The organism is Candidatus Symbiopectobacterium sp. 'North America', from assembly GCF_015762685.1.
GTDB lineage: Bacteria > Pseudomonadota > Gammaproteobacteria > Enterobacterales > Enterobacteriaceae > Symbiopectobacterium.
Map to the genome: position 1 here is coordinate 1 of NZ_PEHF01000001.1, position 57,671 is coordinate 57,671.

Annotated in this window: 36 protein-coding genes, 17 pseudogenes and 1 riboswitch (1 of these 54 running past the window's edge); of the genes and pseudogenes, 30 read left to right on the forward strand and 23 right to left on the reverse strand. The window is 53.0% G+C overall.

The features are described from left to right. Positions 1 to 310 precede the first annotated feature (310 nt). The 4 genes from CS369_RS22640 to ybcJ all read left to right on the forward strand — a co-directional run bounded on the left by CS369_RS22640 (position 311) and on the right by ybcJ (position 3,138). Entirely contained in the window at positions 311 to 1,297 is a 987-nt protein-coding gene (locus CS369_RS22640) for a cache domain-containing protein (RefSeq protein WP_244664663.1), read from the forward strand. 26 nt (positions 1,298 to 1,323) lie between these two features. Then, on the forward strand, positions 1,324 to 1,860 hold the full coding sequence (locus tag CS369_RS22645; protein ID WP_244664664.1) for a diguanylate cyclase: 537 nt from the start codon (positions 1,324 to 1,326) through the stop codon (positions 1,858 to 1,860). Positions 1,861 to 1,975: 115 nt separating this feature from the next. Continuing rightward, a complete protein-coding gene (gene folD, locus CS369_RS00010; protein ID WP_196905515.1) occupies positions 1,976 to 2,839 on the forward strand; it encodes a bifunctional methylenetetrahydrofolate dehydrogenase/methenyltetrahydrofolate cyclohydrolase FolD in 864 nt (287 codons plus the stop codon). A gap of 86 nt (positions 2,840 to 2,925) precedes the next feature. Continuing rightward, entirely contained in the window at positions 2,926 to 3,138 is a 213-nt protein-coding gene (gene ybcJ, locus CS369_RS00015) for a ribosome-associated protein YbcJ (RefSeq protein ID WP_196905516.1), read from the forward strand. Between the two features lie 90 nt (positions 3,139 to 3,228). Here the strand turns inward: ybcJ and cysS are convergent, their stop codons facing one another. Beyond that, positions 3,229 to 4,614, reverse strand: coding sequence for a cysteine--tRNA ligase (cysS, locus tag CS369_RS00020; protein ID WP_196905517.1), 1,386 nt, complete (start codon positions 4,612 to 4,614; stop codon positions 3,229 to 3,231). A 224-nt stretch (positions 4,615 to 4,838) separates the two neighbouring features. Continuing rightward, complete coding sequence (locus CS369_RS00025) at positions 4,839 to 5,261, reverse strand: DoxX family protein (protein ID WP_196905518.1); 423 nt, start codon at positions 5,259 to 5,261, stop codon at positions 4,839 to 4,841. Between the two features lie 341 nt (positions 5,262 to 5,602). Between CS369_RS00025 and ppiB the strand changes: the two genes are divergently transcribed. The 4 genes from ppiB to purK all read left to right on the forward strand — a co-directional run bounded on the left by ppiB (position 5,603) and on the right by purK (position 8,599). Next, a complete protein-coding gene (gene ppiB / locus CS369_RS00030) occupies positions 5,603 to 6,097 on the forward strand; it encodes a peptidylprolyl isomerase B (protein WP_196905519.1) in 495 nt (164 codons plus the stop codon). A 10-nt stretch (positions 6,098 to 6,107) separates the two neighbouring features. Continuing rightward, complete coding sequence (gene lpxH / locus CS369_RS00035; RefSeq protein ID WP_196905520.1) at positions 6,108 to 6,830, forward strand: UDP-2,3-diacylglucosamine diphosphatase; 723 nt, start codon at positions 6,108 to 6,110, stop codon at positions 6,828 to 6,830. Positions 6,831 to 7,028: 198 nt separating this feature from the next. Beyond that, positions 7,029 to 7,538 (forward strand): 5-(carboxyamino)imidazole ribonucleotide mutase, encoded by a 510-nt coding sequence (purE, locus tag CS369_RS00040; protein WP_196905521.1) that lies wholly within the window; start codon positions 7,029 to 7,031, stop codon positions 7,536 to 7,538. Then, positions 7,535 to 8,599 carry a 5-(carboxyamino)imidazole ribonucleotide synthase gene (gene purK, locus CS369_RS00045; protein WP_196905522.1) on the forward strand — a complete coding sequence of 355 codons (1,065 nt, stop codon included), beginning with the start codon at positions 7,535 to 7,537 and terminating at the stop codon, positions 8,597 to 8,599. The genes purE and purK overlap by 4 nt, the downstream gene beginning before the upstream one ends. Positions 8,600 to 8,730: 131 nt before the next feature. On the opposite strand, the pseudogene CS369_RS00050 reads toward purK, so the two are convergent. Continuing rightward, positions 8,731 to 8,945, reverse strand: a pseudogene (locus CS369_RS00050) (IS1 family transposase); the annotation flags it as partial. Positions 8,946 to 9,152: 207 nt separating this feature from the next. Here CS369_RS00050 and CS369_RS24340 point away from each other — a divergent pair. From CS369_RS24340 to CS369_RS00065, 3 genes and pseudogenes are all read left to right on the forward strand, one after another. Next, positions 9,153 to 11,108 (forward strand): annotated as a pseudogene (locus tag CS369_RS24340) (NEL-type E3 ubiquitin ligase domain-containing protein). Positions 11,109 to 11,865: 757 nt separating this feature from the next. Continuing rightward, entirely contained in the window at positions 11,866 to 13,146 is a 1,281-nt protein-coding gene (locus CS369_RS00060) for an HAAAP family serine/threonine permease (protein WP_196905523.1), read from the forward strand. A gap of 155 nt (positions 13,147 to 13,301) precedes the next feature. After that, positions 13,302 to 14,659 (forward strand): annotated as a pseudogene (locus CS369_RS00065) (L-serine ammonia-lyase). Positions 14,660 to 14,965: 306 nt separating this feature from the next. Here the strand turns inward: CS369_RS00065 and CS369_RS00070 are convergent. The 4 genes and pseudogenes from CS369_RS00070 to CS369_RS00100 form a co-directional block, all read right to left on the reverse strand. Continuing rightward, complete coding sequence (locus CS369_RS00070; protein WP_196905524.1) at positions 14,966 to 15,406, reverse strand: helix-turn-helix domain-containing protein; 441 nt, start codon at positions 15,404 to 15,406, stop codon at positions 14,966 to 14,968. 113 nt (positions 15,407 to 15,519) lie between these two features. Continuing rightward, positions 15,520 to 16,041, reverse strand: a pseudogene (locus CS369_RS00075) (phosphate ABC transporter ATP-binding protein); the annotation flags it as partial. Further along, positions 16,024 to 17,570, reverse strand: a pseudogene (gene pstA, locus CS369_RS24955) (phosphate ABC transporter permease PstA); the annotation flags it as partial. The pseudogenes CS369_RS00075 and pstA, both read right to left, overlap by 18 nt. Next, positions 17,567 to 19,750, reverse strand: a pseudogene (locus tag CS369_RS00100) (ABC transporter permease subunit). The pseudogenes CS369_RS00100 and pstA, both read right to left, overlap by 4 nt. Before the next feature lie 387 nt (positions 19,751 to 20,137). On the opposite strand from CS369_RS00100, the gene ppk1 reads away from it, so the two are divergent. Both ppk1 and ppx read left to right on the forward strand, forming a co-directional pair. Beyond that, entirely contained in the window at positions 20,138 to 21,778 is a 1,641-nt protein-coding gene (gene ppk1 / locus CS369_RS00105; protein WP_196905529.1) for a polyphosphate kinase 1, read from the forward strand. A 9-nt stretch (positions 21,779 to 21,787) separates the two neighbouring features. Beyond that, positions 21,788 to 23,312 (forward strand): annotated as a pseudogene (gene ppx, locus CS369_RS00110) (exopolyphosphatase). A 207-nt stretch (positions 23,313 to 23,519) separates the two neighbouring features. Here ppx and CS369_RS22660 read toward each other — a convergent pair. Then, a complete protein-coding gene (locus CS369_RS22660) occupies positions 23,520 to 23,945 on the reverse strand; it encodes a methyl-accepting chemotaxis protein (RefSeq protein ID WP_244664666.1) in 426 nt (141 codons plus the stop codon). 33 nt (positions 23,946 to 23,978) lie between these two features. Beyond that, positions 23,979 to 24,791: pseudogene (locus CS369_RS22665) on the reverse strand (nitrate- and nitrite sensing domain-containing protein). A gap of 344 nt (positions 24,792 to 25,135) precedes the next feature. Here CS369_RS22665 and CS369_RS00120 point away from each other — a divergent pair. Next, positions 25,136 to 25,357: a YfgG family protein gene (locus CS369_RS00120; RefSeq protein ID WP_196905530.1), complete on the forward strand. Its 222-nt coding sequence runs from the start codon at positions 25,136 to 25,138 to the stop codon at positions 25,355 to 25,357. Positions 25,358 to 25,585: 228 nt separating this feature from the next. Then, positions 25,586 to 27,010: a magnesium transporter gene (gene mgtE, locus CS369_RS00125; protein WP_196905531.1), complete on the forward strand. Its 1,425-nt coding sequence runs from the start codon at positions 25,586 to 25,588 to the stop codon at positions 27,008 to 27,010. Here mgtE and galK read toward each other — a convergent pair. Further along, positions 26,999 to 28,174 (reverse strand): annotated as a pseudogene (galK, locus tag CS369_RS00130) (galactokinase). The gene mgtE and the pseudogene galK sit on opposite strands and share 12 nt — an antisense overlap. Continuing rightward, a pseudogene (galT, locus tag CS369_RS00135) lies at positions 28,148 to 29,040 on the reverse strand (galactose-1-phosphate uridylyltransferase); the annotation flags it as partial. The pseudogenes galK and galT, both read right to left, overlap by 27 nt. Before the next feature lie 235 nt (positions 29,041 to 29,275). Between galT and CS369_RS22675 the strand changes: the two are divergent. The 8 genes and pseudogenes from CS369_RS22675 to baeR all read left to right on the forward strand — a co-directional run bounded on the left by CS369_RS22675 (position 29,276) and on the right by baeR (position 37,136). Next, a complete protein-coding gene (locus CS369_RS22675; protein ID WP_244664669.1) occupies positions 29,276 to 29,410 on the forward strand; it encodes a LacI family DNA-binding transcriptional regulator in 135 nt (44 codons plus the stop codon). Next, positions 29,367 to 29,844, forward strand: a pseudogene (locus tag CS369_RS00140) (substrate-binding domain-containing protein); the annotation flags it as partial. The gene CS369_RS22675 and the pseudogene CS369_RS00140, both read left to right, overlap by 44 nt. 221 nt (positions 29,845 to 30,065) lie before the next feature. Further along, a complete protein-coding gene (locus CS369_RS00145; protein WP_196905532.1) occupies positions 30,066 to 31,256 on the forward strand; it encodes a NupC/NupG family nucleoside CNT transporter in 1,191 nt (396 codons plus the stop codon). Between the two features lie 155 nt (positions 31,257 to 31,411). After that, on the forward strand, positions 31,412 to 32,665 hold the full coding sequence (locus tag CS369_RS00150; RefSeq protein ID WP_196905618.1) for an MdtA/MuxA family multidrug efflux RND transporter periplasmic adaptor subunit: 1,254 nt from the start codon (positions 31,412 to 31,414) through the stop codon (positions 32,663 to 32,665). After that, positions 32,665 to 34,469 (forward strand): annotated as a pseudogene (locus tag CS369_RS00155) (efflux RND transporter permease subunit); the annotation flags it as partial. The gene CS369_RS00150 and the pseudogene CS369_RS00155, both read left to right, overlap by 1 nt. A gap of 262 nt (positions 34,470 to 34,731) precedes the next feature. Then, positions 34,732 to 35,022, forward strand: coding sequence for a hypothetical protein (locus CS369_RS24960; RefSeq protein ID WP_196905533.1), 291 nt, complete (start codon positions 34,732 to 34,734; stop codon positions 35,020 to 35,022). A gap of 7 nt (positions 35,023 to 35,029) precedes the next feature. Next, positions 35,030 to 36,400, forward strand: a pseudogene (baeS, locus tag CS369_RS00165) (two-component system sensor histidine kinase BaeS). A 7-nt stretch (positions 36,401 to 36,407) separates the two neighbouring features. Then, the gene (baeR, locus tag CS369_RS00170) at positions 36,408 to 37,136 is read left to right on the forward strand and encodes a two-component system response regulator BaeR (RefSeq protein WP_196905534.1); all 729 of its coding nucleotides are present in this window, start codon (positions 36,408 to 36,410) and stop codon (positions 37,134 to 37,136) included. Positions 37,137 to 37,178: 42 nt separating this feature from the next. On the opposite strand, the gene CS369_RS00175 is transcribed toward baeR, so the two are convergent. Beyond that, positions 37,179 to 38,006, reverse strand: coding sequence for an isochorismatase family protein (locus CS369_RS00175; RefSeq protein WP_244664670.1), 828 nt, complete (start codon positions 38,004 to 38,006; stop codon positions 37,179 to 37,181). Between the two features lie 37 nt (positions 38,007 to 38,043). Beyond that, positions 38,044 to 38,676, reverse strand: a complete 633-nt coding sequence (locus tag CS369_RS00180) for an NADPH-dependent F420 reductase (RefSeq protein ID WP_196905535.1) — start codon at positions 38,674 to 38,676, stop codon at positions 38,044 to 38,046. A gap of 160 nt (positions 38,677 to 38,836) precedes the next feature. Between CS369_RS00180 and CS369_RS00185 the strand changes: the two genes are divergently transcribed. The 4 genes and pseudogenes from CS369_RS00185 to yegS all read left to right on the forward strand — a co-directional run bounded on the left by CS369_RS00185 (position 38,837) and on the right by yegS (position 43,616). Continuing rightward, positions 38,837 to 39,763 carry a LysR family transcriptional regulator gene (locus CS369_RS00185; RefSeq protein ID WP_196905536.1) on the forward strand — a complete coding sequence of 309 codons (927 nt, stop codon included), beginning with the start codon at positions 38,837 to 38,839 and terminating at the stop codon, positions 39,761 to 39,763. A gap of 153 nt (positions 39,764 to 39,916) precedes the next feature. Beyond that, positions 39,917 to 40,858 (forward strand): annotated as a pseudogene (locus tag CS369_RS00190) (glutathione S-transferase family protein). A 150-nt stretch (positions 40,859 to 41,008) separates the two neighbouring features. After that, a complete protein-coding gene (yegQ, locus tag CS369_RS00195) occupies positions 41,009 to 42,373 on the forward strand; it encodes a tRNA 5-hydroxyuridine modification protein YegQ (protein WP_196905537.1) in 1,365 nt (454 codons plus the stop codon). 384 nt (positions 42,374 to 42,757) lie between these two features. Next, positions 42,758 to 43,616 (forward strand): annotated as a pseudogene (yegS, locus tag CS369_RS00200) (lipid kinase YegS). 8 nt (positions 43,617 to 43,624) lie between these two features. Here yegS and psiE read toward each other — a convergent pair. The 5 genes and pseudogenes from psiE to CS369_RS00225 all read right to left on the reverse strand — a co-directional run bounded on the left by psiE (position 43,625) and on the right by CS369_RS00225 (position 51,379). Further along, positions 43,625 to 44,032 (reverse strand): phosphate-starvation-inducible protein PsiE, encoded by a 408-nt coding sequence (gene psiE, locus CS369_RS00205; protein ID WP_196905620.1) that lies wholly within the window; start codon positions 44,030 to 44,032, stop codon positions 43,625 to 43,627. A gap of 288 nt (positions 44,033 to 44,320) precedes the next feature. Then, complete coding sequence (locus CS369_RS00210; protein ID WP_196905538.1) at positions 44,321 to 47,317, reverse strand: efflux RND transporter permease subunit; 2,997 nt, start codon at positions 47,315 to 47,317, stop codon at positions 44,321 to 44,323. Then, positions 47,317 to 48,402, reverse strand: a complete 1,086-nt coding sequence (locus CS369_RS00215; RefSeq protein WP_196905539.1) for an efflux RND transporter periplasmic adaptor subunit — start codon at positions 48,400 to 48,402, stop codon at positions 47,317 to 47,319. Before CS369_RS00215 ends, CS369_RS00210 begins: the two co-directional genes overlap by 1 nt. 175 nt (positions 48,403 to 48,577) lie before the next feature. After that, a pseudogene (locus CS369_RS00220) lies at positions 48,578 to 49,852 on the reverse strand (arginine deiminase). 15 nt (positions 49,853 to 49,867) lie between these two features. After that, on the reverse strand, positions 49,868 to 51,379 hold the full coding sequence (locus CS369_RS00225) for an amino acid permease (RefSeq protein ID WP_196905540.1): 1,512 nt from the start codon (positions 51,377 to 51,379) through the stop codon (positions 49,868 to 49,870). A 951-nt stretch (positions 51,380 to 52,330) separates the two neighbouring features. On the opposite strand from CS369_RS00225, the gene CS369_RS00230 reads away from it, so the two are divergent. Next, positions 52,331 to 52,768 carry a hypothetical protein gene (locus CS369_RS00230; RefSeq protein WP_196905541.1) on the forward strand — a complete coding sequence of 146 codons (438 nt, stop codon included), beginning with the start codon at positions 52,331 to 52,333 and terminating at the stop codon, positions 52,766 to 52,768. A 64-nt stretch (positions 52,769 to 52,832) separates the two neighbouring features. On the opposite strand, the gene thiD is transcribed toward CS369_RS00230, so the two are convergent. Together thiD and thiM are read right to left on the reverse strand one after the other, a co-directional pair. Beyond that, positions 52,833 to 53,657 (reverse strand): bifunctional hydroxymethylpyrimidine kinase/phosphomethylpyrimidine kinase, encoded by an 825-nt coding sequence (thiD, locus tag CS369_RS00235; RefSeq protein WP_196905542.1) that lies wholly within the window; start codon positions 53,655 to 53,657, stop codon positions 52,833 to 52,835. Beyond that, positions 53,645 to 54,449: pseudogene (gene thiM, locus CS369_RS00240) on the reverse strand (hydroxyethylthiazole kinase). Before thiM ends, thiD begins: the two are co-directional and overlap by 13 nt. Before the next feature lie 37 nt (positions 54,450 to 54,486). Beyond that, positions 54,487 to 54,583, reverse strand: a riboswitch (TPP riboswitch). Positions 54,584 to 55,152: 569 nt separating this feature from the next. On the opposite strand from thiM, the gene CS369_RS00245 reads away from it, so the two are divergent. Further along, a complete protein-coding gene (locus CS369_RS00245) occupies positions 55,153 to 55,551 on the forward strand; it encodes an H-NS family nucleoid-associated regulatory protein (RefSeq protein WP_196905543.1) in 399 nt (132 codons plus the stop codon). A 257-nt stretch (positions 55,552 to 55,808) separates the two neighbouring features. Here CS369_RS00245 and CS369_RS00250 read toward each other — a convergent pair whose 3' ends face one another. The 3 genes from CS369_RS00250 to CS369_RS22685 all read right to left on the reverse strand — a co-directional run bounded on the left by CS369_RS00250 (position 55,809) and on the right by CS369_RS22685 (position 57,298). Continuing rightward, a complete protein-coding gene (locus CS369_RS00250; RefSeq protein WP_196905544.1) occupies positions 55,809 to 56,207 on the reverse strand; it encodes a VOC family protein in 399 nt (132 codons plus the stop codon). 188 nt (positions 56,208 to 56,395) lie between these two features. Beyond that, a complete protein-coding gene (locus CS369_RS00255) occupies positions 56,396 to 57,076 on the reverse strand; it encodes a DMT family transporter (RefSeq protein ID WP_307833623.1) in 681 nt (226 codons plus the stop codon). A gap of 3 nt (positions 57,077 to 57,079) precedes the next feature. Next, on the reverse strand, positions 57,080 to 57,298 hold the full coding sequence (locus CS369_RS22685) for a hypothetical protein (RefSeq protein ID WP_244664672.1): 219 nt from the start codon (positions 57,296 to 57,298) through the stop codon (positions 57,080 to 57,082). A gap of 123 nt (positions 57,299 to 57,421) precedes the next feature. Here CS369_RS22685 and CS369_RS00260 point away from each other — a divergent pair, with 123 nt between their 5' ends. Continuing rightward, on the forward strand, positions 57,422 to 57,671 hold the beginning of the coding sequence (locus CS369_RS00260) for a helix-turn-helix domain-containing protein (protein WP_196905545.1). The gene runs 329 nt beyond the window's last position; 250 of the gene's 579 nt are visible here — the first part of the coding sequence; the start codon lies at positions 57,422 to 57,424; its stop codon lies off the right edge, out of view.

Below are 57,671 nucleotides of genomic sequence, written 5' to 3' on the forward strand. Positions count from 1 at the left end.
TGCAACATTTTCCATGATGGCCTCTCCTGAAAGAAAAACACCCTGTCAGCGTACCGCTACAGGGGGGTGACCATCTCATTAGTCCCGCTTAATGCCCCTTCGGGCGGCAAATCGTGCCGCCCGTTATTAAAAAACAGCCGTTCAGATTCGCTTTTTAATAATACAGCTACACTTACCTGTGCCACCCATAAATACCGTCAGCATCGCGCTTTATTCAAGACCGGCAGGGAGATTTTTTTCGCGGGATAATTTACTGACATGGGTAAGTAATGCGTACCTGTCAGCATGGGGGGACAAGGGACACCATTGCATGAATACACGCGCACAATCTAAAGAACAACACGCATCGCCGTCTCTGCAAAATCTGATGGCAGGTTTTATCCTGTTTATTATTCTGGCTGTTGTGGTACTTAACGGATGGGTGGTGTTTAATTCCTATCAACGAACCCTTGAGGCCACCGAAAAGCAGGCGGATAACTTATCGCTCTCGCTTTCTCGCCATGCCGAAGACACCTTTTTGCAAGTTGAGTTGCTGCTTCAGGATCTCAATGAACGCATTGAACAAGATGGGTTTGGTGGGCCGCAACTTCTTCGTCTGCAACAAACGTTAAAAAATCGCAAATCCACACTGCCGCAGTTGCACGGTATATTTATCTACGACTCATCCGGACATTGGCTGGTAACCACCGCAGATAACATTCCCAAGAATGCAAATAACTCAGATCGTGAATATTTCAAATATCATCAAAACACACCCAGCACAGAGTTATTTATCGGTAGTGTGATACGCAGTCGCACCACTGACGATCTGATAATTCCAGTTTCCATGCGTTTAAATAACCCGGATGGCAGTTTTGCCGGTGTGCTGCTCGCCACCATTTCTCTCAACTATTTTAAACTCTATTACGGCTATTATTCGATGGGAGACACTGACGTATTAGCCATCTTACTGTCGGACGGGCATATTCTGTATGGCCGTCCTTTTGATGATTCTCAAATTAACCGGGACGTATCAAGTAGCCCGCTGTTTATGGAACATTTGAAGTCATCCACCAGCGGCACAGCCACCTTCTACTCCACCGTTGACCATGTCGAGCGCATCTATGGTTATACTCGGTTAAAACGTTATCCCATTGTCATCGCAGCGGGCTATAACAAAACGCAGATGTTTTCCAACTGGAAAGTCGACTCGACCATTTATACTGCTATCTCCCTGACCTTGCTGCTGATCATGAGCAGCATGGGTGCGCTCGTGCTGAAACAGATCAAGATCAACAAAAAAACCAACTGGATCTAACCAAGGTACGCGATCAGCTTACCGCGATGAACCACACGCTGGAAACGCTGGCGCTGTTAGATGGCCTCACTGGCCTGGCGAACAGGCGACAGTTTGATATTTTCCTGCGCGAGACCATCGCGCAATCCGTCCTTTCCGGTAAACGGATAGCGCTTATCATGCTCGATGTCGATATGTTCAAGAAATACAACGACCACTATGGTCACGTTGAAGGCGACAAGTGTCTGCAAACCGTGAGCCATGCGCTGAGCAGTATGCCGCGTCGCAAAGAGGATTTAATCGCACGTTATGACGGTGAAGAGTTTGTCATCATTCTGATGGATGTGACGGAAGAAGGCGCCGTAGCGTTTGCAGAACGGGCGCTGGAAGCCATCAGACGCCAGCGCATCCCCCATGAACTCACCACGCTGGATGAAAAAGTCGTTACCGCCAGCGCTGGCGTCTACCTTTTTGTAGGAACAACACCGGCTCAGGCACCGGAAAGCGTGATTATTCGTGCAGATAAAGCACTGTATCAGGCCAAGAGCAAGGGCAGAAATCGCGTTGAAATTGCGACAGAATAGGCCAACAGCGGTCAGGTGCGGACGAATTTATATTGATACAGTGCCTGACAGCGCGAGTCGCTTCTGACAAAATAGCGCCATCCCCCGTAGTTTTATTTGATGGATTTCCAGAGAGATGGCAGCAAAGATTATTGATGGTAAAACGATTGCTCAACAAGTGAAGGATGAAGTTTGTGCTCGCGTCAAGCAGCGTCTGGCCGAGGGTAAGCGTGCGCCAGGGCTGGCTGTTGTGTTAGTCGGCGATAATCCCGCCTCACAGATCTACGTCGCGAGCAAACGTAAAGTGTGTGACGAAGTGGGCTTTGTCTCTCGTTCTTATGATTTACCTTCCAGCACCACGGAAGCCGCGCTGCTGGCGCTGATCGACGAACTGAATGCCGACAACAGCATTGATGGTATTTTGGTTCAGTTGCCGCTGCCCGAAGGCATTGATAATACCAAAGTCATCGAGCGCATCGCCCCTGATAAAGACGTGGACGGCTTCCACCCTTACAACGTCGGTCGCCTGTGCCAGCGTGACCCGCTGCTGCGTGCCTGCACGCCGCGCGGCATCATCACGCTGCTGGAACGTTACAACGTGGACATGTTTGGCTTGAACGCCGTGGTGGTGGGTGCCTCCAATATCGTTGGCCGCCCGATGAGTCTGGAACTGCTGCTGGCTGGTTGTACCACCACGGTGACACACCGTTTTACCAAAAACCTGCGTCAACACGTTGAGCAGGCCGACTTGCTGATTGTTGCGGTTGGCAAGCCGGGCTTTATTCCCGGCGAGTGGATTAAACCGGGTGCCATCGTGATCGATGTCGGCATCAATCGCCTGGACAGCAGCAAAGTGGTGGGCGACGTGGAGTTTTCCGTCGCACAGGAACTCGCGTCGCTGATAACGCCGGTGCCCGGCGGTGTTGGCCCTATGACCGTTGGTACCCTGATTCAGAACACGCTGCAAGCCTGCGAAGAGTACCACGACGGCAACGCGTAACGGCACGGGTTATACGGTTAACGCATAAACATCACGTTAACATCGCGCGCTCAGGCGCGCCTTTTTCTTTCTTACAGCAGGATGCTATGGAAACTTTTCATCTCGATAAACACCCGCACGTTGAACTGTGCGATCTGCTTAAACTGCTTGGCTGGAGTGAGAGAGGCGCTGCCGCCAAAGCCGCCATTGCTGACGGTGGCGTCAGCGTTGACGGCAAGGTAGAAACGCGTAAACGCTGCAAAATCATTGCCGGTCAGCGGGTCAGCTTTGCCGGGCAATCGGTAAATGTCGTGTCTTAAGCAACAGTCAGTAGTCTGATCCAATAAAAATCGCCCACGAAGGTTTACCGTCGTGGGCGATTTTTTAACACGATACCACTAGCAATAACGTTATTTGCGACGCCATGTAGTGCCCTGTGGACCGTCTTCTAACACAATCCCCATTTCCGTCAGGCGCGCACGCGCTACATCCGCCAGCACCCAGTCTTTGGCCTGACGCGCGTCATTACGTTGCTGAATCAGGGCTTCAATCTCTTGCACTTCATCACCATCCGCTTGAGAACCGCTTTGCAGGAAGGCTTCCGGGTCTTGTTCCAACAGCCCCAGAATGCCCGCCAAACGGCGCAACGCGGCGGCCAGCTCATCCGCCGCCACCGCATCTTCCGCTTTCAAGCGGTTCACCTCGCGTGCCATGTCAAACAGCACCGAGTAGGCCTCGGGCGTATTAAAATCATCGTCCATTGCCGCGCGGAAGCGCGTTTCAAACGCGTAGCCACCTTGCGCCGTCACCGCCGGATCTGTACCGCGCAACGCAGTGTACAAGCGCTCTAAAGAGGCACGCGCCTGTTTCAGGTTCTCTTCACTGTAGTTCAACTGGCTACGGTAATAACCTGACATCAGGAAGTAACGCACGGTTTCGGCGTCGTAATATTTCAGCACATCGCGTACAGTGAAGAAGTTGTTGAGCGATTTAGACATCTTCTCGCGATCGATCATCACCATACCGGAATGCATCCAGTAGTTGACGTAAGGGCCATCATGGGCGCAGGTCGACTGAGCAATTTCATTCTCATGGTGCGGGAACATCAGATCGGAACCGCCGCCGTGAATATCAAAGTGCTCGCCAAGCTGTTTGCAGTTCATGGCAGAACATTCGATGTGCCAGCCGGGACGCCCTTCCCCCCACGGGGATGTCCAGTTCGGCTCGCCGGGTTTGGACATTTTCCACAGCACAAAATCCATCGGATTGCGTTTCACTTCCGCAATCTCAATACGCGCACCCGCCTTCAACTGTTCCAGATCCTGGCGAGAAAGCACGCCGTAACCCGGCGCGCTGTCGACAGAAAACATCACATCGCCGTTGTCTGCCACATAGGCATGTTTGCGCGCAATCAGTTGCGCCACCAGTTCAATAATTTCGGCGATATGGTGTGTAGCACGCGGCTCCAGATCGGGACGTAAAATGTTCAACACATCAAAATCAGCGTGCATTTCAGCGATCATGCGCGAGGTCAGCTGTTCGCAGCTTTCTCCATTCTCTGCAGCGCGTTTGATGATTTTGTCGTCGATGTCCGTTACATTGCGCACATAATTGAGCGAGTAACCCAAATAGCGCAAATACCTGGCAACCACATCGAAAGCCACAAAAGTACGCCCGTGACCTATATGACACAGGTCATACACGGTAATGCCGCATACATACATGCCCACGTTACCGGCATGAATGGGTTTGAATTCCTCTTTTTGGCGACTCAGCGTATTAAAAATCTTTAACATCAAAACACTCCATGATATTCGCGGGAGAAGTGGAGTATGCGCAGCAAACGGAACACCGCCGTTGAGGCGGGTTCAGCAAGCCCAGCAGCGTATTGAAACCTGAACCTCGAGCTATTGCAAGACTGAGACAGCGTAATAGGAAGATAATTGATAAGGATTAAAAAAACAGAAACCCGGCAATGACGCGCCGGGTCCAATATTACTGCTTGCAAACCGAAGAGGCGTTAGCGCAAATTCGGATTACTCATCACGGAGTATTTTCCGCTGCCCAGCAGCGCGATAGCCAATGCAGCGAAGAAGAATACCGCAGTCGGTTCAGCGCCCCAGGCACCAGTTTTCGCCAGCGAAACAAAACCCGCCGGCGCAGCCAGAAGTTGCGCAACCACCATGGTGCCCGCAACCACTAAGGCAGAAGGACGTGTCAGGATGCCGAGAATCAATAAGATGGGGGCAACGACTTCACCCGCAAAGACACCATACGCGATAAACGTCGGCAATCCCGCATTTGTCAGCATACCCGCGATGGAGCCAACCCCATCGACCATTTTGTGCCATCCATGAAAAATCAACAAAATGCCAAAAGCGAGACGCAGCAGCAGTTTGCCTGCATCGGGTTTATACAGTACACTATTGATTAAGCCCAGCATGATTCACCTGTTAGTATTGTTAGTAAACTCTGTAATACGAATCATTTAAGACTAATCTGACTTGATTGCAAATCCTACTCCCAAATAAGTAATGTTTGATCTACAACAAGAAAAATTTTATTCAATAAAATAATGCAAATATATGACATATTATCAATTTTATTGACATTGTGTTACTTTTTAACCAAACGGTCCACATCTCCCCCGCGAATAGTTCCCTCGTCATACTGACTGGCGCTGCCAGTTATGCTATAAGAGCGCCTTGGTTATTCAGCCTTTGTGCAGACAGCGCTGCCTGACAGCTGATGTCTCATCCTTCTGGTTATCAGGGTTTACTTATTATGATTACATTACATACAAACTTCGGTGACATCGTCATTAACACGTTTGCAGATAAAGCGCCTGCGACCGTGGAAAACTTCGAAAACTACTGCCGTAACGGCTTTTATGACAACACCATCTTTCACCGAGTGATCAATGGGTTCATGATCCAGGGCGGCGGTTTCGCACCGGGTATGCAGCAAAAAACCACCGAAGCGCCTATCGCCAATGAAGCGAATAACGGCCTGAAAAACACCCGTGGCACGCTGGCTATGGCGCGCACCAACGATCCACACTCCGCTACCGCACAGTTCTTTATTAACCTGGTGGATAACGACTTCCTCAACTTCCGCTCAGAACGTGCAGACGGCTGGGGCTACTGTGTGTTTGCCGAAGTGACCGACGGCATGGATGTGGTTGATAAGCTCAAAGACGTTGCAACTGGCCGCAGCGGCATGCATCAAGACGTTCCTAAAGAAGATGTGGTGATTACCAACGTGACTGTCAGCGAGTAATCGCAGAAGCATGGCAACACTGTTTATTGCCGACCTGCATCTGAACGTACATGAACCGCCGATCACCGCTGGTTTTCTGCGTTTTCTGGAACGTGATGCCCAGCAGGCAGATGCGCTCTACATTCTGGGCGATCTGTTCGATGCCTGGATCGGCGATGACGATCCGCAACCGCTGCATGCCAACGTTGCGAATGCGCTGCGCCAGTTGCAACAACGCGGTGTCCCTTGTTACTTCATTCACGGCAACCGTGACTTCCTGCTGGGCAAGCGTTTCGCCGCACAGGCGGGGATGACGCTGCTACCCGCCGAGCAGGTGGTGGAGTGCTATGGACGCCGAATCCTGATCATGCACGGCGATAGCCTGTGCATTGACGACGCGGCTTATCAAAAATATCGCCGCCGGGTACACAACCATGTCATCCAGTGGCTATTCCTGCGCTTACCCTTACGTTTGCGTCTCAAGGTGGCGGCAAAAATGCGGGCGGCAAGTCAGCAGGCAAACCAGCATAAGTCGCAGCAGATCATGGATGTCAATCCGCAGGCGGTGCAGGCGTGTTTACAAGTTTATGGTGTTAAAACCCTGATTCATGGACATACTCATCGGCCAGCAATACACACGGTCATGACCGACAGCGGCGAAGCACAACGGGCAGTGCTGGGTGCCTGGCATGAACAAGGATGGATGATAAAAGTCACGGCTAGCGATACCGCGTTGATTTCCTTTCCCTTCTGATTTCCTCCTTTTTTTACACCTTTTGTGGCAAACCTGTGAGGCAATTAACGGCAATAATACTGCGATTTGTCCGTAGGCAACCGTTTTCCTTCCCGAACGCTCATGGTATGATCTGCTCCCTCCAGCCAGAGCGTCGTCCGTTTTCTGGCCGACGAAGCCATGCGTCTCAATACGTCATATCACAGGAGCACTACAGGCATGTCATCCAACGCTGGCCCGACAAAAATTGCCATCGTCATGGGTTCAAAGAGTGACTGGGCTACGATGCAGTTTGCTGCGGAAATTCTCACCACACTCGCTATTCCCTTTCATACCGAAGTCGTTTCAGCGCACCGCACGCCGGACAAACTGTTTAGCTTTGCAGAGCAAGCCGCACAAAACGGATTTGATGTGATCATTGCGGGCGCAGGCGGAGCAGCGCACTTGCCCGGTATGCTGGCAGCGAAAACGCTGGTGCCGGTGCTGGGCGTGCCGGTTCAGAGTGCAGCACTAAGCGGCGTTGATAGCCTGTACTCCATTGTGCAAATGCCGCGTGGCATTCCCGTCGGTACGCTGGCTATCGGTAAAGCCGGGGCCGCCAACGCTGCCCTGCTCGCCGCACAGATTCTAGCGCTGCACGATGGTGAGTTGGCCGTTCGCCTCGCCGCCTGGCGTCAACAGCAAACCGATAAGGTGCTGGCGCATCCCGATCCGCGGCAGGAGGCATGAAACCCGTTTGCGTATTAGGAAACGGCCAACTGGGTCGTATGTTACGTCAGGCCGGTGAACCCTTGGGGATTGCCGTCTATCCGGTGGGACTGGATGCCGAACCGGAATCCGTGCCGTTTCATCACGCGGTCATCACCGCTGAGATTGAACGCTGGCCGGAAACCGCATTGACGCGCGAATTGGCAGAGCATGCGGCCTTTGTTAACCGTGACATTTTTCCGCGTCTGGCCGATCGCCTGACACAGAAACAGTTGCTGGATTCGTTGCAGTTGCCTACGGCCCCCTGGCAGTTGCTGGCTTCAGCGCAAGAGTGGCCCGGCGTCTTCAGCCGACTGGGCGAGTTGGCCATCGTCAAACGTCGCGTGGGCAGCTATGACGGCCGTGGTCAGTGGCGCTTACGTCCTGACACCGCTGCGACCCTGCCGCAAGAGTGCTACGGCGAATGCATCGTAGAGCAAGGTATCGCGTTTTCTGGTGAAGTTTCGATGGTCGGCGCGCGTAGTACGGATGGACACTGCGTATTTTATCCGCTGACGCACAATCTGCATGAAGAGGGCATTCTGCGCGCCAGCGTTGTGCTACCGCAGCCAGATGCGCGCATGCAGCAACAGGCAGAAACCATGCTCGCCGCCATCATGAATGCGCTCGGTTACGTCGGCGTGATTGCGATGGAGTGCTTTATCGTGGGCGATCGTTTACTGATCAACGAATTGGCCCCCCGCGTGCACAACAGCGGACACTGGACACAAAATGGCGCATCCATCAGCCAGTTTGAACTGCACCTGCGCGCCATCCTGGATCTGCCAGTGCCGAAACCGGTGATTGATTCCCCTGCCGTGATGATCAATCTTATCGGTACTGACGTTAATTCCGCCTGGTTGGCACTGCCGCTGGTGCATCTGCACTGGTATGACAAAGAAGTACGACCCGGGCGTAAAGTCGGCCACCTGAACCTGACGCACAGAGATCGCGCTCAGCTACAACATACGTTACAGTCACTCGCTCCCCTGTTACCTGAAGCCTATCACTCCGGCTTACAGTGGGCGCAAGCAACGCTTTAACCACTGAGCACTTCCCACCGCGTTGCCTGATGCGGGTGGGAAGTGCAGGTAATAACGCTAATTTATTGATAGTGATGTACAGGCAGAGAGTGTCCAATGACCTTGTCATGCTGTTACTCTGATGTTGAGACCGACAGCAACGCCAGAAGACTTTCCAGCGTTTCCATTCTCCTTTCACCAATGACATGGGCGACAACCTGATTACTTATCCTGTCATAAGCGTAAAGAAGCCATATCTGACGAGCTTTACTCCCGACATAGCCCCACTTTTCACCCATTTCTGCACAGACGAGACATCACTGCCGGGCTCTATTCGTGAGATTACAGACTGCGGGCGGCGTTTTTTAAATTCCGAAGGAAGCCACAGGTCTAAATCAACAGCACCATCATACACAACATCAATAAGTGGGTGTCATTACTCATTAATCAGTCGATGACCCGGTCGTGAATTTTGAAAAAGAAAAGGAAGGAGAGAATGATACAGTCAACCTTGAACACGGACGCGCACGGACAGGCGCTATTGATGTACTGCATTTTTATGAGACATTTCATTATGCCTTTTCCTATTGAAAGAGATGGATGTTCTCCTGCCACAAGCAGCGACAGCCGCATTAACCCTATCGCCCACGTTGATACCCCTCCGGAAATGAGCGCATGGGAGAAAATTGAGGCGTTTTTCCCCCCAATGGACAGGCCTGAAGCACAGGCGTGCATGCAGAATATTTATTACCCACCGGCCGGAACTACGAGGGAAGATGTGGCCCACAGATTTGAACAGCTCAGGACGTTCGCGTATTCCGGATACAGGGAAAACATTCAATCCGGTCGGCATGGGGAAAACCACTTTTGCATCCTGGACGCAACCAGCCGGGAGATGTTATCGGTAACGCTCGATGATGCCAACAGGTATACCTTTGCATGTGAAGGACACGAGGAGGTATATCACCTCGCGATGGTCACACAACGTGGAGCGGAATGCGCAGAACACACTGAAGGAGAATCCGGGGATTTTCGAGCAACACATGCCGCCGCCACAACGGCTCCACAGACTGCAGAAGATTATGAGGCTGCCTGGTCAGCCTGGTTAAGGGCTGCACCGCCCGAAGAGGAGGAAGACCGCGCTATTGTTGTTCAGAGATTGCGTGAGTGCCAGGACCGTAACGATTCCAGTCTTAACCTGAATGGCTTAATTGTTTCCTCCTTACCCGACCTTTTACCGAATTTTTTAACTGAAATAAAAATATGCGCAAACCCATTGTACAGTCCAATGCCACTCTGCCGACGCTGCCGGAAAGTTTGACGAGACTGTGGATTCGGAATGTCGCTCTGACCAGTCTGCCGGAGCTACCACCCGGGTTGAGGGAATTGGATATTAAGTTCACCGAACTGGCCAGTCTGCCGGAGCTGCCACCCCAGCTGGATAATTTGCTTATTTACGCCACTCCCTTGACCAGTCTACCGGAAAGCCTCGCCGATCTGCCCTCGAATGCAACTGTAGAAATAGATGGGGCTTTTCTGTCAGAGCGCATGCGGCGGGCTCTGTGGGACATGACCTCTGCCTCTGACTATTCGGGCCCCAGGATACAATTCTTTATGGATGGTCCTTCCGCACCCCGGGCAAGCAGGGCACTGCACCTGGCGGTCGCTGGCTGGCTGGCGCCTGCCGTGGAGGGAGAATCGCCCCCTGCGGACAGATGGCAGGCTTTTGAACGGGAAGATAATGCAGCCTCCTTCAGCCGCTTCCTGGACAGACTGAGCGAGACGGAAAACGTCAAAAAGAATCAGGCTTTAAAGCTCAGATATCGACCTGGCTGACACAGTTGGCTGAACCTTTGCCATGGCGACAGAGGCAACGTCAAGCTGCGAAGACCGGGTCACCCTTGCGCTGAACCAGATGAAAAGCGTACAACTGATACATAATGTAGAAAAAGGGGAATACGATAATCATCTCTCCGGACTGGTTTCTGTGGGGCGTGAAATGTTCCGCCAGGAAAAACTGGAACAGATTGCACGGGAGAAAGTCAAGACGATGCGCTTCGTCGATGAAATTGAGGTCTATCTGGGCTATCAGAACAAGCTGAAGAAACCCCTTGAGCTGACCAGCGTAACTGAGCATATGCGCTTCTTTGACGTATCCTACATTACCAAATCAGACCTGCAGGCCGCTGAGCTTCAGGTTAAGACGGCCGAAAACAGCGAGTTCAGGGCGTGGGTACTGCAGTGGGGACCTTTACGCAGCGTGCTGAAGCGCACAGAGCCGGAACGCTGGGAAGCGCTCTCTGAAAAGAAAATATCGGATTATGACGACACATACCGGACGCTGTCTGACAGAGCGCTGAAACCGGCAAGGCTGGTCGGCAATTCAGAAGCTGAGCGCACTATCGGAGCAAGCGCAATGGATAGTGCGGAAAAGGCATTTCTGGACGGCTTGGGCCCTCTGGTGGACGAGATGCTAGCCAGCCATCTTGAGCCCCGGTGGTCGTTAGCTGAGTCCCCGAAGACCTCATAAAAACAGATGACGGTACGGCGTCATCACCTCCCATCAGATGTTCACCGCGCCGGGCGAATTCGGTGAAATAACGGAAAGACCTTGATGTTCTGTTCCCAATATAGGGCAGGATCGTCTACCGTGGAGGGGCAGTCCACGTAACGGTTTTAAGCATCAATAAAACAGTGGCACCCCCTTGGAAATGGTTTTTTCGATAACCTCTTTTATATGCCATTTCTACATCCGATTTTTTGGTAATGGCACTAACTTATTGAGTGCGCAACGGCAAAAGTGCAGCCGGACATCAGCGCTATACCGGAAGTTCATTCCCGCACCATCCCGTCGGTTTTGTAAGCAAACCATAAACATACACTATTTACATGGCCTTATTTTGGCGTAACATATGGATTTTTAGGTATATTATTAATCGCAAGTAAATTAACGATATTTATTAGCAACGGTATTATTGGTTATTATTTGGCATAAAAATTAAGTTAAAGTATCAAATAAGATACCTTATAAATAACATAAAGCATCATCATTGATATTTTATTTATGAGCAAATTTTGATAAAATTAAAACACGTCAATTCATTTCTGTGATCATCTCAATATTATTCGCTGACCGCCTCAATATAGAATGCCGCCACAATCAGTATTGACTCTCTAACATGCGATTGCGTTATAAAAACGCGTCGATGTTTATTATTTATACAACATTGGTGCTATTGCCAATATTGACACAATTTGCAAACTGTGTTAACCAAGGAGAACCAATTATGAGCACAATCCAAGAAAGCAGTGCGATCGTCGCACCCGCTTCTGGTTGGCGTAAAAGCGACACTGTCTGGATGCTCGGGCTTTACGGGACAGCCATTGGCGCCGGAGTGCTGTTCCTGCCGATCAATGCCGGTATTGGTGGATTAATTCCATTGATAATTATGGCAATTATTGCTTTCCCGATGACATATTACTCACACCGCGCACTGTGTCGATTTGTTTTATCCGGTAAAAAAGGTGGTGAAGATATTACTGAAGTGGTCGAAGAACATTTCGGTGTCGGCGCAGGGAAATTAATCACGCTACTCTACTTTTTTGCTATTTACCCTATTTTGTTGGTGTATAGCGTAGCGATAAACAATACGGTAAACAGTTTTATCACGCACCAACTTCATTTACCGTCTCCGCCACGCGCAGTGTTGTCTTTGGTATTAATTCTGGGCCTGATGTTTATCGTTCGCTTTGGCGAAGCCATGATTGTAAAAGCCATGAGCATTCTGGTTTATCCTTTTGTCATGGTCTTGATGCTGCTGGCATTTTATTTAGTTCCTCATTGGAATTTAGCGATTTTTGATAATATTTCTTTCACCAGCAGCGCAACCGGCAATGGGCTATTGTCGACCCTGTGGTTGGCGATCCCGGTAATGGTATTCTCCTTTAACCATTCCCCCATTATCTCCTCTTTTGCCGTTGCCAAGCGTAAAGAGTATGGCGACGATGCCGAGCCCAAATGCTCCCGCATCCTCTCCTACAGCCATATCATGATGGTGCTGACCGTGATGTTCTTTGTGTTCAGCTGTGTACTTAGCCTGTCCCCTGCGGAACTGATGGAAGCCAAAACGCAAAACATTTCCATTTTGTCTTACCTGGCAAACCACTTTAATAACCCGGTCATGGCCTATCTGGCACCGGTTATCGCCACCATCGCTATCTCCAAATCGTTCCTCGGCCACTATCTGGGAGCAGGAGAAGGCTTTAACGGCATGATAATCAAATCGCTGCGCAGCCGCGGTAAAACCATCGGTCACGCCAAGCTGAACCGCATCACGGCGCTATTTATGCTGGTGACCACCTGGATTGTCGCCACGCTCAACCCCAGCATTCTGGGTATGATTGAAACGATGGGTGGCCCGGTTATCGCCTGCCTGCTGTTCCTGATGCCGATGTACGCCATTCAGAAAGTCCCAGCAATGAAGCAATACAGCGGACAGATCAGTAACGTGTTCGTTACCGTGATGGGCCTGATCGCCATCACCGCCATCGTCTATAGCCTGTATTAATCCACGCAGAAGTGGCACTGAGTCGCTTCCTTGTTCCCCCTCATGACTGTCAAGAGACGGTTGGCATAAGTTGCCAGCTGCCTCTCGGCACACCTGATGGCGGAATCTGCTGGCAGCGCCTTGGCGTTGTCAGCATCTTGTTAGAGGAAATCGCCATGGTCAGCGTATTCGAGATTTTCAAAATTGGTATCGGGCCGTAGAGTTCGCACACCGTCGGGCCGATGAAAGCAGGCAAAATGTTTACCGATGAGCTGGTCAGCCAGTCGCTTATCGCCTCCGTCACCGATATCGTGGTGGACGTGTACGGTTCGCTTTCCCTGACCGGTAAAGAGCACCATACGGATATCTCCATCATTATGGGGCTGGCCGGAAACCTGCCGGACAGAGTGGATATCGACGGTATTCCGGCGTTTATTCAGCGGGTAAAAGAGACCCAGCGCCTGCCTCTACTGGGGGGCGACTATGAGGTGAACTTTCCGCTGGAAACCGCACTGCGTTTTCAGGCGGAAAACCTGCCACTGCACGAAAACGGCATGACGATCCGCGCCTACCAGCAACAAATCTTGCTGCACAGCAAAACCTACTACTCCATCGGCGGCGGCTTTGTTGTCGATCAGGAGCATTTCGGCAAGACGCTGACAACGGAAGAGAGAGCACCCTACCCGTTCTATTCTGCGCAAAAATTGCTGCAACACTGCCACGATCACTGCCTGTCTCTGTCGGCAATTGTGATGAAGAATGAGATTGCCCTGCACGAACGCGAGGCTATCGAGCACTACTTTGCCGAGGTGTGGCAAACCATGCAAAACGCCATCCATCGCGGCATGAACACCGAAGGTATTCTACCCGGTCCGCTGCGCGTTCCTCGCCGTGCCTCGGCGTTGCACCGCTTGCTGTTTATCAACGATCGCTTCTCTAAAGATCCGATGGATGCCATGGACTGGGTAAACATGTTTGCCATAGCGGTTTCGGAAGAAAACGCCGCAGGCGAATGCGTGGTAACGGCGCCGACCAACGGTGCATGCGGCATCATTCCTGCGGTGCTGGCCTACTTGTCCAACCGGTGACGCAGGAATCCTATCTGCGCTATTTTCTGGCAGCCGGTGCCATTGGCATACTCTATAAAATGAACGCCTCCATATCTGGAGAGGAAGTCGGCTGTCAGGGCGAAGTCGGGGTTGCCTGCTCCATGGCAGCAGCCGGGCTGGCGGAACTGCTGGGTGCCAATCCGGAGCAAGTATGCATTGCGGCTGAAATCGGTATGGAACACAATCTGGGGTTAACCTGCGATCCGGTGGCCGGTCAGGTACAGGTGCCCTGTATCGAGCGCAATGCCATCGCCTCGGTCAAAGCCATCAACGCGGCGCGCATGGCGATGCGCCGCACCAGTGAGCCGCGCGTCTCGCTGGATAAGGTGATCGAAACCATGTACGAAACCGGAAAAGACATGAACGCCAAATACCGCGAAACCTCACGCGGCGGGCTGGCGATCAAAGTGGTGCTGTGCGAATAACGCGATATCTTCTCATCGTCCTCAGTTCACACACTCACGTCATCCTCGGCGAAGGCCGGGGATCTCTGTGAGAGGAAACGCGTTTTACCTGCAAGAGATTCCTGCTTTCGCGGGAATAACGGTGGGGGTAGGGTGGTTTGTCAGTCTGATGAGCAGGTCACTTTAGTCCCTTGGTCATACTCAGCGAAAGCCGGGGATCTCTGTGAGACGAAACGCGTTTCACCTGCATGAGATTCCCGCTTTCGCGGGAATGATAAAGAAAATGCGAGAGTGACCGGATGGATACCGAAGTGACAGGCCACCGCCTCACGACTTTTTCTCGTTTTCAGGGCGTGACCAGATAATGTTGTTTTCCGCCGCCGAGATGTACCAGTCCACCGTGCTATTCGCGCCCGGTTTTACCGCCGCGGGTTCGCTGTGGGTTTGCGGCGGGAATGCCGACGCTTTCTTGCGAATGCGCATCGGCGTGCGCTGTTTTTCACCGCTGATTTGCGCATGGAAGGCGGAGACATCCGCATCAAACAACACGCCTTCCAGCTGATGCAGGCGGTTCAAACCGCGCAGAATGCACAACAAGCTGCTTAGGGTTATCGATTCTCCCAACTCAGCGCGTTTGATGGTGGCAATACCCAACCCGGCACGTTCGGCCAAATCAACCTGCGACAGCCGCTGCTGAATGCGTGCTTCTTTGATTCTCCGGCACAGTTCAACAACAATGTCGCCTTCATTCATACTGCTGAATTTCATGTTACGGCTTTACCTGCGCCCGATTAAATTCCGCACATTTTATAATCACTTTTTCATATGGCACGGAGAATCGTACAAAAGACTGTTTTTTTACGATTTTTTCTGCTGCACCATCAACCAAAGCGCCCGGTAATATAATCTTCCGTTTTGCGCTGGACGGGAGAGGTAAACATCGTATCGGTGAGATCGTATTCAATCAGTTTGCCCTGATGAATAAAGGCAGTGTAATCCGATACCCGCGCCACTTGCTGCATATTGTGCGTCACCAACACCAGCGTGAAGCGCTGTTTTAATGCGCCCATCAACTCTTCTATCACCAACGTAGAGATAGGATCGAGCGCGGATGTCGGCTCATCAAGCAATAACACTTCAGGTTCAATCGCAATGGCACGGGCAATCACCAGGCGTTGCTGCTGACCGCTGGAGAGCGTCAAGGCGTTATCGCCCAGCCGATCTTTCACTTCATGCCACAGCGCTGCTGCGCGCAGCGCGTTCTCCACGGTTTCATCCAACAAGCGCCGATCGCGGATACCTTGCAGGCGCAAGCCATACGCCACGTTGTCATAGATGGATTTAGGAAACGGATTGGGGCGCTGGAATACCATGCCCACCCGCCGCCGCAGCGCCGAGACATCCGCACTTTGAAACGCCAAATCGTAAATCTGAAAGCCAAGATGCATGAATTTCCGTTCCAGATGCAGATAAGGGAAAATATCATCCACCGGGAGCACCGGCACAGACTTCACCACCCCCACCAGCATCAGCGGCGCGGTTTCACCGGCGGCTCGCGCCACTGCAAGGATCAGGCCGGTCAGCATCGCGGGAACCTCAATCGACAACACCACGTGCTACAAGGTTTCCGCCCGCGTCGCGCCTAACGCTAATGAACCGTGGCGCAGCGACACGGGGATACTCGCCAACCCTTCTTCCGTCGCCACGATCACCATCGGCAACGTCAGCAGTGCCAGCGTCAGCGTCAGCGATGCCCACAACAGCCCCGGTGTACCAAACGTCGGATTTGGCAACGCATCGGCATAAAACAGCTTATCGAACGTACCGCCCATCAGGTAGACAAAAAAGCCCAACCCGAACACGCCATACACAATCGATGGCACGCCCGCCAGATTGGCAACGGCGATACGCACCCAGCGTGTGAAATGATTTTTCCCGGCATACTCATTGAGATAGATGGCGGCGATCACCCCTAATGGCATCACAACAATCGACATCAGGATAACCATCAGCACGGTACCAAAAATGGCCGGGAACAGATGGCCGTTGGCATTGTCCGGCGCATCATGGGTAAGCAGGTATGCCATTTAATGCCCCCAGTGCCGCACTTTATCCCACCGGCTCATGCTATTGGGAAACCAGGCACCTTCAATCTCCTTAAGCGGAATGCGATACAGCGTGCCTTCGGCGTCGCGCAGCAGAACCTGATTGCGATCGATTTCCTGATTGAGCGTCACCAGTTGACTGGATAGCATATCAAATCGACGCTGCAACTCACCGCGTTCAGCCTGAAAGCGCGCCAGCGTTTGGGTATCCAACGCATCGGTGCGCTGCTTTTGTTTCTCCTCCAGCCGCAGCGCTTCAACCCGCTGGTTGATTTTACGCATGTCGACCAGCCGAATGCGCTGAGTTTTGTTCACAAAACCCTGTACCAGTTGAATACGGCGCTGCAAAGTCGCAGGCAGATCTTCTGCCAGCAGCGGTTGCCCATCCTCCAGCATCCCCGCCAGAAAACCGTAGGCAACGCCGTTGTGTGCGCGCTTAAGCACAATCGCATCGGTCGGCAGCGATCGCGCGGTGATCTCCGAGGAAAGCAGCGTTTAAAAACTTTGCCCGTAGCGCTCACGCATCCCGACCTTAAACAAATAGCGAGACTCCGCCTCATCGCCAGCGGCGGCTGACGCGGAAGGCGCGGTCAGCGTTTGGTGGGCATACATTTCGCCCAGCAGCGCGCGCGGCGTTCCCGCTACCTGCTCGGTTAGCGTGAACTGCCACACGGGTTGCGGCCACAGATAGCGCCCCCCTGCCAGGCCAACATCACCACCACAGCCAGCATCGCCAACAGGCTGACGCCAATGGCCGCACCGGTTAACCATACCCAGGGCGTGCCACTACGAAACCATCTGCGCGTCTGCCCTTCATGAGACGTCATGCGTGATCCCCCTCATCCCGGTAACGTCGGCGCAATCGCTGACGCAGGGTTTCGGCCAACGTGTTGACCACAAAGGTAAAGATAAACAACACCAGCGCCGTGAGGAACAGCACGCAAAAATGCCCGCTGCCCATTACAGCATCGGGCATTTCGATGGCGATATTGGCCGCCAGCGAGCGCAACCCTTGCAGCAGCCCCGCATCGACAATGGGAGTATTGCCCGTTGCCATCAACACAATCATGGTTTCGCCAACGGCGCGGCCAAAACTCAGCATTATTGCGGCAAAAATACCGGCACTGGCAGAAGGCAACACCACGTGCCACAAGGTTTGCCACGGGGTCGCCCCCAGCGCCAAAAAGCCTTGACTCAGACGCGTGGGCACATTGAACAAGTCATCTTCCGCCAATGAGAAAATCAGCGGGATCAGCGCAAAACCCAGCGCAATCGCCGCCACCAGCGCATTGCGCTGCACGAAATTGCCGTCCATCCACTGGAACAGCGGCTGTCCGAACAGACTCACTTCCAGCGCCGGGGCAAACCAGCAAACCCCGAGCACGATCAGCAACAGTACTGGCATCAACAGCAGCACCTCGCGACCCTTTATCCAGCGCGCCGTCAGCACCCCCACCCCCAGTACGCCTAGGGTACAGAGCAGCGGCAAGGCCAGAATGGCGGAAAGATAGGTTTCAACGTGCGGCGCAAGCCAGAGTGCAGCAATCAACCCCACCACCACGGTCGGGAGCGCCCCCATGACCTCAAGCGTTGGCTTCACCCAACGGCGTAACCCCGGCGTCATAAAACAGGCGGTGTACACTGCCGCAGCCAGCGCCAGCGGCGTGGCAAACAGCATGGCGTACAGCGCCGCCTTCAGCGATCCGGCCAACAGCGGCACCAGACTGAACTTGGCCTGATAGCTGTCGTCCGCCGCCGTTGACTGCCAGATAAAGTCAGGTTGCGGGTAGTTCTCATACCAAACGCGCTGCCACAGCCCACGCCAGCCGATATCGGGGTAAGGATTATCGACACGATAGGCATACCATTGCGTTGGCGTCTTAAGCAGCAGCGCTTTGCCGTGCGCCGAAAACACCATGTGCTGTGCCTGTGCAGCAACCTGCTGCGTTAACACCGCGGCAGACTGCTTGCTGGCAAACAATGAGAGCTCACCCTGCGGCGTCAGGGTGGCAAATACCTGACGCGAGGCTTCCGGCAACAGTTGCATATCATGCGTTTCGCGCTGCGGGAAATCTCGAATCTCCGTCAGGCGCAGGCCATCCGTGCCAGGCACATCAAACCACTGAAATATTTTGCCACCCTCGGTATATACCACCAGCGAATAACCGCCGGACAGCAGCGCCAGCCGCCACGGCCCGGCAGTGGGCAACGTCGCCGTACCAGAAAGCGTCAGCGCCTCACCACTGACGCGCCACGAGGTCAGTTGGTTGCCGCTTAAGCTGTAGATAACATCGCCACGGGGCGTCAGCACCAGGTAGTCAACCGGCGTGTCGCCGAGTGCCACACTGGCGACGAGTTGCACACCGTCAGCGGAAATGCGGCCCATGGTCAAACGGTTATCCTGCGTCACCCAAACGGCGACCGCATCCACCACCGTGGCGGCGACGTTATCGGCCATCGGCGGTGTGGTTTCGCACAGTGCCAGCGCCAGATGGCGTAGCGGTGTGCCATCCGCCGTCAACGCCAGGGGCATCTTGCCAAACGGATAACGCCAGGCTGGTTATGCATTGCCGGCTAGTGGAATAAAGGGGGCGACGATCGTGATGTGCCCAGTGCCAGAAAGCAGCGCGTAATGCGGCCGCCCCTCACCGAAGGGGACGGCACGCGTAATGGGCGTGACGCTCAGTGCGGTGCGCGGCAGAGATTGCCCGCCCGCAAACACCATAAACTCGCCAAAGCCCTGTTGATCAATGCGATACCCTAAAGAACCGTCATCGCTGATCCCGACGGCGGCAGATGGCACCGATGCCACGCGCGGCGACGCGGCGTACTGTGTCACCGAGGGGGAAACAAACAGCGGTGCAACCACATACAGCAGATAGAAAAAAATCAGCACCAACGCCATCATCACCAGCAAGCCACTGCCTACCACGATGTGCTGCGTTATGCGATCCAGACGCCGCCGTCGGGCATCCTGATAGGCAAATCTGCTGTCTGTTTCTGCCATTATCCCTACACCACCCGTCAGGTTCTGTTAGTGAATGGCTAACAAAAAGCCCTGCGTCGCCCATCCCGCACGATGGAGATTACCTCAAACACCGTGGCGGATTGCTTTTCTCACCCTTACGATGAAATCGGGGTAGCATATGTTGCTTTTACACTCATAATATAACAATGGTAAGACGTTCTGTAAGAACGATTTTAACGCACGTCCCCACCGGGCGCGGCATTCAGGTTGTTTTGTGAACAAAACGATCGTAATTCTTCAGCAATGAGACGGCGTCGCATAAAAATGGTTTATAAAGAACAAGATAGCGCCACGTCGTCATAAATCCGCCATCATTGGCGTGTAGAGAGTGGGTGCACCGTCAGTAAACGATTTAACGGAGTGACAATGAGTCAGGACAAGCTCTTCATCGAGAAAGAACTAAGTTGGTTATCCTTCAACGAACGCGTGTTGCAAGAGGCTGCGGATCAGAGTAATCCGTTGATTGAGCGCATACGCTTTTTGGGCATTTACTCCAACAACCTCGATGAATTTTACAAAGTGCGCTTCGCCGATCTTAAAAGACGGATTCTGATCAACGAGGAACAAGGCTCTGCCGGTGGTTTACGCCATTTACTGAGTAAAATTCAGGCTCGCGTACTGAAAACCGATCAGGTGTTCGATAACCTGTATAACGAACTGTTGTTGGAGATGGCACGCAACCACATTTTTTTGGTGAATGAGCGTCAGGTCTCTCCGCTTCAGCAGGAGTGGCTGCGCCACTATTTCCGTCAGAACCTGCGTCAACACATCACATCGATCCTGATCCTGTCAGAAACCGATCTGGTGGAGTTTTTGAAAGATGACTACACCTATCTGGCGGTAGAGATTATTCGCGGCAACGAGATTCGCTATGCGCTGCTGGAAATCCCGTCGGACAAGGTGCCGCGATTGCGCCATAGCTGTTTCAGCCATTTCCGCAACGGGTTCGATGCCATTCGCGAGCGTGATGTGCTGCTCTACTACCCCTATCACACCTTCGAGCACGTGCTGGAACTGCTGCGTCAGGCCTCATTCGACCCCAGCGTGCTGTCGATCAAAATCAATATTTACCGCGTGGCAAAAGATTCGCGCATCATTAATGCGATGATCCACGCGGCGCATAACGGTAAAAAAGTGACCGTGGTGGTGGAATTGCAGGCGCGCTTTGATGAAGAAGCGAATATCCAGTGGGCCAAGCGCCTGACGGAAGCCGGTGTGCACGTGATTTTCTCGGTGCCAGGGCTGAAAATTCACGCCAAACTGTTCCTGATTTCCCGCCGTGAAGGGGAAAACATCGTGCGTTACGCCCACATCGGCACCGGCAACTTTAACGAAAAAACTGCCCGACTCTATACCGATTATTCACTGCTGACCGCCGATGAACGTATCACCAATGAAGTGCGCAGCGTGTTCAACTTTATCGAGAACCCTTACCGCCCGGTCAGCTTCGAGTATTTACTGGTGTCGCCGCAGAACTCGCGCGCCCGGTTGCACAAATTGATCGATGGCGAGATCGCCAACGCACAGAACAACCTTCCTGCGGCAATCACCCTTAAGGTTAACAATCTGGTCGATAAAGATCTGGCCGAAAAGCTGTATGAAGCCTCCGCCGCAGGCGTGAAGATCAACCTGCTGGTGCGCGGTATGTGTTCGCTGCCCAGAATCAGCGAAAATATTCAAGTCATTAGCATTTTAGATCGCTATCTTGAGCACGATCGGGTGTATGTGTTCCATAATGGAGGAGACAGCAAGGTGTATATCTCTTCAGCAGACTGGATGACACGTAATATCGATTATCGTATCGAGGTGGCAGCTGAAATCCTCGACCCGGCGCTGAAAAAGCAGATATTGGACACGCTGGATCTGCTGTTCAGCGATACAGTTAAAGCTCGTATTGTTGATAAAGAGCTGAGTAATCGCTATGTTGCACGCGACAACCGGCGTAAGGTCCGCGCGCAGACGGCCATTTACGAGTACCTCAAGGCCCTTGAGCAACCCGACGAATAGGCAAGAAAAATGCCCCTGATACAAACCGATACCGATAAAGAAGCACCGCAGAAATTCGCCGCGATTGATCTTGGCTCCAACAGTTTCCATATGGTGGTGGCCCGTGTGGTCAAGGTGCATTGCAAGTGTTAAGCCGACTGAAACAGCGGGTGCACCTGGCAGATGGCCTTGACAGCAACAACATGCTGAGCGAAGAGGCGATGGAGCGCGGCTTAAGCTACCTGGCGCTGTTTGCTGAGCGACTGCAAGGCTTTTCGCCTGACAACGTTTCCATCGTGGGCACCCATGCCCTGCGTGAAGCCGCCAACGCCCAGACCTTCTTGCGCCGCGCGGCCGACATTATTCCTTATCCCATCGAGATCATTTCCGGCCATGAAGAAGCGCGCCTGATTTTTATGGGCGTGGAGCACACTCAGCCAGAAAAGGGCCGCAAGCTGGTTATCGACATCGGCGGCGGCTCCACCGAGTTGGTTATCGGGGAAAATTTTGAGCCGATACTGGTCGAAAGCCGTCGTATGGGCTGTGTCAGCTTCGCACCGCAATTTTTTCCGAACGGTGAAATAAGCGAGCAGAATTTCCGGCGTGCGCGTCTGGCGGCGGTACAGAAGCTAGAAACCCTCTCCTGGGAATACCGCATTTATGGCTGGGACTATGCGCTGGGCGCATCCGGTACCATTAAATCCGCCCATGAAATTCTGGTGGAAATAGGCGAGAAAGACGGTCTGATCACGCTGGACCGGCTTAACATGCTTCGCGATCAGATTTTGCAGTTTAAAACCTTCAAATCTCTGAGTTTGCCGGGCATGTCGGAAGACCGACAATCGGTGTTGGTGCCCGGGCTGGCAATTCTGTGCGGGATTTTCGATGCGCTGGCGATCAAATCGCTGCGCCTGTCGGACGGCGCGCTGCGTGAAGGAGTGCTGTATGAAATGGAACGCCGTTTCCGCCATCAGGATATTCGTATCCGCACCGCACTGAGTCTGGCCAGCCACTACAATATCGACAGGGAACAAGCACGTCGAGTACGGGAAACCACCGAGTTGCTGTTTACCCAGTGGGCAGGCAAAACCCGTCGCTGGTGCATCCGCAGTTAGAAGCGATCCTGAAATGGGCGGCCATGCTGCACAAAGTGGGCCTGAGTATCAACCACGCGGGCATGCAACGCCATTCCGCCTATATTCTGCAAAATACCAACCTGCCAGGCTTCAATCAGGAGCAGCAGTTGTTGATGCTGTCATTGATGGTGCGCTTGCAGCGCAAAGCCATCAAGCTGGAAGAACTGCCGCGTTTCAACCTGTTCAAGAAAAAGCAGTATTTGCCAATGGTGCAGATTCTGCGGCTGGCAAGTCTGCTCAATAACCAGCGTCAGGCGACCACGCCGCCAGATTCGCTGCGCCTCAACCACTGGACACTCACCTTTCCGCAGGGCTATTTCGCGCAAAACGCGCTGGTACAACTCGATCTGGAAGCAGAACAGGCGTACTGGCAGGACGTGACTGACTGGAAATTGCTGATAATAGAAGAAGCCAACTAACGCCCTGAGCTCCCTTCAGGGGGAGCATCAGACTGATGACCAAGTCACTTCCTCTCTCGTCATCCTCGGCGAAAGCCGGGGATCTCTGCGAGAATAAACGCGTCTCTCTGCAAGGGATTCCCGCTTTTGCGGGAATGACTGCGGTGGCGGGAATGACGGTGAGAGTAAGCTGTTTGTCAGCAACCTCGCATGGCCTTTTCCGAGACACTAGGCGTCTGCCAGGAGCAAAGGGGCATTATCTGCAACCGATTCGGAAACGTCTACGTGAAAACGCCCGACCAGTTCTGTCATATCCGCCACTTGGCCATCCAGCATCTGACTCGCCATCGAGGCTTCAGCCACCAGCGTGGCATTCTGCTGGGTGACCTGCTCCAACTGGCTCAATGCTACATTGATCTGGGCGATCCCCAGCGATTGCTCGCCCGCCGCAATGGCGATATCCCCCACCAGTGCTTTTACTTTGCTGGTACCGTCGATAATCTCATGTAATCCGTGATGAGACTGTGATACCAGCGCACTGCCCTCCTCCACGCTGGAAAGGCTGTCATCGATCATCGCTGCCAGCGCCAGCCCAATCGCCAGTAGCGTGCCGCTCAGGTAGGTGATCCAGGCCCGCTGTGCACTGGCAGACAAGCGCTGGACATCGCCAAGCAGCGTGGTAACTGCCTATTCTTCGATACTTTTAAGCTGTTCGATTTTTTGTGTTTGCAATGAAAACCATTGAGCACCATCGATATTCCATTCCCCTTGCAGTGCGGCAATCGCCCGTTGGCGCAGCGCCTGCGCGTCTTGTGCTTGGCTGGAACTTATCGCGCGGTCAAACGCCTGACGCAGTGATTCCGATGCCAGGGCTATGAAGCTGGCAATATAGGCGTCGCCGCGTCCCACCAATTGATTCAGGCGAACAAACATACCCTCGCCAAAACGATTGGCAGAAAAAACGTTAGCCAACACCGCGCGCTCAATCCCAGCCTGCTCCTTGGCATTCAGCAGGCTGTAATAAGCGGTAATTTGCTGGGTGATCCCCACATCGCGCACCAAATGCGCCATCAAACCAATGCCTTCCAACAACGTCGCTACTTTTTCGCTATAGGCGCCCGGTGCGATGTTCACCGGTATCGACATGCTGTTTACCTGATCTCTGAGCGAGTCCAGTGTCTTGAGAGAATCAGCCACCTGAGTAAAGTTTTTAGCTACATCGCCGCCGAGCCAAGTAGTATCCATGTCGCGATAACGTTGCTGGAAAGCGGTAGCGGCTTTATCCGTATTCTGACGCTAAGTCTGCAATTCGGGTCCAAAGGCGTTGCCCTGACTGCCAAAATAACCGGCGCTCATCCCTCGTTCCCGTTGCAGTTGGTGCACCAACTCTCCCGCATCTCGCGCTAACTGGATCTGCTTTTCCATCCGGTTCATTTCACGTTCTGTCTGACGACGCTCATTAATTCCAAATACGCTGAGCCACAGCAATGCCAGTAGCATGGTAATAGCGCGAGGAGGAATTTATTACGTATCGAAATGCGGTGAAGTATCTGCATTGGAAGCCGCTCCGTATTCCATTTAAGGGCAGGTTAGGTTTGCTGTGTCAAAACAACGAACATCACTTCCTCCTATCAGTGTTGATAAGCAAGGCTTATTTTTAGTGTCGATATCAATGACCGGCGTTGCGCCGATTTATTATGTATGGCACAGAAACCGCAAATATTCACGACACCGCGCTCGGCGAAATCCATCAGGTTCACAAAAGTAAGTCGAAGGATTGACCAACTTCATCAATTGTGAATAAATAGAAACTGCGCATAAGCGCGGATACGAGAGTGATAATAATGGCTACCCTGATACACAAGCGACGATCGTCCCGCGAGAGACGAAGCGGTTCGCGAATTGCGCAAGCGATTCTCCTGATCAGTTTCTTTATCCTCGTAGGCCGTTTCGCTTACTCCTCCGTTAGTGCCTTTTTCCATCATCAAGATAAACAGCAACGTATCGAACAAACGCTGAAATCATCGCCGGTCAACCCGACGCTTCCCTTCGTTAAAAAAGAGTAGCGCACGCGCTGTTTTGCTCCTCTGAGCGCCACATTTTCGATCATCTTCGTTATCCTGCATTGCGGGAAGCCTTGCTATTATCCTTTTCTTCCCTAAGATTTTTTTCATCAGGTTGCTCTGCCTTAGCGGCCACTCTGTGCTAGGATTACACTATTGCAGCATTACGCGGCCCACGGAGATAATGGGTGCCGTGTGCGTGTCACGAGATACCGACTGAGAAAAATAATCATGCCAAGCGTCAAAAAACTCTCGGCCATTCGCCGTCGCATTTCATTGTTGTTGCTGGACGATCCTGCGCTGGTGGAAAGCATCATCACTCAGCAACCCCCGGTTGCTGAGTATGAAAAAAAGCGGCTTCTCGACCACACCGCCGAGATCTGTACGCTGCTTACCGAATTACATGCTGCTGACCTTGCTGACCTGCTGGAATCGCTGCCGCCCGAAGCGCGACAGGCGCTATGGTGCCTGACACCGCTCGATAAACGTGGTTTTGTATTGTATGAGGCCTCGGACACCATTTCTGATGGCCTAATCGCCCAGATGAGTGACAAAGATATCCTGCGCGCCATTCGTCCACTGGATATCGATGAGCAGGCGCAGTTAGCACGTCGCCTGCCGCGCCACCTGCTGGGTCGTATTCTCACCGCGCTGGAACCCCGCCAGCGGGCACAACTGCGAGAAACCATCCAGTACGACGAAGATTCTGTCGGTTATCTGGTTGATTTCAATCTGCTGACGGTACGACCGGACGTTACACTGGCAGTAGTACAACGTTTTCTGCGTTGGCATAAGGTAATCCCCGACGCTACCGACAAACTGTTTGTCACCGATCGTAAAAACCGCCTGCTGGGTGAGCTCACGCTGACCAATATTCTGCTGCACAAGCCAAACACACGGGTTGAGCAGGCAATGGATCCGGAGCCGATCCTGTTCGAACCGGAAACGGAAACTGATGATGTCGCCAGTGCGTTCGAACGCTACGATCTGATTTCCGCCGCCGTTGTCGACAGCAAAGGCAAGCTGTTGGGACGCGTCACCGTGGAAGATATTCTGGATCGGGTTAATCGTACCAGCGATTACCATCTGCGCCGCTCCGGCGGGTTGACGGCGTCAGAAGATGTCTATGCGCCAGTGGCCACGGCGGTAAAAAATCGTTCAGGCTGGCTGGCCATAAACCTCTGCACCGCCTTGATCGCGTCCCGGGTTATTGGCTTGTTCGAAGACACGCTGGCACATCTGGTGGCGCTGGCAACGTTGATGCCGATTGTCGCTGGCATCGGCGGCAATACTGGCAATCAAACCATCACCATGATCGTGCGCGCGCTGGCGTTGCACCAGTTGGATCACGGCAAAAAATCTACCTTACTGTTTAAAGAGTTGGGCGTTGCCGTCGTCAATGGCCTGGTGTGGGGTGCCGTGCTCGCCGTCATCACCGTGCTGCTGTACGGCAACATCGCCATGGGCGGCGTCATGATGCTGGCTATCCTGCTCAACTTACTGCTGGCCGCCACCATGGGGGTAACGATTCCGCTGGCAATGGTAAAACTGGGTCGCGATCCCGCCGTCGGCTCCAGCGTGATGATCACCGCGATCACCGATACCGGCGGCTTTTTTATCTTCCTCGGGCTGGCGACCCTGTTTTTACTGCCCTGATGCAGGCAACACTCCTGCCCCGGCTGACGGCTGGCAGATGTGAAGCGTAGGTGGCAGTCCGGTGCGGGCCGGATAATCCCGCGCCACCCGCTCGCACACCTCTGCCGTTAACACAGCAGGCAACAGCTCGACCACACAGCCGCCGAAACCGCCGCCGGTCATGCGTACCCCGCCGCACTCACCGATATAGTCGTCAATCAGCGCAACCAGCGTGTCGATGGGCGGCACCGTAATGGCAAAATCGTCACGCATTGAGTGGTCCGATTCCGCCATCAGACGGGAAATACGCGGGATATCGCCCACCGTGAGCGCCGCTGCGGCTTCCAGCGTACGCTGGTTTTCGGTAACGATATGGCGCGCACGCTGTGCCACTATCGCATCCAGCCCCGCACGGTGGGCTTCAAACTGTGCCAGTGAGACATCGCGCAGTGCTTTCACACCAAAATGCCGCGCTGCCGCCTCACACTGCGCGCGCCGGGTGTTGTATTCGCTGTCCACCAGCCCACGCCGCACGTTAGAGTTAATGATCAGAACATCCAATCCCGGCGGGATCGGCACCGCCGTGCCTTGCAACGAACGGCAGTCAATCAACAACGCATGGCCCGCAACGCCCTGCGCGGAAATAAACTGATCCATGATGCCGCAGTTACAGCCGACAAAGTGGTTTTCTGCCTGCTGGCCGTTCAGCGCCAGATCCAACGGGCTGAGCGGTAACGCATAGAGCGTTTTAAACACCTGCCCGACCGCTACTTCCAGTGAGGCGGAGGAACTGAGCCCGGCACCGGTTGGCACGTTTCCGGCAATGACCATATCCACGCCGCCCAAGGTCAATCCGCGCGCCAGCAGATACTTCACCACACCGCGAATATAGTTCGGTCAGAGATACTGTGGATGCGGTTCAATCGTCTGCGTTAAGTCAAAGCTGTCCTGCTGCTCTTCCATGTTGACGGCCACCACCCGAACCAGACTGTCGGCACGCGGGGCGGCAGCAATCACCGTGTGGTAATCAATGGCGCAGGGCAACACAAACCCGTCGTGGTAATCCGTGTGCTCACCGATCAGGTTGACGCGCCCGGGAGCCTGCACCTGAACCGCAGGCGCATAGCCAAAGGTGGCGTTGAACACGGCATCCACCTGTTGCCGCACGCTGGCTGAACGCAGCAGGGGCGGATAGAAATGCGCATGCAGTTGCCAGTGGGCGTTATCGCCTTTAATAAACGGCGCACCGTGCCAGCCCATGGAATAGGGAAACGCGCACTGAAACAGATTATCGTAACGGCTGGTTAGCTTTTTCAGCGCCAGACACAAATCGCTGCGCTGTGCGGCAGCAGCAGCGTTTCAAACGGCCAGGCAGCCCAATAGGGCACTACCGCCAGCCAGTGTTCCGTTTCCACCACACAGCGCACCTGCTCCGCCTGTTCGCGCTGGGCATAATCCAGCAAGAGTGACGTGCCATGGCGTTCAAAATAGGCGCGCTGCTGCCCGTCTTCTTTGGCGATATCGGTGGGTAAAAAGCTGTTGGCCCACACTTGCCCATGCGGATTCGGGTTAGAACATCCCATCATCGCGCCTTTGTTTTCAAACACCTGAACCCACGGGTACTGTTTCCCCAGTATTTCTGTTTGTTCGCACCAGGCGGCGACAACCTGTGCCAGCGCAGCCAGTGAGAGTTCCGGCAACGTTTTGCTGTGGTCAGGTGAGAAGCAGATAACACGACTAGTGCCCTGTACGCTTTGCGTTTGAAACAACGGATCGTCACTTGCCGCCAACGCGGGGGTTTGCTCCATCAGCGCTGAAAAATCATTGCGAAACACATAGGTGTGGGTGTAATTCGGGTTCACCTCCCCGGTAACGCGACGGTTGCCTGCGCAGAGAAAACAATCCGGATCGTGAGCCGGTAACAGACGCTTGTCCGGCTCATTCTGCTGGCCCTGCAAGGGGCGTTTAGAGCGATGGGGAGAAACCAGCACCCATTCACCGCTAAGCGGATTGTAACGACGATGCGGGTGCTCTGTGGGATTGAATGACATTCCTGACACTCCTTAAACTGCAGCGATACCTTTGGTACGTTGACGGGCGCATGGGGTATAATTTGTTTTCACATGGCGCGATAAAAATCGCAAAAAAGCCAGTTGCAAACGCTGTGTAAACGATTACCCTCATTGTAGGCAGTAAGCGTGATAAATGAGAATAGCGACACGCGCGATTGATATTGATACCGATCACATAAACAAATAACCATCAATACAGACAGGGAAACCACCGATGGCAACCATAAAGGATGTTGCGCGCCTGGCCGGCGTCTCCGTGGCAACGGTTTCACGGGCCATCAATGACTCGCCTAAAGCCAGCCAGGCATCGCGCCATTGCCTTTCTCTGTTCCGATCACCCGATTTCTGACGCCGACGATCGCTTACAGGGCTACAGCACCGCCCTGCACGACCAAGGCATTTCGCTGGATAGCCGGCTTATCGCCCGCGCCGCGCCGGATGAAACCGGCGGCGATGCGCGAACTGCTGAGTCGCGGCGTGCCTTTCAGCGCCGTGGTGTGTTACAACGACTCGATGGCGGTGGGCGCATTGGCAGTATTGAGCGACAACGGCATTGAGGTGCCACAAGCCGTATCCCTGATAGGTTTTGACGACGTGCTTATCGCGCGCTACTTGCGCCCACGTTTGACTACCATCCGCTACCCGGTGATAGCCATGTCGACGCAAGCCGCCGAGTTGGCGATTGCGCTGGCACAAGGCCAGGCGCTGACGGCGGTAACCAATACCTTTACGCCGACGCTGGTACGTCGCCACTCGGTACAGTCCCTCACCCAGGCTCGTTAACTCCCGTTAGCTGGCGATATGGGCATCCCCAAACCGGGTTGCCCACGCTCTTATTGGTTACGTTTGCTTACCATTCCCACCCACCTCCCTGCGATAAGCTATTCAACTTAGCGCTATTCCCACGATATAATGATACTTTTGCGTGTTTTATCGCATTTTTAACTTTTTCGTTACCTAGAATGGCGAGGGAAACGTTACCCCGCCTACTATTCGGAGCTCTCATGACCCATATTGCGCAATTTGCGTTGGCACTGCCTGTCGTTGCCGGTTTAGCGCTGCTTGTCTGCCGCGACCGTAAAAGCATTCGTATCCGTTTTATTATTCAGCTGTTAGTGATTGAAATTCTGCTCGCCTGGTTCTTTTTGTATTCCAACGTGGGCCTGGGCTTCGTAAAAGGGTTTGCCGCCGTCTTTGATAAATTGCTGGGGTTTGCCGGACAAGGGACCAATTTCGTGTTTGGCGATATGGTCAACCACGAAAAGAATCTGATCTCCTTCTTCTTCAAAGTGTTGTGCCCTATTGTGTTTATCTCGGCATTGATCGGGATCCTGCAACACATCAAGGTGCTGCCTATCGTGATTCGCGCCATCGGTACGGTGCTGTCCAAGGTGAACGGCATGGGGAAACTGGAGTCGTTTAACGCGGTCAGCTCGCTGATTCTGGGCCAATCGGAAAACTTCATTGCCTATAAAGATATTCTGGGCAAGATGTCGGAAAAACGCATGTACACCATGGCTGCCACGGCGATGTCGACGGTGTCGATGTCTATTGTTGGTGCCTACATGACCATGCTGGATTCCAAATACGTGGTGGCGGCGCTTATTCTGAATATGTTCAGCACCTTTATTGTGTTGTCATTGATCAACCCATATAAAGTAGATGCCGAACCCGAGCTGCAACTGCGCGATCTGCATGAAAACCAAAGCTTCTTTGAAATGCTGGGGGAATACATTCTTGACGGTTTCAAAGTGGCCTGTATCGTCGCCGCTATGCTGATCGGCTTTATCGCGCTGATTGCCATGGTAAACGCGATTTTCAGCGCCATTTTTGGTATCAGCTTCCAGGAAATGTTGGGCTATGTGTTCTTCCCCTTCGCCTGGATCATGGGGATTCCTGCCAGTGAAGCGTTGCAAGTCGGCAGCATCATGGCGACCAAGCTGGTGTCTAACGAATTCGTTGCCATGCTGGAACTGCAAAAAGTGGCGAGCCAGTTGTCACCGCGCAGCGTCGGGATCCTCTCCGTGTTCCTGGTGTCGTTCGCCAACTTATCTTCTATCGGCATCATTGCCGGTGCTATCAAAGGGTTAAACGAGAATCAGGGTAACGTGGTGTCTCGCTTCGGCCTGAAGTTGGTCTACGGCTCTACCTTGGTCAGCATTCTCTCTGCCTCAATCGCCGGGCTGGTGCTGTAATTTGCCATGACGATCGTCGGGCGGCCATACGGTCGCCCGCTATCCGCTACAAACCCTGACATTTCTTCCACATTTCCTTCATTATTATTTGAGTAAAACACAGTAGACTACGCTCATTGTGTTAATACTGGCTGCCACTCGATTCGTAAACCATGATGAATACCACTCGTCTTTTTCGTCTGCTGTTGCTTGCGTTCGCGGTTATCGCCGCCGTTGTCATCTGGCGTTACTTGCGCCCCGCCGATGCGCCGACGGCAGCCCCTTCAGCCCGTCAGGAAGCCAGTAATACCAGTGCCCCCGCGCGCAATGCAGGCAACGGTGGCGGACGGCGTTCCGCCATGCGCGCATTGCCCCCCGTACAGGCAGCGACCACGCGCACCGCAGCGGTGCCGTATTACCTTTCGGGGTTGGGCACCATTACCGCTGCCAATACCGTGACGGTGCACAGCCGGGTTAACGGCGAACTGATGGCGCTGCATTTTCAGGAAGGACAAAAGGTCAAGGCAGGCGATCTGCTGGCAGAAATCGACCCACGCCCCTATCAGGTGGCGCTGACGCAGGCACAAGGGCAATTGGCGAAAGATCAGGCCGCGCTGGCCAATGCGCGTCAGGATCTGGCACGTTACCAGCAACTGATTAAAACCAACCTGATTTCCCGTCAGGAACTGGATGCACAGGCGGCACAGGTGCATCAGGCTGAAGGCACGGTCAAGGCCGATGAAGGTTCGGTCGCCAGCGCCGAATTGCAGCTCACCTATAGCCGTATTACCTCGCCGATCAATGGCCGCGTGGGGCTTAAACAGGTGGATGTGGGCAACTACATCACCAGCGGCGACAGCACCGGCATTGTGGTGTTGACCCAAACGTATCCGATTGATGTCATCTTCACGTTACCGGAAGGTGATATCGCCACGGTGCTGAGCGCACAGAAATCGGGCCAAGCCGTACCAGTTGAGGCCTGGGATCGCGCCAACCAGCACAAGCTGTCACAAGGCAGCCTGCTCAGCATGGATAACCAGATTGATGCCACCACCGGTACCATCAAGCTGAAAGCCCGCTTTGAAAATAGCGATGACGCCTTGTTTCCCAACCAGTTTGTCAATGTGCGCATGCAAGTTACCACCTTGCAAAATGCGCTGCTGGTGCCACTGTCCGCCATTCAGATGGGCAGCGAAGGACGTTTTGTCTGGGTGCTGAATGAGAAAAGTCAGGTCAGTAAACACAGCGTGACCGTCGGTATTCAATATGGCCAGGAGATGGTGGTGACAGCCGGCCTAAATGAGGGCGATCGCGTGGTCACCGACGGTATCGACCGCTTAACCGAAGGGGCACAGGTGGAAGTGATTAGCGCCGCTAACACCACCACCACACCGCCATCCAAACACGCCACGCGCGGGGAGAACCCCTGATGCAAGGGGAGATTCCGGCAGGCGGAGGCCCATCCCGTCTGTTTATCCTGCGCCCTATCGCCACCACCCTGTTGACGCTGGCGATCCTACTGGCGGGGATTATTGGCTATCGGGCATTACCGGTCTCCGCGCTGCCAGAGGTGGATTACCCAACCATTCAGGTGGTGACACTCTACCCTGGAGTCAGCCCGGATGTGATTGCGTCTGCGATCACCGCCCCCTTGAGCGTCAGTTCGGGCAAATGTCAGGGCTGAAACAGATGTCGACGCAAAGCTCCGGCGGCGCATCGGTGATCACCCTGCAATTTCAACTGACGCTGCCGTTGGATGTCGCAGAGCAGGACGTGCAGGCCGCCATCAACGCCGCCAACAATTTGTTGCCCAGCGATCTGCCCTACCCACCGATTTACAGCAAGGTCAATCCGGCCGATCCGCCGATCATGACGCTGGCGGTGGCGTCCAGCGCCATGCCGATGACGCAAGTACAGGATATGGTGGAAACCCGTATCGCGCAGAAAATGGCGCAGGCCTCTTACGGGCTGGATAGCGAAACCCTGCGCAGTGCCATCACCAGTGCCATCACCAGTGCCAACGTCAACTCCGCCAAAGGTAGCCTGGATGGTCCGACACGCGCGGTAACCTTGTCAGCCAACGACCAGATGAAGTCCGCAGAGGATTATCGCCAGCTGATTATTGCCTGGCGCAATGGCGCACCGGTACGGCTGCGCGATGTCGCTACCGTGGAACAAGCCCCGGAAAACACCGCCCTGGGAGCCTGGGCCAACCGTGAACAGGCGATCATCATCAACATCCAGCGCCAGCCGGGTGCCAACGTGATCACCACCACGGACAGCCTGCGTAATCTGCTGCCAACGTTAACCGCCAGCCTGCCAAAATCAGTAACCGTCACTACGCTGACCGATCGCACCGCCAGTATCCGCGCGTCAGTGAAAGATGTGCAGTTTGAACTGATGCTGGCGATTGCGCTGGTGATTATGGTTATTTACCTGTTTTTGCGCAACGCCATCGCCACGCTGATCCCAAGTATCGTGGTGCCCCTGTCGCTGGTCGGCACCTTCGCCGCCATGTACCTGTGCGGTTTCAGCCTGAATAACCTTTCGCTGATGGCACTGACGATTGCCACCGGATTAGTGGTGGAAGATGCCATCGTAGTGCTGGAGAACATTTCACGCCATATTGAAGCAGGCATGAAACCGATGCAGGCCGCACTGAAAGGGGTGCGCGAGGTCGGCTTTACCGTGTTGGCGATGAGCCTGTCGCTGGTGGCGGTGTTCCTGCCGCTGCTGCTGATGGGCGGATTGCCGGGGCGCTACTTTCGTGAATTCACCGTCACGCTGTCTGCGGCGATAGCCATTTCGCTGATCATTTCCGTCACCCTGACACCAATGATGTGCGCGCGCCTGCTGCGCAGCCATGAAAAACACAACCAGCCGCGCAAGCGCGGTTTTGGTCGCCTGCTCGTCGCGTTACAACAGCAGTATGGCCGTTCGTTACGCTGGGTGTTGCAACACGCACGCTGGGTGCTGGTCATTCTGATTGGCACCATCGGGCTTAACGTCTGGCTCTATATCTCCATTCCCAAAACCTTTTTCCCTGAACAGGATACTGGCCGCGTGATGGGCTTCATTCAGGCCGATCAGAGCATTTCATTTCAGGCAATGAGCAACAAGCTGCATGATTTTATGGTGATAGTCAGCGCCGATCCGGCGGTGGATGACGTGACGGGCTTTACCGGCGGCTCGCGCACCAACGCAGGCTCGATGTTTATTACGCTCAAACCGCTGTTTTTACAGCTGGGCATGGGATTCTCGCCGTTTCATGCCGGGTTGATGATGATCCCGATGATTCTCGGCAGCATGGGCACCAAGCGTATCGTGGTCAGTATCATTAACCGCTTGGGCTACCGTACCGCCCTGATTGTATCTACCCTGGCGCTATCGCTCAGCACCCTGCTGTTTGCCACCGTCAGCGCTGCTGAACTGGCTGTGGTTACTGCCGCTGGTGTTAATACTGGTGGGCGTTGCCAATTCAGTGCGTTTTTCAACCATGAATACCCTGACGCTGAAAGATCTGCCGGACAGCATCGCTAGCGGAGGCAACAGCCTGCTGTCGATGACCATGCAGCTTTCCATGAGCCTCGGCGTAAGTCTGGCAGGCATTCTACTTGGTATTTTTGCCCAACAGGGGACGCTGGACATCGCCAGCCCGACAACCGCTGAGGTATTCCTCTATTATACCTATCTGAGTATGGCCGTCATATTGGCGCTACCCGCCCTGCTGTTCCTGCGCGAGCCACCGGACCAGATCAAGCAGAACGTGCTGCCGGGAAAAAGGTGAGGATACGATGAGATTCGGCATTACCACTAAACTGTTTCTCGCCATTTTTGCCACCTGCATGCTGGTGTTGATCACCATGCATTGGGGCGTCCGAATGAGCTTCGAACGCGGCTTTGTTGATTACATCAAGCAAAGCAATGCGCAGCGCGTCGAGCAACTGCGTGATGCATTACAGGAGCAGTATGCGCAGTACGGCGACTGGGCGTTCCTGCGCAACAATGAACGCTTGGTGTTCAAACTGCTGCACACCATGGATCAGAATGAAGATGACGGCAACAGCATGCGCGGCTGGCGAGTCCGGCTCTGGGTGCTGGATGCCCAGCGTAACCGACTGTTTGGTTCGCCAGCCCCGATTGCCGCCGAAAGCACCTGGCAAGCCATTCGCCATCAGGGCATGGTGGTCGGTTGGGTGGTGGCATCGCCCAGTGAACGCCTGACGCGCGATGCGGATATCAATTTCGACTGGCAGCAACAGCGCACTAGTTGGTTTATTGTCGGGCTATCAACGCTGCTCGCCATCATTGTGACCTGGCTGATGGCGCGCGGCCTGCTGGCACCGGTGAAACGACTGATGCAGGGGATCCACCGTCTGGCTGCCGGGGAGTTTACTGCACGCGTGCCGGTCAATACCCGCGATGAATTGGGCCGGCTGGCGCAAGATTTTAACCAGCTCGCCACCGCATTAGAAAAAAACGAGCAGTCACGCCGCGCCTTTATGGCCGATATTTCCCATGAGCTGCGCACGCCGTTGGCGGTACTGAGCGGCGAGCTGGAAGCCATACAGGATAGCGTGCGCAAGGCGGATTCAAGCTCCCTGCTCTCGTTGCAAAACGAAGTCTCCACGCTGACCAAACTGGTGGATGATCTGCATCAGTTGTCACTCTCCGATGTCGGCGCGCTCGCTTATCGCCGCGTTTCCGTGGATTTAATCCAACTGCTGCATATCAGCGTCGCGTCCTTCAACGAGCGCTTTCAGAAAAAACACATCGAGGTCATCACGCAGTTGCCAGAGCGCGCCAGCGCCTTTGGCGATCCGGACCGACTCAGCCAGCTGTTTAACAACCTGCTGGAGAACAGCCTGCGCTACACTGACAATGGTGGACAGTTACAGATCCGTGCCCATACTTAAAATAGCGTGTGCACTCTGGTATGGGAGGACAGCGCGCCGGGCGTCGACGCCGAGCAACTGGCTCGGATTTTCGATCGTTTCTACCGCGCAGAACGGTCACGCAATCGCGCCAGCGGCGGTTCAGGGCTGGGATTGGCTATCTGCAAGAATATCGTTGAGGCCCACGGTGGACGATTGTATGCTAGCGCTTCCTTACTCGGTGGTTTGCAGATGACCGCCGAATTCCCGCTTCATCCACCAGAATCCTGAAACGCCGATGACCGAAACCTTATCGAACGAGACGCTGCCAGAGCAGGTGCTGATTGTTGAAGATGAGCCCAAGCTCGGCCAGCTTTTAGTGGACTACCTTCAGGCCGCAGAATACAACACACACTGGATCACCCACGGCGATGAGGTGTTGCCTTGGGTGCGCGAGCACTCACCGTCGTTGATTCTGCTGGATTTGATGCTGCCAGGCACCGATGGTCTGACGCTGTGCCGCATCATCCGCCAGTTTTCCAATATGCCGATTATCATGGTTACCGCGCGTAGCGAGGAGATTGACCGGCTGCTGGGATTAGAAATTGGTGCGGATGATTACATCTGCAAACCCTACAGCCCACGGGAAGTGGTGGTACGGGTGAAAACCCTGCTACGCCGCTGCCGCTGGCAGTCTGCACCGCCGCCCGAAGCGGGACTGGAAGCCGCCTTGCAGATCGATAACAGCCGTTTTCAGGCCAGCTACCTCGGACAGCCGCTCGATCTGACACCGGCAGAGTTTCGCCTTCTGAAAACCCTTTCGACAGAGCCCGGTAAGGTGTTTTCGCGCGAAGCGCTGCTGGATAAGCTCTACGATGACTACCGCGTCGTGACCGATCGCACCATCGACAGCCATATCAAAAATCTGCGGCGCAAGCTGGAGCAACTGGACGAACAGACATCGTTTATCCGCACCGTTTATGGCATGGGATACCGCTGGGAAGCCGGATCCTGTGAAGTGGTCTAACACACTCAGGTTCCCGACAAGCGGGAACCCGTTGATAACCGCTTACTTCACCACACCAAACGGATCCGGCACCGTGTGTTTGTTGGCGTTGTTCCAGTAGTTCTGCAAGATCCAACCGTATTCCGGCAGCCCGTCGATAAAGGGCTTCAACATGGTGTCGGCGGAGGGTTTCTTCCAGTCGGCTTGAAGCTCTGCCCCTAACGCGTAGACCGTTTCCAACTGCGCGCCAGCTGCCGTCATGCGTTGCATCGCAGCATCCGCTTCATATTTACTCCAGGCACCAGAGGCATCCACCACGGGATAAACCTGATAGCCGTCATTCAACATGGCGAGCGTCGGGAAGGCAACGCAGGTACCCAGCGTTACCCCGGAAATGATGATATGAGTACGACCAGTCTTTTTCACCAGATCTTCCAACGCTTTACGGAATGAAGGATCTTCATAGGAATTGATGATCCCGGTGCGGCGGTAAATGGGTTCATCTTTAAAGATCTCTTTCAGTTCCGGCAGGGTGTCGCCGTTTTGCCATTGCGCATTGGACGAGGTGATCAACACCGGAATCTTTAACGCTTTCGCCATTTCGGCCAACGCGACCACGTTGGCTTTATAGCCGGATGCCTGATTGAAATCACGGGTACTGGCCATCAAACCTACCTGCTGATCGATAAACAACATAATGGTATTTTCGGGCGTCGGCTTGTCGTAGGCCACGCGCCCGGCTTTACGCGCGTCAGCAGCACTGACTTTGTTCGGCAGAATCTGATCGGCTATCGGGCTGATGATGTCGGCCGGACGATCCTGAGCAAACGACGGAGCGCAAACCCCAGCCATCAACAGCGATGCGATCGCGACGCTAAGTACTTTTTTCATTCCATTCTCCTGTTTCGTCAATGTAGTAATTTGTTATTTATGCGCTGCTCAGCCAGGCCGGAACGATATCGGTGCCTAGCCCAGCGCCGTAGCCAAAATAGATATTCAAACCGGCCAACGGTTCGAGGTAACGGGCATTGCGCAGCGTGCCGGCATCGACCGGTTTGAAGCCCGTACTGGCAATCAAGGTCTGAACAGTCGCTTTAGCCTCAACGTCATCCCCGGCATAGAACACGGGTGCAACCTGTCCTGCGGCAAAGGCTGGGCCTTCTGCTATCACCTGTGCAAACGTGGTGTTAAACGCTTTAACGATGCGTACCGCCGGGAAGGCGTTGGCGATCTCTTCCGCGGCTGACGTGCTGTGACCAAGCGTCAGGCTCATGTAATCAGCAGACAGCGGGTTGGTAATATCAATCATCACTTTGCCGCTGATATCCCCCAGCGAAGAGAGTGCGCTAACCGCATCACCGTAGGCGGTCGCCAGCACAATCACCTGCGCATCTTGCGCGGCAACGGCGGCAGGCACTGCTTGTGCACCGCGAAACTGCGCGGCTAATGCCTGTGCTTTGTTAAGGTCACGCCCAGTCACGCGTACCTGATGCCCTGCCAGCGTAAAACTTTTAACAAAACTGGACCCCATATTGCCGGTACCTACAACGGTGAGAATCATGATGAAACTCCTGGTTAATTAGTTGATATGTATATAGTTAATGAATGAAACACAGGTTTCGCTTCATGGTTTTGGAGTTTACAAGTCTTATAATCAGAGATATATATGGTGATTAGAGATGAATTATCTCTAATATAGAAACAATCATGCGGAGTGTTGAATGGACAAGTTTCAGGCCATGAATACATTTGTTGCGGTCGTTGAGGCAGGCAGTTTTGTCGGTGCCATGGATACAGTGGCGTTATCTAAGCCGGTGGTGTCACGCCACGTTGCCGAGTTGGAGGAGTACCTCGGTGTGCGTCTGTTGCAACGCACAACGCGCCTATTATCTTTGACAGATGAGGATCAGAACTACTATCTGCGCTGTAAAGAGTTGCTGGCATCGGTAAAAGAGGCCGACTCGGAAATTACTGCGTGCTCGGCGGAGGTTCATGGGCGATTACGTGTGGGAGCGCCGCAAACCTTCGGCGTGAAATACCTCGCGCCACTGTGGGGTAAATTTGTGGAAGAGAACCCGCAGGTGAAACTTGATATCGTTCTGTCCGACCGCGTGGTGGATCTGGTGGAAGAAGGTTACGACGTGGTGATTCGCATCGCGCAATTGCCTAACTCTATGTTGGTTTGTCGCCCGCTCGCCAAAACACGCATGGTGCTGTGTGCTTCACCGGCCTATCTGGAGCAACGCGGTACATCGCAACACCCGCTGGCACTGCGCGACGTTATCTCTTACAGCTACTGGGCACCGGGTAATGAATGGCACATCTCTCCCAACGATGGCGGTGAGGCTATCGCCGTGAAAACCCAACCGCATATTCATGCTAACAACGGAGATACCTGCCGTTATGACGCGCTGGCACATCAGGGCATTATTCTGCAACCGGATTTTCTTGTGGGCGAAGATTTACGCGCAGGCACGCTGGTCGAAGTGTTACCCGATTACACCTCGCTGGCACTGAATATTTACTCCGTCTACCCGACGCGTAAACTGCTGCCGCTCAAGGTAAGACGCTTTATCGATTTTCTGGCCGAACAGCTTAGCACTACCCCCTGGTATGGTTGTACGGGCACGCAGGGAAACCAGCGTTAAGGCCTGCTCGTCAAAAAAACTGTTCGACTTGATGAAAAATCTGCCCTGTTAAGCTTTCTCCCGGCTGTTAACATGGATAACGTCACAACAATAACTATGATTATTTTTTAGGTTTGTCTAACCGACAACGGTCAAGACGGGGAACGCTATATCATGTCAGGTTTAGTAAATGGCCAATGGGTCAATGGCGATGTCGCCGCAGAAGAGATCAAAAACGGGGTCTTTCAGCGTCAGGAAACGCTGTTTCGCCAAACAACGCTGATCCCAGAAGCAGGCCGCTATCAACTTTTTGTTTCTTATCTCTGCCCGTGGGCATCACGCACTTTGATGTTCCGCAAGCTCAAGGGACTAGAAAATATTATTTCCCTGTCCATTGCGCAACCGGTGATTGCGGATAACGGCTGGGAGTTTACCACTCCGCAAGATGCCGGCGAACACGTTGCTCCCGTACGCTATCTGCATCAGTTGTATACCGCCAGCGATGCTCATTACACCGGTAAAGTTTCAGTACCGGTGCTGTGGGACCGTATTGAAGGGCGTATCGTCAATAACGAATCGGCTGATATCATTCGTCTGTTCAACAGCCAGTTTGACACCTTGACCGGTAATCATGAGGATTATTATCCCCTCGCACTGCGCTCCACCATTGATGAATGGAATGAAGTGATTTACCACATCAACAACAACGGCGTGTACAAAACCGGCTTTGCCAAAACCCAATAGCACTACGAAAGCGCGGTGACAACGCTGTTCGAAACGCTGGATCGCGTTGAAACGCATCTGGCGACCCATCGCTATATTGCTGGTGATACCATTACCGAGGCTTACTGGCGGCTGTTTGTGACCCTGGTACGCTTTGATGTGGCCTATCACGGTGCGTTCAAATGCAATATCCGCCGCATTGAAGATTACCCTCATCTGTCGAATTACTTGCGTGAGCTTTACCAGTGGCCGGTCATCAAAGAGACGGTCAATATTGACCACATCAAAGCGGGTTATTACGGCATCCGTTGGCTGAATCCGACCGGCATTGTACCGCTCGGCCCGCAGGTTGATTTACAACGTGCGCACAACCGCACCAGACTCGACAAGTAATCCTCGTTGCCCACGCCAGCGAGCGCGTGGGCAATAGCCACACTTTTTCTGCGTCGTTAGCTGATTTTTACCGACATTAGCGCTAGAATCCCCCTCCTTTACTGTTCCCTCGGGGAACCTCCTGACTTGTGATCAGACCAGAGAGACACCATGTTTAAACCGGAACTGCTTTCTCCGGCCGATACGCTGAAAAATATGCGCTACGCCTTCGCATATGGCGCCGATGCGATTTATGCCGGTCAACCCCGTTACAGCCTGCGGGTGCGTAATAACGAATTCAACCACCAGACGCTGACGCTCGCCATCAATGAAGCCCACGAACTGGGGAAAAAATTCTACGTGGTGGTGAATATCGCCCCGCATAACGCCAAGCTAAAAACCTTCCTGCGCGATCTTCAACCCGTGATTGATATGGGGCCGGATGCGTTGATCATGTCCGATCCCGGCCTGATCATGCTGGTAAGAGAAAACTTTCCACACATGCAAATTCACCTTTCGGTGCAAGCCAATGCGGTGAACTGGGCAACGGTGAAATTCTGGCAGCAGATGGGACTGAGCCGCGTGATCCTGTCTCGCGAACTGTCACTGGAAGAGATTGCCGAAATCCACCAACAGGTACCGGACATGGAGCTGGAAATTTTCGTGCACGGCGCGTTGTGCATGGCCTACTCTGGCCGCTGCCTGCTTTCCGGTTATATCAATAAGCGTGACCCCAATCAGGGTACCTGTACCAACGCCTGCCGTTGGGAATACAAAGTGCAGGAAGGGAAAGAAGACGATACCGGCAATATCGTTCACCTGCATGAACCGATTCCGGTGCAGAATGTAGAACCCACGCAGGGTATTGGTGAGCCGACCGACAAAGTGTTTATGTTGGAAGAGAACCTGCGCCCCGGTGAGTACATGAGTGCGTTCGAAGATGAGCACGGCACCTACATCATGAACTCGCGCGATCTGCGCGCCATTCAGCACGTTGAACGTTTAACCCAGATGCATGTGCACTCGCTCAAGATCGAAGGCCGCACCAAATCCTTCTATTACTGTGCACGCACGGCACAGGTTTACCGTCAGGCAATCGACGATGCCGCCGCAGGCAAACCCTTCGATCCGACACTGCTGCAAACGCTGGAAGGTCTGGCGCACCGTGGCTATACCGAAGGTTTCCTGCGTCGCCACGTTCATGAAGATTACCAGAACTACGAATACGGCTATTCGGTATCGGACCGTCAGCAGTTTGTCGGTGAATTTACCCGCGAGCAGCGTAACGGATTGGCTGAAGTGGCAGTGAAAAACAAGTTCTCCCTCGGTGACAGAGTGGAGATGATGACGCCGAACGGCAACATTCAATTCACTCTCGATGCGCTGCAAAACGCCAAAGGTGAATCTATCGACGTCGCACCGGGGAACGGGCATATCGTGTACCTGCCAGTGCCGGATGACGTGGCGCTGGAGTTTGCGTTACTGCTGCGTAACCTGCCGAGTGGCGTGACCACCCGTAACCCCAATGCGGAGTAAGGCAACGCAATCCCCTTGTGTGTCGTCCTCGGCGAAAGCCGGGGACCTCTCGCAGAAGAAATGCGTTTAGCCTGTGGGGGATTCCCGCCAGCGCGGGAATGACCGTGGGGCACAATCTGCGACTTTTCGCAAATTTTAGAAACAGATCACATCAATACCCTTACTATCTGGTTAGTATTGCGTCGCTGAGAAAATCTAGAACGAAAAATAAGCGTAGTGATACTACTAGGAACCACCTCCTTGGCCAGCTCAATCTCCCTTGGGCTGGCTTTTTCTTTGCCTTTTTTCCTGCTTTATCCCTTGTTCCGATACCGCTTTCGGCCATTTTTGGCTACGCTGTATATACCTGTCATTGCCTCTTTTCAGCGCAAAAAGGAGCACGCCATGAGCCAACATCATCCCGTATCCGTGCTGATTCTTAACGGAAAAAACACCGATAACGACGTATTGCGCAGCGCAGTGCAAGAGTACAGAAAAGCCGGATTTACGCTGCATGTGCGCGTGACCTGGGAACACGGTGATGCCAAACGCTACGTCGAGGAAGCCGTGCAACTTACGGTGGATAATGTGATTGCCGCCGGTGGGGATGGCACTATCAATGAGGTCGCCAGCGCACTGGTACAATGTGCCCTAGCCCAGCGTCCAACGCTTGGGATCATCCCACTCAGCACAGCGAATGATTTTGCCACCAGTTGCCAGATCCCGCTTGATGTCGAACATGCATTAGCGTTGGCGTTAAAAGGGCACGCGACGCCGATCGATGTCGCCTGCGTCAACGACAGCCACTATTTTATCAATATGGCGACAGGTGGTTTTGCCACTCGCATCACCACAGAAACGCCCTCGAAGATGAAATCCGCACAGGGAGGCGCATCTTACGTGCTGCACGCTTTGCTGCGTATGGATATGCTGACCGCAGAGCGCTGCGAGATTTGTGGCCCCGATTTTCAGTGGTCAGGCGATACAACCGCTGTGCCCGGAAGCACTGATCAACGATGGGCAATTGCAACTGCGCATACTCTCAGCCAAGGAGTTGTTGCCTAACATGCTTCAGGCGCTGTTCACTGGCAGCGAGAACCCGAATGTGATCGCCGCGACCTTGCCCTGGCTGGAGATCGTTGCGCCCGATAACATCACCTTTAACCTGGACAGCGAGCCGTTAAGCACCAACCGATTCCGCATCGACATCGTGCCCGCAGCCTTAACCTGCCGATTGCCGCCACAGTGTCCACTGCTGGCCTGACTGACAGATTACTTCCGTTTAAGCCGCTTGCTATTCGCCAGATAGAGCGTCACTACCAGCACCAGAATAGCGGCGGCATACGCCAAGGTATCCAACGGATCTTTGTGGTCTACGATGATCAGGCGAATAATCGCGGTAATGCCGATATAGACAAAATAGCGCAGCGGGAAATGGTAGCCCGATTGAAAATACTTCACGATGAGCGCGATAAACTCAAAATAGAGAAAGTAGATAACAATCCCTTCAATGAGCTGAAAAGAAGAATCTTTTTCACTGCTGCTCAGCAGTACTTGCGCCAGATGAAAGGTCTCCTTCATCAGGAAAATCACCAGAATGGTCGCCAGCAGCAATAACCCAATATTGAGTATCGTCTGAAGCATTTTTGCCACTTTGAGCCCGCGCGCAGAACCCGGCATATGCAGTCCTTCATCCATAGGTATTTACCTTACATCATCATCAACGCACCATGCAGCACAGTGGCATGGCTCCTGCAAGGGTACGGCATGCAGATGTCGTTATTATGTCGCTGAGGCTTATGCCATCAGTCGTTGTCATGCCATAACGGTTTTTTACCACACTACGCCATGTTTTTACTCATAACGTTTTGGCATTATTTCATTACGCCACTGATACCTCGGGGAAGAAATGACATAGCCAGGCAGCACGCTACCTGTCTATGAAAATAGGCGGAATTATCAGCTTCCTCAGGAGGCCACTGATGCTGTTTTCTCGTCCCGATTCATACAACTGTAAATCACTGGCAATACCAATAGTTTCAACACAGTAGCAAAACCCAGACCAAACATGATAACCACCGCCATGCTTTGGAAGAAGGCATCGCTCAGTAACGGAGCCAACCCCAGCACCGTAGTAAACGCGGTGAGCAGAATAGGACGCAAACGGGAGGTCGATTCATCAATGGTGGCGTCACGCAGGTTTTTTTGCTCGCGTTGCAGGCCAATCTCTTCAACTAACACAATACCGTTACGAATCAACATCCCGCTCAGGCTGAGCAAGCCAATCAACGCCATAAATCCGAACGGAATCCCCGTAAGCAGGAACCCGACGGTGACACCGATTAATGCCAACGGCACGGTAAGCCAAATGGCGATGGCATGTTTCACCGAGCTGAACATCAATACGGTGATGATAAACATCACGATAAAGACAATGGGTAAGCTGGTGAGCAGCCTCTCCTGAGCCTCTTTCGTGCTTTGATAATCCCCGCCCCACTCGAGACGATAGCCATGCGGCAACGCAATTTCATCAATAGCAGACTTAATGCGCCCCAACAACTCGGCAGACGTTTCGCCACTCTGCGACGAAGGATCGGCCTGTACCGTCAGCGTACGCATGCGATCGCGACGCATGATCAACGGATCTTCCCATTCAGTGGTAAAGCGGTTAACCACGTTATCGATCGGAATGAATGCCTGTCGCGCCTGACTCCAGATCATTACGTCATTGAGCCTGTCAGCATTTAACCGCTCCGCATCCGGGGTGCGCAACACGATAAGCATCAACCTTGTTCCGTCACGGTATAACCCCACATTGATACCGCCGAAACTCATCCGCAACGCACTGTCGATCTCACGTTTGTCGACACCCAACTCACGCCCAAGATAATCCGAAAACTGCGGGCGAATCACTTTACTGCTCTCCTGCCAGTCATGCATCACCCCGTCCGAATCCGGGTTAGCACTCGCTATCTGCTCCGCCGTAGCCGCCAACGAACGCAGTATCGTGGGATCGTTACCAATAAATCGTGCTTCGATCGAACTGTTATTGGACGGGCCAAACATAATGCGCTTCGCCTGACCTTTCACCGCCGGGTAGTTATCACGCACATAGGCTTCGACATCCCTAATCAACGGCGGGATCTGATTCAGCGCGTCCGTACGCACCAGTATCTGCGCATAGTTGGCGTATTGCCGCTGGGCGTTGTAGGTCAGCATAAACCGTAACGCCCCCTGTCCTACCGTCACCATGGTATTGTCGACACTAGGTTGCTCGTTGATGTGCTTTTCTATTTCCGCAGCAATCTTCTCGGTATAGGCAATATCGGTGCTGTATGGCAGCCAGAGATCTACAAAGAAGATAGGCGTATTCGACGGTGGGAAAAAGCTTTGCCGCACACTGCCAAAACCCACCACCGCCGCAACGAGCAAGCCTGCCAGCAGCGTTAACGTCAGGGCACGCTGGTTGAGCAATTTACCCAACAGGGAACGATAGACGCGGAATAGCCAGCCATCATAGGGATTTTTCACCGGCTCATTCGGGTTCTGCGGCGCCATTTTCTGCTTTTCGAACGCCCACTTGGTGAAAGCGGGTGTGAGTGTCAGCGCAGTAAACCAACTCAGCATCAGCGAGATAAGCAGTAACTGAAACAGTGAGTTACAATACTCACCGGTGGAATCGTTAGACAAACCAATAGGCGCAAACGCCAGCACAGCAATAATGGTCGCGCCTAACAGCGGAAACATGGTCTGCTTCACCACACGGTTGATCGCATCCATCGCCGTGGCTCCGCACTGCCGATCAACCAACACACCTTCAACGATCACGATGGCATTATCGACCAGCATACTGAACGCAATCACTAACGCCCCAAGCGAAACGCGCTGCAATTCAATATTCAGCAATTTCATAATCAGCAGCGTACCAATGACAATCGCCAGCGCCATCAGGAAGTTCATGATGAAACCGTTTACCGCCCCCTCAACTTCATGGGACTGATCGTAAAACACATTCAACGCCATGCCTGCTGGTCGTTCGGCTTCCAACTGCGCCAACCGTGCTTTGATGGCATTGCCCACCACAATCACGTTTACGCTGGGGGCAAAGGAAACACCAACGGAGAGCGCCGCCTGTGTATTGGCGCGGTAAATATTGTTCGGTGAGTGCGTCACGCCCTGGCTGATGGTGGCAATATCACGCAGATAGACGCTACGCGGACTGCCCGGCTCGCTGATCAACAGATTGCCCAGTTCTTGTACGTTGTCGAACTCACCGGTGGGATGCAAGCGGATAGATTCGCTACCGACCAAGAGTTCACCGGCATTGGACACGACATTTTGCCGACTGAGCAAATCATACAAACGCTGCGGCACAATATTGGCAGCGGTCATCTGAGCTCGAGAGATCTCTATTTGCACCTCTTCCGGCAACACCCCGACAATCGCCACTTTCCCTACTCCCGGCACTACCACCAGTTCGCGGTGCAATACCTCAGCAAAGTTACGCAACTCCTGATTGGAATAGCCATAGAGGGAAAAGAAGTAGCCATACACATCGCCAAAATCATCGTTGACGAAAGGCGGGCTGGCACCGGGTGGCAGTTGGCGTGCCGCATCACCAATACGGCGTCGCAGTACGTCCCAGATCTGTGGTAAATCATCCGGCCCGTACTGGGCTTTGATATTGATGGTGATTTGCGAGAGCCCAACGCTGGAAATTGAGGAGATACTATCGATGTAGGGCAACTGTTGAATCGCATTCTCCCGCGGTAAGGTTACCTCTTCCTCGACCTGCTGCACAGACGCGCCGTCATAACGGGTAACCACCACCGCCGTTTTAATGGTAAACGCTGGATCTTCCAATCGGCCAATGTTCAGAAAGGCAATGACGCCCCCAATGCCCAATAATAAAATCAACAGCCAGATGCGAGTGCCGTTATTGATAAAGCTCTCTGTCAGTTTCATTAGAGACCTCGCTCACGAACCCATGCTCGCACTTCCTGGTCTGGCGTGAGCTCACGGGTGCCGGCTGCCACGATCCGCTCACCTTGAGACAACCCGGAAACGACCTGAATACCATTCGCCGTCAGTTGCCCCAGTTCAACCTGGCGTGAGGTGACAAACAGCTTGCCATCCCGTTCATTAACCACCCACACATGCGGCTTGTGCTCGGCGCTGGTATCCGGATTGAAAACCGCCTCAACCGGAACAACCACTGCCATTGCAGCCACACTGCCGGGGAGATTACCCAGGTTGATCTTCACCCTGCCGCTCATGCCGGACAACAGCGGGATATCTTGCGGACGTGGCATGGCCAGCACCATACGATAGGTCAGCGCCCATGACACCGTTTGTGCGGTATGCTCTTTGTAACTGGCGACAAACTCTCGTCCTGGCAGGTTGTTCAATTCAACCACGGGTTGATATTTCACGTTATTGGCATCGATAAGAATAAAAAGGCTTTCGGGAATGCTGAATTCCACGTCCAGCAGTTCCAGCGCGTTCAACGTGGCAATAGATTGTCCTGCTGAGACAATTTGATAATTACGGGCGTTGACCATGGCGATAACACCGGGAAACGGAGCCCGAATGACCGTATCATCCAGCTCTTCTTTCGCCAGTTTCAGCGCGGCCTGTGCCGAGTCACGCGCGGCTCGCTGCACGTCCAGTTCGGCACGCGCCACAATGTGACGCTCGCTCAACGCCGCATAACGGCTAAATTGGGTTTGAGACAGGTTAAAAGTGGCCTGGCGATCCTGTAGACGCAGTCGAGCATCATTGCTATTAAGCTCAGCGATCACCTGCCCTTGTGTGACGGATTCCCCTTCACGCACCAGCAACAGTTCTAATTGACCGGGACGTTTGAACGCCAACTCAGTTCTATCGCCCACAATAATTCTGGCGGGAAAGATACGCACACCTTGCTGCGCGCTGTTGCTCACTTCCAGAATACTCACTGGCCGTACCGTAACGCTTTGTTCGGCGGCCTCCCTGTCACAGGCAGAAATAAAAAACGCGATAAACGTAACAACGATAAATTTTATTTTCACGATGCAATCTCTTCAGATCAGATTCACGCGCCGCTACGTCATCGCCATAACCATTACAGCGGTAAACGCCATCGCAGAAAGGTGAATCAGGCCTGGCACCTGGTTAGCATAACTATCTCGTGCACTGACAGTGCGTGTTCATCAGGCGCTCGGTAGGAGCGCCTGATGGGGGACATTAATAATCCACAGGTTCACGAATGATCGGGCATGTCATACAGTGACCGCCGCCGCTTCCACGCCCCAGTTCGCTACCGACGATCTCGATAACCGCCACCCCTTCCTTGCGCAATTGGGTGTTGGTCTTGGTATTACGATCGTAAGCCAGTACCACACCGGGTGAGAGCGCTACCATGTTGTTACCGATATCCCACTGCTGGCGTTCGGTGTCGTAATCGTTACCGGCCGTTTCCATCACGCGCAGTTTCTTGAGATTCAATGCACCCGCGATCGCTTCCGCAAAGGTGCCCTTGTCGCGATACAGTTTCATCCCGGTTGGACCATCATCAGGGCGCAACGAGAAGGTGCGAATCTGGTTCACAATGGCAGGGTACAGAGTCACCACATCGCGATCGCAGAAGGTAAACACCGTGTCCAGGTGCATCGCAGCGCGCAATCTCGGCATCGCGGCAATCATCACGCGCTCAACGCCCGAGGCTTTATTGGCAAACAGGGAGGCCGCCAGTTGCGTGATGGCCTGATGCGACGTGCGTTCACTCATACCAATCAACACAGTTTTATTGCCAATCGGCATCACATCGCCGCCTTCCAGCGTGGCGGTACCGTGGTGTTTGGTGGAATCGCCGTACCAGATATTGATGTTTGCGTTGGCAAAATCCGGGTGGAATTTGTAGATAGCGGTCGTCAGGATGGTTTCTTCATGACGAGCAGGCCAGTAGAGTGGGTTTAACGTTACCCCACCGTAAATCCAGCAGGTGGTGTCGCGGGTATATAGCGTGTTGGGCAGCGGTGGCAGCAAATATTCAGTAATACCCGCAGCGTCGCGGATCAGATTGAGTTCTTCGTGATCGGCATAGCCTTCTTTCGCCAGTTCGGTGGTCGACAAACCACCAATCAACACTTCTGCCAGCGCGCGCGATGACAATCAGTCCAGGAAGCTGCGGGTTTCGTTCAAAATCCCCAGAGAGACTTCATCCGGCACAATCTGCTGATCCAGAATCCACTTTCTCGCTTCCGGCAGTGCCACCGTTTCCGCCAGCAGGTTATGCATTTCCACTACATCAATACCGTGCTCGCGCATTTTGGTCATAAAATCAAAATGGTCGCGCTTGGCAAGTTCAACCCACAACACGTCATCAAATAACAATTCGTCGCAGTTGCTCGGCGTAAGCCGATTGTGTGTTTTGCCTGGTGCACACATCATAACATTATGTAATTTAACAACTTCCGAATGCACGCCATATTTCTTCTCAGACTTCTTTTTTGTCGACATAATAAGCAGCCTCACTTAGATAGTAATAATGCCTGTCGCAATTCTGTAGATTGCAACAATGGCGGCGACCATAACGATAGCGAAAATCCCAAGTTCAGTTTTATTGAACAGCGCAACCCGCTGTTCGCGTTTGGCCATGATGTACAACACGGAGCCCGGTCCATAAATCACAGCCGAGAGCAGCAGGTATTTCATCCCCCCGGCGTACAGCATCAACAGGGCATACAGTGTGGCAAGGAGCGCAAACGTGAGATCTTTGCGGTGATCGCGCTTGTCGGTTTCGTACGTTTCCCCCGTCCAGGCTAGTTTCAATCTGTAAGCGGCAACCAATAAATAGGGAATGAGGATTAATGAGCTGGTCAACTCGATCGCCAATTGAAAGGCATACTGGCTGAACAGCATCAGGATTAAAAACACCTGAATGGTGATATTGGTGAGCCAAACAGCGGCAGAGGGCACGTCATGTTTGTTCTCGGTCATGAAGACTTTCGGCATGCTTTGGTGCTTAGCAGCGGAGAACAGCACTTCGGCAGCCAGCAATGACCAGGAGAGGTAGGCTCCCAATACTGAAACGATCAAACCAACGCTTATGAAGACTCGCCCCCATGGACCTACTACGGCTTCCAGCACGCCCGCCATGGAAGGTTGACGCAAGCCAGCCAAGTCAGGACGCAGCAACACGCCGTAAGAAAGCAGTGTCACCAGCACTAACAATCCTAATACGCCGATGAACCCCATCACGGTGGCGATGCCCACATGACGACGCTCTTTGGCATAACGGGAATACACGCTAGCCCCTTCAATCCCCAGGAACACAAACACAGTCACCAGCATGGCGCTACGAATCTGGCTGAACAGCGATTCAGGCTCCTGCGTCGGCATAATCGCTGCCGCCGCATGACCGGCATAACCATAATCGTTGAGGTGCTCAAGATCGGGCATCATGGGTGCCGCCGCCGGCGAACCCCAGAAATTTTGCATGAAGATGTCGCTTTGGAAGGCAAAAATCAGTACCCCGACAAACGCAATGATCGGGACGATTTTGGCCACCGTAGCAATGGTATTGATAGTGGCAGCGTTTTTGACGCCGTTGAGCACCAGGAAATGGAACCCCCACAGGATGATTGACGACACCACCAGTGCAGAGATCGTGTTGCCGTCACCAAAGACTGGGAAAAAGGCCCCCATCGTGGATTTGATCAGAACGAAATAGGAGACGTTACCGATACAGGTTCCTGCCCAGAATCCTAATGCAGAAGCAAATCCGAGATAATCACCAAATCCCGCCTTCGCATAGATGAAGACCCCTGAATCAAGGTCGGGTTTACGTTGCGCCAGAGATTGAAAAACAAAAGCCAGCATTAACATGCCGCCACCCGCAATACACCATGCGATAATGGCACCAAATCCCCCGGTTGCGCGTCCAAATGTCGCTGGTAATGAAAATATTCCAGCGCCAATCATGGATCCCACGACCAACGCCGTGAGAGACCATAAGGACAGCTTATTTACTGATGAGCTCGCCATGGTATTCCTTCCTGACACAAGGCCATTGATGTGATGGACTATTGAAGAGTATTAATTTTCTGATCCACTTTTTTTCTGTAAGGATACAAACAACAAGATTTCGTTAAGGGAAATATCTGATTTGAGAGTAGTGAGTGGCACTCACTCCTATTTATTATGGCTATCACTTCAATGATATTATAAAAAGTCGCAATATCCAGACGACACCCATCAATCGTAAAGAATTAGGATATTGATTACGCCGCACAGCTAAAAACATTAAAAATCATGAAGTAAAATAGGGGAAGATCGGAGAGAAATGCAGTGGCAACGCGCTGCACGCAGACACCTCACTAGGCGTAGAACTGTTTTAACACTACGCTTATCTTCATGAAAAAAAGGGATATAACCATAAGACTTACGGCTAAAGGTGAATGAGCCATGATCAGAGATGTCAGCCAACACGCCTTAAAAAGTTTGAGTTGTTTTGCTGCCGTCACATTTTACTCAACCAGTCAACTTTGCGTTAATGAATGTTTTATTAATGCTAACGCCATGAGTGTTCTATATCTCCTTTCAATAATTGCTAAACCATTGTTTTTAATCATTATTATCTATTTCGACAATATCGACAACTTGACCAAAAAAGAGGTCAGGATAAAAATTAAAAACGTGGTATTCATCATCGTATTTTGGAATATTATCCTGTCATTGATTACATTCCAATATATTCAGCAGGGATACATACTGCAAAATGGAATAATGTTAACCATTGGCATAATTTACATCATATACCCCCTTATCATTAAGGCAATACATAATGTAAAAATGACATTGGCATTTTTTACGAGCTTGCTCGCCGTTATTTTTCTATTCGATATATTCAGCCCGCTAGATATGCGCGATGACCCACTCTTTATACACAGCTATTCATTTATCTGGGTATGGGGAGGGTACTATATTGTAGGAAGAATGCTGGGAACCGACGCGGGCAGACTGTTTACCCACCAGCCCGGCATCATCTTGCTGGCTCGCATGATGGTGGTGCCCGTAGGCATCTCGATGTTCTTTTACGAACGCTTTCTGTCAACCCACACTCAGAATATTGTCACCCCCTGGCTGATTCTTGAACATCTGCATCTGCTGACCATGTGTTTGGCATTATTCATTGTGTTTGAAAATATCACCATAAAAAACAAAATGATAACTTACATCGTCGAGTTTATTGGCCCGGCAATGATCGGTGTCTATATTGTGCATTACAGCGTGTTTTATTTCATTAGCACGCTATATGACTTTAACTACGTCAACCTGAAATTTGTTCTGCTGGTATTAGTGTTGATTGCGTCAGTGCTGTTATGCCGTTTGCTATTGCTCAACAGGTTTACCGCCAGGATCATCTCTTTCTGATCCCACCGACATCAAGCCTCAATGTCGGCGGCTTATCGCCGCCGACCGCTTCATCCATAGCGGGCTACCACCATTGATGAAAATGATGCACGGGGCCAATCCCCTGACCCACCGCCAATGAATCTGCCGCCAGTAATGCATGCTGGAGGTAATGCTTCGCCGCTTGCACCGTATTTTCCCAATCGTGGTGGCGGGGGCGTAGCGCCGCCAGCGCCGCAGACAGCGTACATCCTGTACCATGAGTGTGGCGGGTGTTTACCCGTGGTGCGCAAAAACGTTGCGGTGCATGCCCACGTTGAAACAGCCAATCCGGACTCTCCGTGTCACTCAAGTGCCCCCCCTTGATCAACACCGCCTGGCACCCCATCTCCAGCAACCCTTGCCCTTGAGCTTTCATCTCCCTTTCTGTCTTCGCCGCATTGCACGCCAACAGCGCGGCCGCCTCCGGCAGATTAGGGGTTATCAGTGACACACGCGGCAGCAGCATCTCTCGGATCGCGGCGACCGCTTCAGGAGCCAGTAGCGGATCGCCGCTTTTCGCCAACATCACCGTATCCAGCACAATATAAGGGACAGCATAGCGTTGCAGGCGTTCAGCAACGGCTTCAACAATATCACTTTGCGCCAGCATGCCGATCTTCGCGCTATCGATACGCACATCGCTCAATACAGAATCCAGTTGAGCCGCCACAAAGTCAGGTTCGATACGATAAACCGACTGCACTCCCTGAGTATTTTGCGCCACCAGCGCAGTGATCACGCTGGTGCCATAGGCGCTCAGGGCAGAAAACGTTTTTAGATCGGCCTGGATCCCGGCTCCACCGCTGGGATCGGTGCCTGCTATCGTTAACGCATTTATTCGGGGTGCGTTCTCTTTTATAAGGCACATGTCTGAGCCTCCTGACGCAATAGCGCAAGCGCATCCAAAAATGCAGGTGTAAAACTGCCTGGCCCGTTGGACTGCGCGGCGGCACGCTCCCCTGCTTGCGACATTACTGCACAGGCTGTCGCAACTTGAGACAACGTGTCTTCACCGCGGGCGCAGAATGCCGCAACGACGGCGGAGAGTGCACACCCGGTACCCACCACACGCGTCATAACCGGATGGCCGCCGTTTACCGCCCAAACGCGCACACCGTCCGTGACGTAGTCCACCTCTCCCGTCACCGCTACCACGGTTGACCAGCGCGCCGCCAGTTCGCGAGCTGCCGGGATGGCAGTAAAGGAAGCATCATGGCTGTCAACGCCTCGGCCCTGTGAAGCGACGCCAGACAGCGCGATAATTTCCGAGGCATTACCGCGAATCGCCGCCGGTTTGCAAGGCAGCAATTCGCGCACAAAACCGGTGCGAAAGCACAACCCGCCAACTGCGACGGGGTCCAGCACCCAGGGTTTTCCCGCTTGATTAGCGCTATGTACAGCTGCCAACATCGCATCGGCGCGCGTTGACTCTAAAGTGCCCACGTTAATCAGAAGCGCATCGGCCAACGCAGCAAACTGTGCCGCCTCGCCCGGATCCACCACCATCGCCGGGGATGCCCCGAGCGCCAGCAACACATTGGTGGTAAAAGACTGGACCACATCGTTGGTCAAGCAATGGACTAACGGCGAAGCCGTTGAGAAATCGTGCCAAAACTGCCGCCGCGTGGGCAGCAGAAAAATCGGTGGGCAGGTCGTTCATTATCACTCCCAACCGGCGTGCAAGAAGACGGTAGCCGATCGGAATACCGAGACTTCCCTACGCTGGCATTATCCAGATCAGGTGGTACGGGTATTTCTCAGCCTTCACAAAGAAGGGCACCCCGAGTCATCGCAACATCAATTTACTGTGGTACTGCCATAGCAAAACATATTTAGGATAATCATCAAACCAGAGTGTGTAAATTGATTTGTATTCACCTCCCGTCAAAGGACGATTGCCTGACCAGACATTCATTCACCGCTGAGTAAAAGGAAAGCAAAATGGTACGGGTTTTCACACTTGTCCACCCAATCCCCTTCCCTTCTGCGTATGACGAGCTGGCATTATATTCTTCTCGGTTACGCTTATACCCTTAAATAATTAGCGTTATACACAGGGGAAAAATGAGATCGCCCCGATAAGCTGACACCGGTAAGGGATTAGGTATGCCAATGCGGCTAACAGACAACCCCGCTTAAGTATGGATGGTTAAGTGATGAATTAATAAATAGAGGTAACCACGAGGCGTTGTGTTATTAACCAGCTAACGATTAACGTCCCTGCTTTACCCGTGCCTCGCGTTACGCATTTTTTTACATAAGACGCTATAAAAAAATATTTCATGCCGGCTTATCTGGTGTATATTGGAAAATCAAAAAATATCTTGTAAGCTAATAATGTCTCTTCTTTTTAAAGGAACACCATGATGAGTTTTGACGTGCTAAGTAATATTCGTTCTCTTCGCCCTCAGGCCCGAGATACCGATCTTGAAACCCTGGAAGAGCTGTTAAGCAAATTCACTGCAATTGTGGAAGAGCGCCGCGAAGAAAACAGCAAAATTCAGAAAGAGCAGGCAGAACGTTTGGCAAAACTGGATGCCATTCGTGCTCAGCTTCTTGAAGACGGTATTGATCCGGCTGAACTGCTGGAAAGCGTGAAATCTAAACCGGCTAAGGCCAAACGAGATCCTCGTCCGGCGAAATATAAATATATTGATGAGAATGGCACCGAGCAAACCTGGACCGGCCAAGGCCGCACGCCGAAAGCGATCCGTGAAGCCATTGATGGAGGAAGCAAAACGCTGGAAGATTTCGAGATTTAATTTGTTCTCTTCCTTGCCGTATTAGCGCGCATCACTTGTCTTGTTATGCATGGAGTAACGTTGTACTCCATGCATATCTTTTCTAATCTGCGATCGTTATCACCACCTGCGTTTCGCCTTCCTTGACAAAAAGTTTTTATCCCCCAAAGACCCGATTAAAATGGCGGAAAAATTAATACCGCAGGTGTATTAGCATGAGTATCAATCAGGATCCGATTTTCTTTGATCGTTTGCAGCCAACAAAAGAAGTGATATCACTAAGACGCAATACTGCGATGAAAGACGGCTTCGATGTTATATCCATCAGGATCGCGCACAAATGCCGCATAATAATGGGCATGATACAGCGCTCGAATTCCCGGCTTGCCATTATCCTGTCCGCCTGCCTCGATTGCTGCATGATAAAATGCATCAACAACATCACGCGTTTCAGCACTAAATGCAAAATGCGTCGCCGGGCAAGGTAATGCATTTCCCTGATAGATCCAAAATTCGCCGCCAGGATCGCTGAACTTTCCATATCCTTCCAACACGCCAAAATTTACCGCATGATTAAAATCTTTAATCAGACGATACCCTAACGGTGCCAGCGCGCTTTCATAAAACTGCCGACTGCGATCAATATCTGTCACCGGAACACTTAAATGATCTAACATTGAACGTTCCCCCTGTTATAAACACGAAACCACCTGCACATTGATGCGTCCTGTTTTCATCCTGAAAACCCATCCCCTTTTGCGAAAAAATATCGGAACGGTGTCGCATCGTAGCCTGAATTCGCGCTACCGGATGCTGACCTTGGTCAACATCAATGCAGGCTGGCATAACGCGCTAATGAGGAAGATTAGCGCTGTTGTCTTTGGGAGAAAAAACGACACCGGACATTGATGCCAGCAACCGCAGCCAGAACGATCAGGGTTCCTGTCAACTGCCACCCATTCAATGGTCGATGCAACACCCAGGCATCGACCAAAATAGCCACGACAGGGTAGATAAAAGCGAGCCCGCCGACCAATATTGTCGGGGTTTTTTGCACCGCGCTGTAAAGTAGTACGGACATCAGGCCAGTATGCACAAAGCCAATCACTACCAGCAGCCCCCAGACGGCGCTGACAGAGAATGCCGTGGGCAGAGAGACAACAGGCAACAATATCAGGCAGCCAACCCCTAACTGGATAAACACCATCAGGCAAGGAGACACACCGTGCAATGCCTTGGTAATTGCTGCTGTGATGGCGTAAAAAAAGGCGGCAGCCAATGCAAACCCTACCCCATAGACGTATTGGCCAGAATCCTGATCCTGTTGCTGACCGCCCAACATAATCAGCGCCACACCGGAGAAGGCAATAACCATCCAACCAAGCTTGTAACGTGTCAGTGTTTCATTGAACAACACCGACCCTAGCGCAACCAAAATAAACGGCTGTACGTGGTAGGTTATGGTTGCAACTGCAATAGAGGTCTTTGCATACGCGATAAACAGACAAACCCAGTTGAGCGTCAATGTGACGCAGCCTAACAGAATCCATTACAACTGCCTGCGCGCCAGCATACCACGGCGTAAAAGACCTTGCGCAGCACAGACCAGCGCCATCGCTAACGCGCCGAAGGCACAGCGCCAAAAGACCACTGTTAACGCAGGTAAGTCTGTGGCTAACACGAACCATCCCACCGTTCCTGAAATGATCATGGCTATCGCCATCTTCAGCGATCCTGCCCCCCACTCGGCGCGTTGATCGGATGCCATACCTATTACCTCGCATACAGTAAATAACATAACGAACGATTGTTCGACAAAAAGAACGCGTGGTATAATGGCTATCGCAACATCGGATGCCAAACAGAACGATCGTTTTTTATGGAGAACGACATGCAACTTTCATCAACGCCGATAGGTATTCTCGCCGTAGCGGTAAAACGCGAACGCGAGCGGATAGGTATTTCCGTCAGTGAACTGGCCAAACGTGCTGGCATCGCAAAATCGACGCTATCCCAATTGGAGTCAGGCAGCGGTAATCCCAGCCTGGAAACGCTCTGGGCGCTGGCGATGGCACTGGATGTGCATGTAACACAGTTGATTGCAGCACCGCAGCCCCAGGTGCAGGTGATCCGTGCGCATG

Excerpts from the sequence above, each read along its gene's own strand:
- ppk1 (WP_196905529.1), top strand. The coding sequence starts at position 20,138 with ATGAGTCAGGACAAGCTCTTCATCGAGAAAGAACTAAGTTGGTTATCC.
- CS369_RS22685 (WP_244664672.1), bottom strand. The coding sequence starts at position 57,298 with ATGGCATCCGATCAACGCGCCGAGTGGGGGGCAGGATCGCTGAAGATG.
- CS369_RS00180 (WP_196905535.1), bottom strand. The coding sequence starts at position 38,676 with ATGATTCTCACCGTTGTAGGTACCGGCAATATGGGGTCCAGTTTTGTT.
- purK (WP_196905522.1), top strand. The coding sequence starts at position 7,535 with ATGAAACCCGTTTGCGTATTAGGAAACGGCCAACTGGGTCGTATGTTA.
- CS369_RS00120 (WP_196905530.1), top strand. The coding sequence starts at position 25,136 with ATGGCTACCCTGATACACAAGCGACGATCGTCCCGCGAGAGACGAAGC.
- CS369_RS00070 (WP_196905524.1), bottom strand. The coding sequence starts at position 15,406 with ATGAAATTCAGCAGTATGAATGAAGGCGACATTGTTGTTGAACTGTGC.
- purE (WP_196905521.1), top strand. The coding sequence starts at position 7,029 with ATGTCATCCAACGCTGGCCCGACAAAAATTGCCATCGTCATGGGTTCA.
- yegQ (WP_196905537.1), top strand. The coding sequence starts at position 41,009 with ATGTTTAAACCGGAACTGCTTTCTCCGGCCGATACGCTGAAAAATATG.
- CS369_RS00150 (WP_196905618.1), top strand. The coding sequence starts at position 31,412 with ATGAATACCACTCGTCTTTTTCGTCTGCTGTTGCTTGCGTTCGCGGTT.
- lpxH (WP_196905520.1), top strand. The coding sequence starts at position 6,108 with ATGGCAACACTGTTTATTGCCGACCTGCATCTGAACGTACATGAACCG.
- psiE (WP_196905620.1), bottom strand. The coding sequence starts at position 44,032 with ATGCCGGGTTCTGCGCGCGGGCTCAAAGTGGCAAAAATGCTTCAGACG.
- CS369_RS00025 (WP_196905518.1), bottom strand. The coding sequence starts at position 5,261 with ATGCTGGGCTTAATCAATAGTGTACTGTATAAACCCGATGCAGGCAAA.
- baeR (WP_196905534.1), top strand. The coding sequence starts at position 36,408 with ATGACCGAAACCTTATCGAACGAGACGCTGCCAGAGCAGGTGCTGATT.
- CS369_RS24960 (WP_196905533.1), top strand. The coding sequence starts at position 34,732 with ATGAATACCCTGACGCTGAAAGATCTGCCGGACAGCATCGCTAGCGGA.
- CS369_RS00210 (WP_196905538.1), bottom strand. The coding sequence starts at position 47,317 with ATGAAACTGACAGAGAGCTTTATCAATAACGGCACTCGCATCTGGCTG.
- CS369_RS00225 (WP_196905540.1), bottom strand. The coding sequence starts at position 51,379 with ATGGCGAGCTCATCAGTAAATAAGCTGTCCTTATGGTCTCTCACGGCG.
- CS369_RS00245 (WP_196905543.1), top strand. The coding sequence starts at position 55,153 with ATGATGAGTTTTGACGTGCTAAGTAATATTCGTTCTCTTCGCCCTCAG.
- CS369_RS00060 (WP_196905523.1), top strand. The coding sequence starts at position 11,866 with ATGAGCACAATCCAAGAAAGCAGTGCGATCGTCGCACCCGCTTCTGGT.
- ppiB (WP_196905519.1), top strand. The coding sequence starts at position 5,603 with ATGATTACATTACATACAAACTTCGGTGACATCGTCATTAACACGTTT.
- CS369_RS00145 (WP_196905532.1), top strand. The coding sequence starts at position 30,066 with ATGACCCATATTGCGCAATTTGCGTTGGCACTGCCTGTCGTTGCCGGT.
- ybcJ (WP_196905516.1), top strand. The coding sequence starts at position 2,926 with ATGGAAACTTTTCATCTCGATAAACACCCGCACGTTGAACTGTGCGAT.
- CS369_RS00185 (WP_196905536.1), top strand. The coding sequence starts at position 38,837 with ATGGACAAGTTTCAGGCCATGAATACATTTGTTGCGGTCGTTGAGGCA.
- folD (WP_196905515.1), top strand. The coding sequence starts at position 1,976 with ATGGCAGCAAAGATTATTGATGGTAAAACGATTGCTCAACAAGTGAAG.
- thiD (WP_196905542.1), bottom strand. The coding sequence starts at position 53,657 with ATGTGCCTTATAAAAGAGAACGCACCCCGAATAAATGCGTTAACGATA.
- CS369_RS22675 (WP_244664669.1), top strand. The coding sequence starts at position 29,276 with ATGGCAACCATAAAGGATGTTGCGCGCCTGGCCGGCGTCTCCGTGGCA.
- CS369_RS00250 (WP_196905544.1), bottom strand. The coding sequence starts at position 56,207 with ATGTTAGATCATTTAAGTGTTCCGGTGACAGATATTGATCGCAGTCGG.
- CS369_RS00230 (WP_196905541.1), top strand. The coding sequence starts at position 52,331 with ATGCTGGGAACCGACGCGGGCAGACTGTTTACCCACCAGCCCGGCATC.
- CS369_RS22645 (WP_244664664.1), top strand. The coding sequence starts at position 1,324 with ATGAACCACACGCTGGAAACGCTGGCGCTGTTAGATGGCCTCACTGGC.
- CS369_RS22640 (WP_244664663.1), top strand. The coding sequence starts at position 311 with ATGAATACACGCGCACAATCTAAAGAACAACACGCATCGCCGTCTCTG.
- CS369_RS00175 (WP_244664670.1), bottom strand. The coding sequence starts at position 38,006 with ATGAAAAAAGTACTTAGCGTCGCGATCGCATCGCTGTTGATGGCTGGG.
- mgtE (WP_196905531.1), top strand. The coding sequence starts at position 25,586 with ATGCCAAGCGTCAAAAAACTCTCGGCCATTCGCCGTCGCATTTCATTG.
- cysS (WP_196905517.1), bottom strand. The coding sequence starts at position 4,614 with ATGTTAAAGATTTTTAATACGCTGAGTCGCCAAAAAGAGGAATTCAAA.